Source organism: Pseudoalteromonas sp. SCSIO 43101 (assembly GCF_023650775.1).
Classification (GTDB): Bacteria; Pseudomonadota; Gammaproteobacteria; order Enterobacterales; family Alteromonadaceae; genus Pseudoalteromonas; species Pseudoalteromonas apostichopi.
Genome location: NZ_CP072673.1, coordinates 2155908 through 2213578 on the forward strand (window position 1 = coordinate 2155908; position 57671 = coordinate 2213578).

Sequence of the window (57671 nt, forward strand, 5' to 3'; positions counted from 1 at the left end):
TGATGTTGAGATCACGGTAGATAAACAAAAACTCGACCAAATCCTCAACAATATTTTTACTAATGCGTGTCTATATACAGACACCCCAGGCCATGTTCGCCTAAAGGTGAGAGCGAATAAACAAGAGCTGTTTATACAAGTCGATGATACTTCTCCGGGTGTAGGTAAAGCTCATATAGGCAAGCTCTTTGACCGTTTATATCGTGTTGAAGAGTCTCGTAGCCGAGCATCAGGAGGCTCAGGTTTAGGGTTATCAATTTGTCAGAGTTTTGTCGAATTGATGTCAGGTACTATTAACGCATTACCGGGTAAGTCAGGTGGCTTATGTATTAGAATCTTACTGCCTTTAGGTAATAAATAAGCCTCTCCATTTTTCCACCACATTTTATTGCTTAAATAGCACTATAAACTACTGTGGAATGGAACCATGTCAGAATCATTAAAGCACGCTCAATGGGCAAAATCTATTGAGCGTAAACATCGCCAAAGCAATGTTAAAAAAACCAAAAAGTCCCCACTGCCAATTTATGCGGCCCTTGCCAGCATGCTGTTAAGTGCAGCACTCTATTATGCAAGCTACGAAAAGCCAATAGAGTACCCTCCACTATCTGAAGCTGCAAAACAACGTATTTCTCAGTTCTTTGCAAAGCAATTCTTACTAGGCCAGTGGCGCTTAAATCAAATTAAGTACTCAACTGATGCGATTCAGGTCTATGTACGAACGCCCTATTCGATAGCCCTTGAAGGTGAAGCGCTTAGCCAATATTTACATTACGCGCTGTGCCCTGTTCCTAGCAAACAAATTTGGCAAGATATTCAAGCAAGGGAATTATCAGTGTATGTGTTTACCCATTCGATTCGAAAAGGTGAACGTACAGTGTGTAATTAATAGTAAAGACGATGAACGCCAAATCAATTGATTTGACGTTCATCATAGCGATAGCCTGCACCATAAACGGAAGCGACTATCTTAGGAGAGAAATGTAAATTCTTCAGTTTTTTACGAATATTTTTGATGTGACTGTCGATTACGCGGTCGGTAATATCAAAGTTATTGGGCTGAATGTGATCAAGTATCTGCTGCCTTGAAAAAACACGCTTAGGGGCTTTGTACAAAAGCTTGAATACGTCAAATTCTACTTTAGTTAAACCCAAAGACACGCCCTTTATTTCAACTTCAAGCGCATCTTCGTTTAAGCAAATAGTAGCAGGCGTTTCAACAGTTTCCTTGCTAATAGATACTGGCGTGCAGCGTCTTAAAATAGCTTTAACACGCATCACCAGCTCTGCACCGCTAAATGGTTTACATACATAGTCATCTGCGCCATGTTCTAACCCTTTTAACCTATCAGCTTCTTCGACTTTAGCGGTTACCATAATAATAGGCACCATTGAAAAAGCGCGGATCTGCTTCATGCATTCCACGCCATCTAAATTAGGTAACATTACATCTAGAATTATTGCATCTGGATTATTTTCTTTAACCCACGACACCACAGCACTGCCATCAGTGATGTGGTGAGTAGTAAAACCAGATGCATTAAAGAACAACAGTACTTGTTCTGCAATATCTAAGCGCGAATTCAAGTCCGAAGTGCACCACTCGCTAAATTAGGCTGCTTTGCGTAATTCATCGAATATTACCGCTGGTTGCCTAAACCCTAGACATTTTCTCGGCCTCGCATTGAGCGCCTTTTCTATGTGCGCAATTTGCTTATCTGTCACCGTTCGTAAATCAGTGCCTTTGCGAATATATTGACGCAACAAGCCATTAAAGTTCTCATTTAACCCTCTTTCCCATGATGAGTAGGGGTTAGCAAAGTAGATGTCGGTTTTTAGCTTGTCTGAAACATGCTCATGTTCACAAAACTCACTCCCGTTGTCTGCGGTTATCGTATGAACATGGCGTCGATAGAGCCACAGCATACCTATCATTGCTCTGCTCACTTGCGCTGCACTTTTTGCTGGCACTTTGCGTATCAGGTAAAACTTACTTGTACGCTCGACTAAACTAACGATTGCTCCCGTACCATGCTTGCCAAGTACTGTATCCGCTTCCCAATCACCAAACCGTGTCTTAGTGTCAACAATCGCAGGTCTATGTTCAATGCCAACACGATTTGGGATGATGACACGTTTGCTTCGGCTGCCTTTACGATAACGTCTGTGCCCTTGTCGCAGATGTTTGTATAGCTTGCCACCACTCAATTTATCTTTTTGAATATAGCCATAAATCCATTCATGACTCACAGGATGCCCGATAATTTTGCTTACACCCGCAATCTGCTCAGGGCTCCATTTTTGCTCCAATCCAAACTCAACGAACGCAATTGTAAGTGCTGGCATGGAATACTTGGCAGCTAGACGTTTTCGTTTACATGCCTTTGAATGTGCAACCTCAGGCAAGTAATGACTTCGAGTACTATTGCGCCTAACTTCACGACTTATAGTGCTGTGGCTCACTTTTAGCCTTTTCCCTATCTCTCGATAGCTAAAACCCTCGCGTAAGTAGGCCTCAATCTGGTATCTTTGCCCTTCGATCAACTGCTTGTAACTCATGGTATCTACTCTTGTTTTTTGGCGATTACAGAGTACCACCAACAGGCAGTTGATCTCTTCTCACCGTTTAACCATGAGTGGTGCACTTATTATCTGAATTCGGGAGTCGTCTTCAACGACTAATATCTGCGGCATTTTTATTTCCGTTTTATATTTTTTTTATTGTTTTCAGTTGTTGCTTCACCATCGCTTTAAGGGCCTCTGATAAGGTTTCATCTAGTAAAACCATAGTCAGAATATCGTGCAGGTCTTCACTATTCATGACCTCATTGAGTAAATCATTTTCAGATTTTGAATTCGGCTGAAAAAAGCTTAACTGCTCGTTATTAGTGTGTTCGCAAAACATTTTCTTTTTATCCATGTTGTTAGCATCAAATATTCAGATGGGCTTCTGCCTCTGATAGACATTTAAACGCAACAATGTGGAGTAAATATGGAGTTAATACGAAATAATGAACTTTTATATTCTACTGTAGAATTCATTCGAAGATTGTAGGTAATAAGCGCTATTTTTTCATTATCTTTCTGGATCTTGCTTAAATTCTCATAACAAGAAATAAGTATATTTTATGGCAGGTAATAAAAAAGCAAGCTAGGTAGCTTGCTTTTATAAATATTAAATGAACCCCTTAGGATTAAACTTCCAAATAATCCATAATCCCTTCTGCGGCGTTTCGGCCTTCGAAAATAGCGGTTACCACTAAGTCTGAGCCGCGAACAATATCGCCACCAGCAAAGATTTTAGGGTTCGTTGTTTGATGGGTAAATTCACCTTTTTCTGGTGCGTTGATGCCACCCCAATGATTGATTTCAACACCGTACGGCTCTAACCAATCCATTTTATGAGGTTTAAAACCAAAAGCCATTAGCACTTTGGTAGCTTCAATAACATGTTCAGAGCCGGCAACTTCTTCAGCACGACGACGACCATTTTCGTCCGGCTCACCAAGCTGGGTTTTCACCATCTTAACGCCAGCAACTTTACCTTGCTCGTCAACAACAATGCCTTTCGGCTGTACGTTGAAGGTAAATTCTACCCCCTCTTCACGGGCATTTTTAACTTCACGCTTTGAGCCTGGCATATTTTCTTCGTCACGACGATAAGCACAAGTTACTTTTGCAGCACCTTGACGAATAGAGGTTCTCACACAGTCCATTGCTGTATCACCACCGCCTAACACGACAACTTTTTCGTTCGCCATATCGAGATAAGCTTGTTTGTCTTCTGCATAGCCCATAACACGGTTTGTGTTACCAATTAAGAACGGCAGTGCATCAAACACACCATCAGCATCTTCATTCTCAAGCCCTGCACGCATACTTTGATACGTACCGACACCTAAGAAAACGGCATCATATTCAGCCAAGATTTCATCAAGAGTAATATCAATGCCAACTTCAGTGTTTAGCTGAAACTCGACACCCATTTCAGTGAAAATTTCACGACGCTTTTGCATTACTTCTTTTTCAAGTTTGAATGAAGGAATACCAAATGTAAGAAGGCCGCCAATTTCAGGGTGACGGTCAAATACCACAGGTTTTACACCGTTACGTACTAAAATATCCGCACAACCTAAGCCTGCCGGACCAGCACCAATGATAGCCACTTTTTTGTCAGACCAAACCACATACGACATATCTGGTTTCCAGCCCATCTTAAAAGCAGTATCTGTGATGTACTTTTCGATATTACCGATAGTGACAGCACCAAACTCTTCGTCAAGTGTACAAGAGCCTTCACACAAGCGGTCTTGTGGGCACACTCGACCACACACCTCTGGTAAGCTGTTTGTACGATGAGACAACTCTGCCGCTTCTAAAATACGGCCAGTACGAATTAATTTTAACCACTGTGGAATATAGTTATGTACTGGGCATTTCCATTCACAGTACGGGTTACCACAATCTAAACAGCGATCCGCCTGTGAGTTAACTTGCGTCTCAGAAAACGGCTCGTAAATTTCTACGAAAGATTGTTTACGCGCTGAGATTGGCTTTTTACGCGGATCAACACGTTGTACATCGATAAATTGGTATACATTTTCGCTCATACTACCCCCTTACTGAGCCTGAACACGAAGCTCTGCGCTGCTGCGCGCTCGGTGCCCAAGTAAACTTTTTACATCACTAGATTTTGGCTTAACTAATTTAAACATCGGAATGTATAAATCGAAGTTAGCTAAAATCTGCTCAGCGCGGTTTGAGCCTGTAAGTTCTAAATGCTCAGCAATTAGACCGCGTAAATGTTCTTGGTGTGATGCCAACCCTTCAAGCGTGACAATCTCAACAAGTTCAGGGTTAATGCGTTTTTCAAAGTCATTACCTTCGTCAAGAATATAAGCAAAACCGCCTGTCATACCTGCACCAAAGTTGATACCCACTTTACCAAGTACGCAAACAACACCACCTGTCATGTATTCACAACCATTGTCACCCACGCCCTCTACAACCGCTTGGACGCCTGAGTTACGAACTGCAAAACGCTCACCGGCACAGCCTGCGGCAAATAATTTACCGCCCGTTGCACCATATAAACAGGTATTACCGGCAATGGTCGCTTTGTGGCTTTCGAAAGAAGAACCCAGCGGTGGGCGAATTACTAGCTTACCGCCAGCCATTCCTTTACCAACATAGTCATTCGCATCACCAACAAGCGTCATTTCAAGACCACCTGCATTCCACACACCAAATGATTGACCTGCTGTACCATGGAGCTCAATAGAAACAGGATCAGCAGCCATACCTTGGTTACCATGTTTTGACGCAATATAACCCGATAGCATAGCCCCTACTGAGCGATCTGTATTGCAAATACGGTTAACCAGCGAGATACCTGATTTTTCATCAATTGCTTGCTTCGCTTTTTCAAGTAAGGTTTCGTTTAGCTGACCTAAGTAGTGTGAGCTATTAGGCACACTACAATACAAGGTTTCACCCGTTGGGTTGTTTGGTACGGCAATAACTGAAGACAAATCAACTTTCTTTTGTTTCTCTGTCTTGCCTTCAATTGCTTCAAGTAAGTCCAAACGACCTATTAAATCTGTTAAGCGAGTTACACCAAGGCTTGCCATAATTTGGCGCGCTTCTTCTGCAATAAACTTAAAGTAGTTCATCGCCATTTCTGGCAGACCATGATAATGCTTTTGACGCAGCGTATCGTCTTGCGTTGCAACACCGGTCGCACAGTTATTTAGGTGACAAATACGTAGGTATTTACAACCAAGAGCTACCATAGGCCCAGTACCAAAACCAAAGCTTTCAGCACCTAAAATAGCCGCCTTAATGATATCTAGACCCGTTTTAAGGCCACCATCTGTTTGTAGACGAATACGGTGACGTAAACCATTTTCTACTAACGCCTGTTGAGTTTCAGCAAGACCAAGCTCCCAAGGACTACCTGCATACTTAACAGAAGTGAGCGGGCTTGCACCTGTGCCACCGTCATAACCAGCAATAGTAATCAAATCGGCATAGGCTTTAGCTACACCTGTTGCGATAGTACCTACACCTGGTTCAGAAACTAGTTTCACCGAAATAAGTGCATCTGGATTTACTTGTTTTAAATCGAAAATAAGCTGAGCTAAATCTTCAATCGAGTAAATATCGTGATGTGGCGGAGGCGAAATCAAAGTCACACCCGGCACTGAATAACGTAATTTTGCAATATACGGCGTTACTTTTTCACCCGGTAATTGACCACCCTCACCTGGTTTTGCACCTTGCGCAACTTTAATCTGAATTACATCAGCGCTACGTAAGTAATGTGGTGTTACACCAAAACGACCTGAGGCAACCTGCTTAATACGCGAGTTTTTCTCTGTGCCGTAGCGAAGCTTGTCTTCACCACCTTCACCCGAGTTTGAGCAACCACCTAAACGGTTCATTGCAATTGCGAGTGCTTCATGCGCTTCTGGCGATAACGCACCAATACTCATTGCTGCAGAGTCAAAACGTTTGAACAGCTCAGTTGCAGGTTCAACATCATCAACACTCACACCTGTATCAGGGATCTTGACTGCCAACATGTCACGTAAATTGGTGATCGGGCGGTTATTTACTAAATCAGCATACGCTAAGTAATCTTTGTAATCCCCAGAGCGTACTGCTTTTTGCAGTGTTTGAATAACATCTGGGTTATAAGCATGGTACTCACCACCGTGAACATATTTTAATAATCCGCCATGGCTCAATAATTTACGCTTACTAAAGGCCAGCTTATGAAGCTTACGTTGGTCATCATCAAAATCTGTAAAACAAGCCCCTTTAATACGACTAGCTACACCGTTAAAACAGGTTTCTACAACCGCATCTGATAAACCAACTGCCTCAAATAACATTGAACAGCGGTACGAAGCGACAGTACTGATGCCCATTTTCGACATGATTTTATACAGACCTTTGTTAATCGCATTACGATACGCAAGCGTTACTTCGCAATAGCTCTTATTCAGGGTCTTGTTATCGCTCATTGCAACTAATGATTCATAAGCAAGGTACGGATAAATTGCCGTTGCACCAAAACCAAGTAATACCGCAAATTGATGCGCATCACGGACACTGCCCGATTCGATGATGATATTAGATTCACAACGTAAGTTATTATCTACTAAACGCTTTTGAATTGAACCAACCGCCATCGCCGCAGGAATCGGTAAATGCGTTTCGCTAAAGTTACGATCACTTAAAATAAGCATGACACAGCCTGACGCTGCTTTTTCTTGTGCTTCATCACAGATACGTGTGATTGCTTTTTCTAAGCCTTCTTCTGCGGTGTAAGTGATATCAATTTTACAGTAGCTGTAGTGCTCATCGTCAGCATTGATCAGCTGTTGCATATCAGCATACATCAAAATTGGCGTATCAAACTGTAAACGCTTAGCATGGCCGGTGGTTTCGTTAAATACGTTTTGCTCACTACCAATACAGGTTGCTAGTGACATAACGTGATTTTCACGAAGTGGGTCAATCGGTGGATTCGTTACTTGCGCAAACTTTTGTCGGAAGTAATCAAACAGTGAGCGATGGCCTTCTGACAGTACCGCAAATGGCGTGTCATCACCCATAGAACCCGTTGCTTCTTGACCATTTTCACCCATAACACGAATCACGCTATCAAGTTCTTCATTGGTATAGCCAAACATCTTTTGATACTTAAGCAGTGTTTCGTCATCAAAAGAACGGTTACCCGCATCTTTTTCAGATAACTGTTCAAATGGCGTTAAACGCTTAACGTTTGCCTCTAACCATGCTTTATATGGGTGGCGAGATTTAAGGTCTTGGTCAATCTCATCTGAATGCCATATTTTCCCTTGATGAGTATCAATAACTAACAGCTCACCTGGTCCGACACGGCCTTTTTCAACGACTTCGTCTGGTGCGTAATCCCAAATGCCCACTTCAGAGGCAAGCGTGATAAATCCATCTTGGGTAATTACATAACGCGCCGGACGCAAGCCATTACGGTCAAGGTTACAAGCCGCGAAACGGCCGTCAGACATTACAATACCAGCTGGGCCATCCCATGGTTCCATATGCATTGAGTTGAAGTCATAGAACGCACGTAGGTCATCATCCATGGCACGGTTTTTCTGCCATGCTGGTGGCACAAGCATACGCATTGCACGGAATAAATCCATGCCTCCCGCTAAGAACAACTCAAGCATATTATCTAAGCTTGAAGAATCTGAGCCGCTTTCGTTAACGAATGGTGCGGCTGATTGCAGATCTGGAATAAGTGGTGAGGCAAACTTATAAGCACGGGCACGTGCCCATTGGCGGTTACCTTGAATCGTATTAATTTCACCATTATGCGCTAAATAGCGGAAAGGTTGAGCTAAAGGCCAACGAGGCTGTGTATTAGTAGAAAAACGTTGGTGGAATACACAAATCGCACTGGTCATGCGAATGTCAGCTAAGTCTAAATAAAAGTTAGGTAAGTCTACAGGCATCATCAAGCCTTTATAGACAGTGACCAAACCAGATAAACTGGCAATATAAAAGTGTTCATCGTTTTCGAGGCGCTTTTCAGCACGACGACGCGCTACATATAAGCGACGCTCTAAATCTTTTGGACGCCAGCCTTCTGGTGCGCTAACAAAAATTTGTTCAAAGCCTGGTAGTTGTTTTTTTGCAATTGGCCCTAAACATGACGCATCGGTAGGTACTACGCGCCAGCCTTGAATACTCAAGGTTTCTTTTTCGAGTTCTTCACTCAACACATCTTTAGCTGTTTGCGCAAGTACAGGATCGGCATTTAAAAATACCATGCCAACGGCGTAGTTCTTACCTAAGTGCCAATCATGTTCGCTGGCAATAGCACGAAAGAAACTATCAGGTTTTTGCATTAATAAACCACAGCCATCACCAGTTTTACCATCTGCAGAAATACCACCACGGTGTTCCATGCGATCTAAGCCAGTGATTGCTGTTCGAATCAAGCGGTGACTCGCCTGACCATTGACCTGGGCTATTAAGCCAAAGCCACAATTATCTTTTTCTAATTTTGAGTCGTATAACATAGACCCCTCCCCTTGCTACAACGACTAGCGGTTCAGTCTTTTGTGACAGTGCTAGCAGACGAACAAAACTATCGCCAAATACCTCATGAGTCAATAGAGTTTTGAATACATATTCATATTCATGAATATTTCTCACTTAAAGGCACTTTCTAAATTCTATGCTATTTTTTTACATTTAGGCGTATTTCACCCGTTATTTTTTTATGACACTGGTGTCAAATTTAACAACTTGTAAAAAAACAATCTAAAACCCGCCTCTTTACGTTAACGTAAACTGCGATTAATTATGAATAATTATTCACGATCTGAATATCAATGCAGTTTTTATGAGGTATCACCTAACGCTGCTGCATCATTATTTACTCTTGGCTTTAGCATAGTAACAAACTAGGTCTCTGAGCAGCCGACCTTAGTCGCAATGACTGACTTTCTTTACCCTCGCGTCAATAATCAGCAATTTAAAAGTGTCCGCAGCGGACACTTTTTCTGTCCGCGGACAGACATCTACTCATCAAAAAAAATAAAAACACAATACTATCAGAAACTTAACAATTGGCACGCTACTGGTATAGATAAGTCATCAGCGAAATTAAGGATTTCAAAATGTTCACTATCAGTTTGTTTATGGCTTCTCCGCTTACCATGATTGCCGTTGGCTTCATGATTGTATGTTTTGAGAATCGTAAGGAGTTATGATGATAAAGGATACCAGTGCCCAAGATATTACTGTGGCTAAAAAAAACACCATTAAGAAACCACTTATATTAGCAGTAGGTGTAATACTTGTTGGTGCGCTTGGCTTTCAAGCATTGTTTGCCAGTAGCGATGGCAGCATTTCGGTTGATGCAGCAAGCCTACAAATTAGTGAAGTAAGCCAAAAGACGCTTACTAGAGATGTGGCAGCGAGCGGTAAAATCGTTGCAGCTAATGCGCCAAAAGTTTATAGCCCTGAACGAGGTTTTGTTGATTTAAAAGTAAAAGCCGGTGACAGCGTTGAAGTAAACGAAGTAATCGCCACCGTAACCAGCCCTGAGCTTACTAACGAATTAAAACAGCAACAATCAGTATTAGCACGATTAGAAGGTGAACTACAACGCAAGCAACTTGAAGCACGTCGACAAAAACTAAGCCTTACTAAAGCCCTTGATTTAGCACAGGTTGAACTAAATGCCGCAGACAGAGAAAACCGCCGAGCTAAACTCTCTATCGAAAAACATTTAATCAGCCAAATAGATTTAGAAAAAGCCGTTGATGACTTGGCCCGCGCCAAACTTTCCTTTAAACATGCAGAGCAAGAAGTCAGCTTAGCTAAAGATACCCTCGCATTTGAACTAAAAGCTGCAGAGCGCGATCTGACGCGTCAGCAACTCATCGTTGATGACTTATTTAGGCAGGTGAATGAACTCACAATTACTGCCAGTGTAAGCGGTATTGTTGGTAACTTATTAGTGCAGCAAAAAGAAGCCGTTACACAAAGCCAACCATTAATGACTTTGGTGGATTTAAGTAACTTTGAAGCTGAACTACAAGTACCAGAAAGCTATGCCAATGAGCTAGGTCTTGGTATGCAAGTTGAACTGACTTTAGGTGCCCGTCATGTAACAGGAACCTTATCGGCTATTTCACCGGAGGTGAATAATCGCGAGGTAACTACCCGCGTACGCTTTGACAGTGAGGTTTCTGGTATTCGCCAAAACCAACGCTTAACCGCACGTATTTTACTAGAGAATCGCGATGATGTATTGCAAGTAAAACGCGGTGCATTCTTACAGCAAGGTGGCACCCAGGCTTATAAAGTTGAAGGTGACATGGCTTATTTAATCGATATAAAAACCGGTGCTAGCAGTATCAATGCTGTCGAGATAATAGAAGGCGTAGAGCCTGGCGATAAGCTAATCATCTCGAATTACGACCGCTTTAAAAAAGCATCCACACTGGTTTTACGTTAACAAATAAAAGGAAAAATCAACATGCTTACAATGAACGACATCAGCAAAGTGTATCAAACTGACATGGTACAAACTCATGCCCTTCGCGACTTCAACCTACAAGTAGATGAAGGTGAATTTATTGCAGTAACTGGCCCAAGTGGCTCGGGTAAAACCACTTTTTTAAACATCGCAGGTATGTTGGAGCCATTTAGCGAAGGCCAGTACATGTTAGATGGTATTGATGTGGGGAAACTAAATGACAACCAACGCGCTGATCTACGAAATCAAAAAATTGGTTTTATATTCCAGGGTTTTAACCTCATCCCTGACTTGAACTTATATGAAAATATTGAAGTGCCATTGCGTTATCGTGGCATTAAAGCCGCTGAGCGTAAACGCCGTATTGAGCAATGCCTTGAGCAAGTTGGTTTAGCTTCACGAGCAAAACACTTACCGCAACAACTTTCTGGTGGTCAACAACAACGTGTGGCCATTGCCAGAGCACTAGCCGGTGAGCCTCGCTTTTTACTTGCCGATGAGCCGACGGGTAATTTAGATAGCTTAATGGCACGCCAAGTAATGGAACTACTTGAGCAAATCAACCGTGACGGCGCAACCATCATCATGGTAACCCATGATCCAGAACTTGCGCGCAGAGCCCCACGCAATATCCAAGTTGTTGACGGCCAGCTAGCTGACTTCACCTTATATCAAGGTACCCAAAATCTCAAAGCGGCTGGAGTATAACCATGTTCCTTCATTATTTAGATTTAAGCTGGCGCAGCTTTAAGCGCACGCCACTTGTAAGCTTTTTAATGGTATTGGCCATTGCTATTGGTATTGGCGTAACCATGACAAGTTTATCTGTGTATCACATGATGTCGGCAGATCCTATTCCTGAAAAAAGTAGCAGCCTTTATTCTGTGCAGTTACAAACCATGGATGAAGGCCGTACTTGGTGGACAGTCGATAACATGCCACTGCAATTAACTTATCAAGATGCAGTCAACCTTAATAAAGCAAAAGCCGGTGGTAAACGCGTCACTATGGTAAGAACGGGTTTTTCGGTTTATTTAGACTCAGACAAAGTAAAACCATTTATTGGTCAAGCGCGCCTAACCACTCCTGACTTTTTTGATATGTTTAACTTATCGTTTATTTATGGTGGAGTGTGGACTGAGCAACAAGAAGCAGATGCAGCCCCTGTAGTGGTGATTAATAAAGATCTAAACGACAAGCTTTTCGCAGGTCAAAACCCCGTAGGTAAAATGGTTTATCTAGATGATGCCAGTTATGAAGTTATTGGCGTGATTGATGATTGGGATATCACCACAAAATACTATGACCTTAATAACGGCGCATTTAATAAAACCGAACAACTGTTTTTACCATTTAGCCTAATGAAAGCCCGCGAGCTTGAAAATTGGGGTAATACCAATGGTTGGAAACATGAAAAAACCAACACCTTTAACGACAAACTAAATTCAGAAATGGTGTGGTTGCAGTTTTGGGTTGAACTAAAAACACCTGCAGAAAAACAAGCTTACCAAGACTTTTTGATGGCCTATATGCAAGAGCAACAAAAGCTCGGTCGTTTTAATCGTGAAAAACTAACGGCCACCTTACGCGATGTAAATGAGTGGATGCAATACAACAATGTTGTCAGTGAAGACAACGAAATTTTAGTCGGCCTAAGTTTTATGTTTTTAGCCGTGTGCCTTGCTAATATTTTAGGCTTATTACTGGCGAAGTTTTTACGTCGAGCTCCTGAAGTGGGTGTACGCCGCGCATTAGGCGCCAGTAAACGCCAAATCTTCTTTCAACATATCGTTGAGGTGGCAATGTTAGGCTTCTTGGGTGGCATCTTCGGTATTATTTTGGCGCAAATAGGTTTATTAGGCGTACGCCATAGCTATAGCTACTACAAAAGCTTAGCCACGATGGATTTAAGCATGCTATTAAGCGCGCCAGTGATTGCAATTACCACCTGTATTATTGCTGGCCTTTACCCTGCATGGCTAGTGTGTAAAACCAACCCTGCTATTTATCTTAAGAGCCAATAAGGAAGACACCTATGTTAGAAATTAAACCTATCTTTCACGCCTTATGCCGCTCAAAAGTTGGCGCTATTTTATTACTGATACAAATTGCCATCACCACTGCGATTGTCAGTAATGCCGCGTTTATTATTCAAGACAGGGTCAGCTACTTAAGCCAAGAAACAGGCTACCCTGAAGAAGATATTTTCGTTTTTAATGTCATGATGTTTGGCAAAGACGTCTCTCCATCTCAGCAGTACGAGCTAGATGAAACTATGCTCCGTCAAATCCCAGGTGTAGTTGATGCGGCTTACTCTAGTAATACACCGCTTTCAGGCAGTGGATCTTCGTCAGATTTTAGTTTAAAGCCTGCACCTGAAGAGAGTAAATCCGTCCGTACGTCTTACATGTTTATCGATGAGCATGGCATTAATACCTACGGTGTTAAGCTCATTGCTGGGCGTAACTACACCGAAGATGAAGTCATCGTGACCGATAACTATGATGAACTTTCAAAAGTAACTGTTGTAACTAAAGCCCTAGTTGATGAGCTATTCCCTGACGGAAATGGTTTAGGTCAAACAGTTTATTTTGGTGACATTCCAATGAAAATTATTGGTGTTATTGATCTTATGAAAGGTCCATGGCTAAAAGACAGTCGCCCAGATAACGTAGCACTGCTACCTTTTATCAAGCCAGGTACAAATGCACGTTTTGTGGTCAGAACTGAGCCAGGTCAACGTCAATCAGTTATGAATCGTGTTGAAGAGGCCATGCTTAAAAACTACAACAAACGTGTTATTTCTCGTATCCGTGGTTTAGATGATGATAAAGAACAGTACATGGCTGAAGACACATTAATGATGAGAATGCTGGTTGTACTCATTGCAATCTTAGTGTTAGTAACTGCACTGGGTATCTTCGGACTTACCTTATTTAATATCAGTAAACGTACAAAACAGATTGGTACTCGCCGCGCTTTAGGTGCAAGAAAATCAGCCATTATTAACTACTTCTTAGTTGAAAACGCCATGATATGTGTAGTTGGTTTAGTGATTGGCGTTATTGCTGCCATATATTTAGGCCAGGTGCTGATGCAGCATTTCTCAATTGCTCAACTTGATATTAGCTACGTGCTAGTAACAGCATTAGCAGTATTTATTATGAGTCTGTTGGCAGTACTTGCTCCAGCAAAACGGGCGGCGAACATCTCTCCGAGCATTGCAACTCGAACAATTTAGTTCTCCCAACCTATGCTACACTGGATTTACAGTGTAGCATTTATCTTGCACCCTTATTAGGAAAATAACTAAAACAATTATATGGAAAAAATACTTATCGTCGATGATAACCCAGCCATCTTGGATGCGTTGTCATTATTACTTGAAATTCACGATTTTGAGGTCGTTACAGCAAGCAATCCTCTTGAGGCAATTCAAGCTGTGCAATATCAACGTATTGCGCTTGTTATTCAAGACATGAACTTTACCGCCGACACAACCTCAGGCGAAGAAGGCAAAGAGCTCTTTTATGCCTTACGAGACATTAACCCTCATTTACCAATTATCTTGATTACCGCATGGACTGAGCTGTCAACAGCCGTTGAACTCGTAAAAGCGGGTGCAGCTGATTATCTACCGAAACCATGGGACGATTCCAAGTTACTTACCTGTGTAAATAACCTGATAGAGCTGGGTAAAGTAAAACAACAAAACGAAACCTTTACCCGCCACCAGCAAGAACGTGATGCATCTGTGCATAACGCTAATTTAGTGGGTCTTATATATAAAAGTACCGCTATGGAGCACATTGTTAATCTTGCAATTCAAGTTGCTAAATCGGATATTTCGGTGCTTATCACAGGTCCTAACGGCAGTGGCAAAGAGCGAATTGCACAAATAATTCAGGCTAATTCATTATTAGCAGACAAACCCTTTATCACTGTTAATGCTGGCGCCCTGCCAAGCGAACTGATCGAAGCTGAGCTATTTGGTGCAGAAGCCGGTGCGTATACAGGAATTACTAAACAGCGTATTGGTCGTTTTGAAGCCGCCGATGGTGGCACCCTATTTTTAGACGAAATTGGTAACTTGCCACTCTCTGGGCAAATGAAACTATTACGCATTTTACAAACCGGCGAATTTGAACGCTTAGGTTCAACACAAACACGCAAAGTGAATGTTAGGGTAATTTCAGCAACCAATGAAGATTTAAGTCATGCAATTAAAACTGGTCAGTTTCGTGAAGATCTTTACTACCGTTTGAATGTCATTGAGTTAAATTTGCCAAGCCTTGCTGATCGCCCAGATGACATTTTAGCTTTGGTCGCACACTTTTTACCTGAGCGAGCATTCTCACTCAGCACAGAAAAAGCCCTACTTGCCCACAGCTGGCCTGGTAATGTTCGCGAACTTGAAAATGCCTGTAAACGTGCTGGGGTTTTAAAGCCCACAGGGATGATTGAGCTTGCCGATTTTGGCTTACAAGTTGAAGTAAATAGCCCCGCACAAACAAGAACAGAGCCAAACAAGCAAGAGATTGAACTTGCCATGCGTGAGTACCAAGGTGTTATTGCGAAAGTGGCTCGTCATTTTGGATTAAGTCGCCAAGCCCTTTATCGTAGACTTGATAAATTTAAGATTGATTATTAATGACAACACAGCGTTTTTCGTTTCGATATAAAATCATAACCTTATGTATTACAGCGTCTGTATTGCCGCTGATATTGGTTTGTTACTTTTCGGGCATAAGCTTGTTTTACAGCATTTTAGCTCTACTTGCATGCGTGTTGATAAGTGCTCTTTTTGCCGCCCAGTTATCTGCCCCGCTCATTGATGGAATGAACTCTCTCGAAACCGGGCTACTTAATTTTAAAGATGGCGAGCTGGCTACATTATTAGCATATGAGGGCAGTGATGAGCTTGGCGATTTATGTCGGCTTTATAACCAAACTGCAAAACAGCTTCGCCAAGAAAAACAATGGATATATCAGCGAGAGCTGATGCTCGATAAAGTTTTACAAAGCTCGCCACAAGCAGTGCTTTTGACTAACGACCAAGGTTTTATCGTTTATAGCAACCACAGTGCACGCAGCTTACTCGATGCTAAATCAGCTCTTGAAGGCGCTAAACTTGAACACTTTTTAGAATCTAGCTGTGAGCAATTAACGCGCGCGATTCACAAAGGGGTCGATGGTTTATTTACCCTTGATAAAGAAGACCAAGAATCGCAAACTTGGCATATGGCGACAGGCCGATTATTACTTAATAATCAGTTTCACCAACTGTTTGTATTTAAACAGCTCACTCGCGAGCTAAGCCGCCAAGAAGTTGAAGTGTGGAAAAAAGTCATTCGCATCATTAGTCATGAGCTGAATAACTCACTCGGCCCAATGTCATCCATGCTTCATAGCGCTCAGTTATTAACTAAAGAAGTCGACGAGCCACGCTTGAAGCGGGTCTTTACTACCATTGAGGACCGCATCAAGCATCTTAATGAGTTTGTGCAAGGTTATGGCAAATTTGCCAAGTTACCAACACCGCAACTATCGACGGTTAACTGGCATACTCTTATTGAACAGCTAAAAAGCCAGTGGCAGGTTGATGTATCACTAGATGAGGGTGTAACAACTGAAGCTGATCACACACAACTAGAACAATTACTGATCAACCTATTAAAAAATGCCTATGAATCAGGTTCTAACCCTGAAGATATCAATTTAACTGTGCAACAAGAAGCAAACGGCACTCACATCACAGTGAGCGACAAAGGCAAAGGCATGAGTGAAGCTGTGATGGCTAATGCGCTTATCCCCTTCTATTCAACCAAGACAACTGGTAGTGGCCTAGGTTTAGCACTTTGCAGAGAAATAGTTGAAGCACACCACGGGCAAATTAGCTTACACAACCGCGAGCAAGGTGGCTTAAGCGTGCATGTTTTATTACCCTCATAATACCTATAAGCAATAATATTGGTATAAAAAAAGCCGCAATCAGCGGCTTTTTTCTACACTAAATTCGATTATTCAGCGTCTTTTTCTTTGTACTTTGCAGCTGTTTCAGTAATTAGTGGTTGTAATTCACCACGCTGAAACATTTCGATGATAATGTCACAACCACCGATAAGCTCGCCTTCTACCCATAATTGTGGGAATGTTGGCCAGTTTGCGTATGCAGGTAACTCTGCACGGATGTCTGGGTTAAGTAGAATGTCAACGTAAGCAAACTGCTCACCACATGCCATAAGTGCTTGTGATGCTTGTGAAGAAAAACCACAGTTAGGTAACTTTGGTGATCCCTTCATGTAAAGAAGGATTGGATTTTCAGAAATTTGCTGTTTAATTTTATCGATGGTTTCCATTTACAACCTCAAAAAAGACATTGGCTTACTACATTGGCCTTGAAAAAGTTTCACTGTGGCCTCAGATATATAACTTAAAATCGGCATTCGTAGCCACAATTTTAAATAGTCTTTAGCAATAGCATTGCTGTTTGCTAAAACTTGAGTAAAATACTCAACAATTATAGTAACACTATAATACCACTTGGTATAGGTAAGTACGCTGTTTACCTTGCTATTACCTATAACTGAGTGGACTATCAACCAAGAAGATGGAGATAAAAAATGGCATTTGAACTACCGTCACTACCATACGCAATCGATGCATTAGAGCCACATATTTCAAAAGAGACTCTAGAGTTTCACCACGGTAAACACCACAACACTTACGTTGTGAAATTAAACGGTCTGATCCCAGGCACAGAATTCGAAAACAAATCTCTAGAAGAAATCGTATGTTCTTCAGAAGGTGGCGTATTTAACAATGCTGCACAAATCTGGAACCACACTTTCTACTGGAACAGCCTATCTCCAAACGGTGGTGGCGAGCCTACTGGCGCAATCGCTGACGCGATCAATGCTAAATGGGGTTCTTTCGACGCATTCAAAGAAGCGTTAAACGATAAAGCAGTAAACAACTTTGGTTCAAGCTGGACTTGGTTAGTTAAACTAGCTGACGGCACACTTGATATCGTAAACACGTCAAATGCTGCAACTCCATTAACTGATGAAGGTGTTACACCAATCCTAACTGTGGATCTTTGGGAACACGCTTACTACATCGATTACCGTAACGTTCGTCCAGATTACCTAAAAGGTTTCTGGGCATTAGTTAACTGGGACTTCGCGAACGCTAACTTCGCTTAATCTTCTGTTACTAACAGTAATCCAAAAAAGACGCTTCGGCGTCTTTTTTATTGCCATTGCACGCCCCCTCTAAGTCGCAGCCAAGTCCTCAGCCAAAAAGCGTAATCAAGATGAGCTTTTTTCAATTAAATTCTTAATTTTCTTGCGCAAAAATTCAAAATCGTGACTAAGCTTTAATTAGCCTTTGCTTTTCTCTTAATCTAATTACACGTCATTTTAGCGGGTTTTCGGAGGTCTCTATGAGTATTTTTGAGCATTACCAATCACGATACGAAGCAGCGCAAGAAGAAGAATACAGTATTGAGGAATTTCTCGAAATCTGTAAGAAGGATAAATCAGCTTATGCCAGCGCACCTGAACGTCTATTGATGGCGATCGGTGAGCCGGAAATTATCGACACATCGACCGATGCGCGCTTAAGCAGGCTGTTTTCAAATCGCGTAGTTGCACGCTACCCTGCATTTCACGATTTTTATGGTATGGAAGATGCCATTGAACAAATCGTCTCTTACTTAAAGCATGCTGCGCAGGGCTTAGAAGAATGTAAGCAAGTGCTGTATTTACTTGGCCCAGTAGGTGGTGGTAAATCATCAATTGCTGAAAAGCTTAAATATTTAATGCAACAAGTACCAATTTACTCAATAAAAGGCTCGCCCGTCAACGACCACCCTCTAGCGTTATTTGACCCAAATGAAGACGCTGAGCTTTTAGAAAAAGAATACGGCATTAAGCCACGTTATTTAAAAACAGTGATGTCACCATGGGCTGCAAAACGCTTAAGTGAGTTTAATGGTGATATTAGCCAATTCAGAGTAGTTAAGCGCTACCCATCAATTTTAAATCAAATCGCAATTGCCAAAACAGAACCAGGCGATGAAAACAATCAAGATATTTCAGCTTTGGTAGGTAAAGTAGATATTCGCCAGCTTGAGCACTTTGCGCAAAACGACCCTGATGCATATGCATACTCTGGTGCCCTTTGCTTAGCAAACCAAGGCTTAATGGAGTTTGTGGAAATGTTTAAAGCGCCAATCAAGGTGCTACACCCACTGCTTACAGCCACTCAAGAAGGCAATTACAACGGCACAGAAGGTATTAGTGCCCTACCGTTTAATGGCATGATATTAGCTCACTCAAATGAATCTGAGTGGCAAACATTTAAGAACAACAAAAATAATGAAGCATTTTTAGACCGTGTTTACATCGTCAAAGTACCTTATTGTTTACGTGTGTCTGAAGAAGTTAAAATTTACAATAAACTACTTGAAAACAGTGAGTTACATGATGCACCATGTGCACCCGGCACATTAAAGACACTGGCGCAATTTACCACACTTTCGCGGATTAAAGAGCCAGAAAACTCAAGCATTTATTCAAAAATGCGAGTCTATGATGGCGAAAGCTTAAAAGACACCGACCCGAAAGCTAAGTCGTATCAAGAATACCGCGACTACGCCGGTGTTGATGAAGGCATGACAGGGCTATCTACCCGCTTTGCGTTTAAGATTCTATCGCGGGTATTTAACTTCGATACCACAGAAGTAGCTGCTAACCCCGTGCACTTATTCTATGTGCTGGAGCAGCAAATTGAGCGTGAGCAGTTTACTGCCGATGTTGAGGAGCGTTACTTAAGCCACTTAAAAGGTTACCTCATTCCTCAGTACGTTGAGTTTATCGGTAAAGAGTTACAAACGGCGTATTTAGAATCTTATTCTGAATACGGACAAAACATCTTCGACCGTTACGTCACTTATGCTGATTTCTGGATCCAAGATCAAGAATATCGTGACCCAGATACAGGCCAGCTATTTGACCGTGCAGCACTCAATGCAGAGCTTGAGAAGATTGAAAAACCTGCGGGTATTTCAAATCCTAAAGATTTCCGTAATGAAATTGTCAACTTTGTATTGCGTGCGCGTGCACACAACCAAGGCAAGAACCCGCTTTGGACCAGTTACGAAAAACTTCGCACTGTTATTGAGAAAAAAATGTTCTCAAACACTGAAGACCTACTGCCTGTTATTTCTTTCAATGCGAAAACCTCGGCTGAAGATCAGAAAAAACACGAAGACTTTGTCAATCGTATGGTTGAGAAAGGCTATACCCAAAAACAAGTACGTTTACTTTCTGAATGGTATTTACGCGTTAGAAAATCGCAGTAAAAAACGTTTGTTTTAAGGGGGTTGTTATGGCGCATTTTATTGACCGACGCCTGAATGGAAAAAACAAAAGTACCTTGAATCGTCAACGGTTCATCAGGCGTTATAAGAAACAGATTAAAGAAGCGGTATCTGATGCCATTAATAAGCGTAGCGTAACCGATACTACCAGCGGCGAGAGTATTTCTATTCCGCAACGTGATATCAGTGAACCTATTTTTCATCAAGGACGTGGCGGTGACCGCGAACAAATCCACCCAGGTAATGATCAATTCTCTACGGGCGATAAAATCAAGCGGCCGCAAGGGGGTGGTCAAGGTGGAGGCAGTGGCGAAGGTGAAGCCAGTGACTCGGGTGAAGGACAAGATGACTTTGTATTCTCCATTTCAAAGGATGAATACTTAGACTTACTGTTCGAAGATCTTGAACTGCCTAACCTACAACAAAATCAGCTAGATAAACTCGTACAAATGAAAACCCATCGTGCAGGTTTTTGTAATGATGGCATGCCAAGCAATATTGATATAGTGCGCTCATTACAAGGCTCACTTGCTCGCAGAGTAGCAATGACCGCAGGCAAAAAGCGCCACCTTGCTGAGCTTGAAGGTCAGTTAGCGTTGCTAAAAGCAGAGGAAGAACCAGACAAAGCTGCCATTGCGTTACTCGAACGTCAAATTGAGGAACTACAAAGTCGCATTAACGCAGTGCCATTTATTGATAATTATGACCTACGTTTTCGTAATTATGAAAAACAGCCACATCCTACAAGCAAAGCAGTGATGTTTTGCTTAATGGATGTCTCAGGTTCGATGGACCAAGCTACTAAAGATATGGCAAAACGCTTTTATATTTTGCTTTATCAATTTCTAACCCGCAGCTACAAAAATATAGAAGTCGTCTATATTCGCCATCATACCCAAGCGAAAGAAGTAGATGAGCAAGAGTTTTTCTATTCTCAGGAAACGGGTGGCACAATTGTATCGAGCGCATTAAAGCTAATGAACGAAATTATCGCTGATCGCTACAACCCAGAAGAGTGGAACATTTATGCAGCACAAGCCTCTGATGGCGACAACTGGGCAGACGACTCACCGAACTGTGGCGAAATTTTACGTAATAAACTACTAAAGGCGGTGCGCTATTACGCCTACATCGAAATTACAGCCCGTGCCCATCAAAGCTTGTGGCGAGAGTATCAGTCGATAGCGCAAACCCACGACAATTTTGCAATGCAACATATCCGGGGCGTTGAGGACATTTACCCTATTTTCCGTGAATTATTTAAAAAGAATCGTCAGCAGCAAGGCGCCGCATAGCCTTGCGAGTGAGGTAAAGTATGGCCGATAAACGTATTAGTGACGGTCCTGATTGGACCTTTGATTTATTAGCAGAGTATCAAACTGAGATTGAGCGGGTTGCGAAAATTTATAAACTCGATACCTACCCAAATCAAATTGAGGTGATCACCGCAGAACAAATGATGGATGCCTATTCCAGTGTAGGGATGCCGATTGGCTACAGCCACTGGTCGTATGGTAAAAAATTCATTCAAACAGAACAAAACTATAAACGAGGACAAATGGGCCTCGCTTATGAAATTGTTATTAACTCAGACCCTTGTATTGCTTATTTAATGGAAGAAAATACCCTACCAATGCAAGCTTTGGTAATGGCTCATGCTTGCTATGGCCACAACTCGTTTTTTAAAGGTAATTACTTATTTAAAACCTGGACCGATGCCAGCTCAATTATCGATTACTTGTTATTTGCAAAAAATTACATAGCTAAATGCGAAGAAAAATACGGCATTACCGAGGTCGAAAACCTGATTGATTCATGTCATGCCCTTATGAATTATGGTGTAGACCGTTACAAGCGTCCGCAACGAATTTCACTGTATGAAGAACAAAAGCGCCAACAAGAACGTGAAGATTACCTACAATCACAAGTGAATGAACTTTGGCGTACTATTCCAACTTCACAGCAAGAGTCTAAAAAGCGTGAGCGCCGCTTTCCTGATGAGCCACAAGAAAACATTTTGTACTTCATCGAGAAAAATGCCCCGCTGCTTGAGTCATGGCAACGGGAAGTCATCCGTATTGTTCGTAAGATTTCTCAATATTTTTATCCACAAAAACAAACTCAAGTTATGAATGAGGGCTGGGCAACATTTTGGCATTACACCATTTTGAACCACCTTTACGATGAAGGAAAACTCACAGATGCCTTTATGCTCGAGTTTTTACAAAGCCATACAAATGTAGTGTATCAACCACCATACAACAGTAACTATTATTCAGGTATAAACCCTTATGCCCTTGGCTTTAACATGATGGTTGATATCCGCAGAATGTGTGAAAACCCAACTGATGAAGATAAAAAGTGGTTCCCTGAATATGCAGGCAGCGATTGGTTAGAGACGCTGCATTTCGCAATGCAAAACTTTAAAGACGAGAGCTTTATAAGCCAGTTTTTATCGCCGAAAATAATTCGTGATTTTAAATTATTTACCATTATTGACCATGAAAAAGAACCGACTCTTAATGTGGGGGCAATTCATGATGAGCTAGGTTATCAACAAGTTCGTGAAACGCTTTCGGCTCAATATAACTTAAGTAATCTCGAGCCAAATATTCAAGTCTATAACGTTGATATCAGAGGAGATCGTTCATTAACTCTGCGCTATGTCCCCCATAACAATATTCCCTTAGCTAAATCAAAAGATGAAGTGCTAAAACACCTTTACAGGCTATGGGGCTTTAAGGTAAAACTGGAACAAGAAACCTCAACAGGTGAAGTTTCATTACTGGGTGAATGCCCAAGCAGTGATACCCGACACACAACAGAGTAGCCAAAATGAATAAAAAAATACTGGTGATCATCGACTCAATAGCCGATGCTAAAACGTCTATTTTACATGCAAAGCAAAAAGCCAAAGGCGTTAAGCATATTGATCTTGTTGCTTTTAGTTATGAAGATACCAATAACATTTTATTCTCTATTCCACCAGATGAAGCGCTTGCGATACAAGACAAAGAACTCGCTAAAGTCCGTGCAGCGCTTAGCCCTCTGATCAGTGAGCATCTAGATGACGGCAGTTATACATTGCAAAACCTGTGGCATGAAAGCCCAGTACAGTGGCTTGCAAATGAGCTTGATACGTCAAACTATGATATGGTGATTAAAACCCGTCACATTGACGAAGAAACGCAATTTAGCGAACTAGATTGGCAGCTTATCCGTTTTAGCCCACTCCCCCTTTACCTAGCCGCCGATAACAAATGGCGTAACAATACCAATGTACTCGCGGCTCTTGATTTAGGCAGCGAAAAAGCCACTAAATACTGTTTAAACGAGGCAATTATTAAAGCAGGTTTGGCCTATGCTAAAGACTACGAAAGCGAATTTTATGCGTGTTATACCGTGCACGTGTCACCATTTTTACGTGATTTAGGCATTGTATTTTCAGATGAACAAGTGACAAATGCTTTTGAAAAACTCCCCGTCGCGCAGCGTACCTTAATTGAAGCGCACGACTTAAAAGAAAAACTAAAAATCAAAGCTGGTGTGGTTGAACAAGTGATTCCAAGTGTTGCAGCAAAATTAAATGCTGATTTAGTGATTATGGGCTCGGTTGGTAATACAGGTATTAAAGGTCATTTAATTGGTAATACTGCTGAAAAGGTCATGAAGCTACTTAAAACAGATATTCTCGTTTTACCGCCACTTGGCATTTAATCGGCAAAATCTTAAGAAAATTAGTATAAAAAAGGGGCTTTTGCCCCTTTTTATAAATCTGTATAAGCAGTAACCATGTTACGGCCATTTTCTTTAGAGTGATACAAGGCTTTATCTGCCGCTTCAACCCACTTTTCGTAGCGATCAAACTTTTCGTCAAAGCAGGCAAAACCAATACTGACCGTCAGTTGAATTTGTTTGCCATCAAAGTATATTGATGAGTTCTCAATCAGTGTTCTTAATCGCTCAGCAAAAATATGCGCACCTTCATGATCAGTATCTAGCAAGGTTACCGCAAACTCTTCACCACCATAGCGGCCAGCTAAATCGGTTTCACGCAAAGTCTTACGCAGAAGGTCAGCAATATGACGCAACGCCTCATCACCTCCGCGATGGCCATGCTCATCATTAACCTTTTTAAAATGATCAATATCAAACATCAACAAACTGCTACACCCGCCACTGCGAACAATACGCATATACTCTTTACGTAATTTTTCTTCCCAATAACCACGGTTGGTCAGTTTAGTCAGCGCATCTGTTCGACTCATTTGTTCAAGCTTACTGTTGGCTTCTTCTAGCTCTTTTTTGTTTACAGCTTCATCCGTTACATCATAAATAATGATACAGATATGCGACACTTCACCTGTGGTCGTTGTCAGCGGAATAAAGGTAGCATTTTGATACATATGATCCGCTTTACCGGTAATTGGGCGGTAGTTTTTGAAACGGAAAATATATGGCTGCTGCTCCCAAATAGTAAATGAACGATTATTTAGTATGAACACAGACTCTGATTTACTGCGAAACCACTTTTCATCAATTGATGGAAATAAATCAAACAGATCTTTATCTTTCACCGCGCTTGGTAGCAAGCCTGAATGGTTTTCCATAAAACCATTCCAGATGCATACTTTGTAGTCTCTATCGAGCACTACTAGGCCTACATCAACGGTATTAAACATATCCATTAACCAATGGAGTTCATTCATATTAAAATCGGCTGCAGGCATAGTTTAGTCTTCTAATAAATAAGCTACTTTGTACTTAAGGGTTTTAAGTGAGTCCTCAGTGAACAGCAACATCAAATCACAGTTAATATTGTGATTTTCGATGCCATAGCTGATCTCAATCGCCAGTGTTCGTTGCCAGCGAGATTTATTGGCTTTTACTAAATCGGTGACATCACAATGCTGCCCTAGCACCACAGGATGACCTTGGCTAAAACGCATATCGAGCTGTTTAGAAAGCCCTGATAAAATCGCACCGATCAGAATGTTGCTCACATCCATTAACAGCTCAAGCTCGACATTATCGTTTAGCTCACCTTCGTAATTCATCAATGACGCGATTTCTTTAAAACTTGAATCGTTTAAAAGTAGTAATGCTTCGCCAGATACTCCACCGCCGATAAAACCTTGGCATACACCCGATGTAGTTGCATTAGCATCAATAGAGCGCAGAGCCATATCAAGCTCATTTACTTCTAATACATTTACATTAGGGATAGGCAGCTTTACGAATACATTAAGAAGACGCGCTAATAAGTCCCCTGCTTGCCCCATAGCGACGTTAGTGAGCTCTTGATAGATATCACGCACATCTGGGTCAACTTGCTCACCTAGCTTATTAGCAAGGCGCTCACGCATGGCTTTATCTTTAATACCATGGTGTTCGATGATATTAGCGAGCTTTTCCGCAGAGCAAGGTTTTTGAATAAAGTCGATGGCACCTAACTCTAGCACTCGTTGATGCGCATTAGGTTGAATATCACCAGACACAACCACGGTGAGAACATGAAGGTCCTGTTCTTGAATGGCTTGAAGCACTTCATAGCCATCCATTTCAGGCATGTTTAAATCGAGAAATAGAATTTCTGGCTGAATTTTTTTAATCTGCTCAATACAGTGCACACCATTTTCAGCGAACTCAACTTTAATATCCCAATCATCGGGTAAAGAGCGCGCTAATTGTCGACGTGCTAACTTTGAATCATCACAAACTAATACCGATGTTGACATACCTTCTCTCTAAATACGCACTTTTAACTAGATACTAACTAGTGCCAGTAACTTTATTATTATTTTTCTATATAAAAAATCGGTTCACGAACACATGTTAATCAAACTATTGGTTATTTACAATTTTAAATTGTACTAATCCTTTGAGCCACTCTATGAGTATAATACACTGATGTTAAATGCGTTAATTTGAAGGAATCTTATTATGTTACGTCCGCTAATATTTGCACTAGGTGCTGTATGCACGTTTAGTTATGCTGGTGATTTATCAGAAAATAGTTTAGATGCAGGTAAGGTTTCTGCCCAATCTAAGCCGGTCACTTTACTAGGTCAAGGTGTTGAAGTTGGTCAAAAAGCACCTAATTTTAAAGTAGTAGATGGCAGCTTTACACCTGTCACACTAGATAACTACCATGGTCAAGCAGTGCTTTTAAGCGTAGTGCCAAGTTTAGATACGGGTGTGTGTAGTATTCAAACCAAACACTTTAATGAAAAAGTAGCTACTGAGTACCCAAGTGTTGCTATGCTTACCTTAAGCGCAGATTTACCGTTTGCACAAAAGCGTTTTTGTAAAGCCGAAAATATCGACAAAGTGGTGACTTTGTCTGACTCAGTGTGGCGTGACTTTGGTAAGAACTACGGTTTGATTATCAAAGATATGGGCTTATTAACCCGTGCAGTGTTTGTGTTAGATAAAGAACATAACATCGTTTATAAGCAGCTAGTTGATAATTTATCAAAAGAGCCTGATTACGACGGTGCCATTGCGGCATTAAAGAAACTGTAAAGCGCAATTTTACTTGCAGTGAGACAGACACAAAAAAACCGCCCAGAGGCGGTTTTTTATTTGTGATTCTAAAAGGTAAATTAACCTAGTAGCTCACCAAGTTGTTGGCTAACAGCTTCAACAGCTTGAGTACCGTCTAATTTGTGGTACTGAGTGTTGCCTGCTTTTGCTTCAGCTTGGTAGTAATCAACTAATGGTTTAGTTTGGTCGTGGTAAATACCTAAACGCTTACGTACTGTTTCTTCAGTGTCGTCATCACGAATGATTAGATCTTCACCTGTGATGTCATCTTTGCCATCGACTTTAGGTGGGTTATAAACAACGTGATAAACACGACCAGAACCAGGGTGTACGCGACGGCCGCCCATACGCTCAACGATGATTTCGTCAGCAACGTCAAATTCGATAACGTGATCAACTACCACGCCATTCTCTTTCATTGCATCTGCTTGAGGAATAGTACGAGGGAAACCATCTAGTAAGAAACCTTTTTCGCAATCTGGCTTAGCGATGCGCTCTTTAACTAGACCGATAATAATTTCGTCAGATACTAATTGACCTGCATCCATTACTTTTTTAGCTTCAAGACCAAGTGGTGTACCTTCTTTGATTGCTGCACGCAGCATATCGCCCGTAGAAATTTGTGGAATACCGTATTTGTCCATCAAAAACTGAGCTTGAGTACCTTTACCTGCACCCGGCGCGCCCAAAAGAATAATGCGCATATCATTGTCCTCTGTGTGATACTAATCTTAAAAATGGTCGATCAGTGGAGTTTTGTTTTTAGAGCCTGAATTCTTCCACAACTAAGGCTATACCTCAAGTAACTTATACCAATTGCCTATATTAGCGGCAATAAAAAAGGGAGCCTTGCTCCCTTTTCCAACTCATTATGCTAAAACGCTTATTTGCTTAAATCTAGCATAAGTTTATTCAAACGAGTTACAAAGCCTGCAGGGTCTTTTAAAGTTCCGCGCTCAGCGAGTAGTGCTTGATCTAGAAGTACTTGTGACCACTGGGAAAACTTGTCTTCATCTTGTTCAACATTTAAGTGTTTAACAAGCTGATGCTCTGGGTTAAGCTCAAAAATTGGCTTTTGCTCAGGCACAGTTTGACCAACTGATTCCATTAACTTTTGCATTTGTGAGCTCATATCATGCTCATCAGCAACAACACATGCAGGAGAGTCCGTTAGACGATGCGTAAAGCGTACGTCTTTAACGTTATCACCTAGTGCTGTTTTAATACGCTCAACTAGGCCAGCAACTTCTTTTTCTGACTCTTCTTGCGCCTTTTTCGTTTCTTCGTCATCCATGTTGCCTAAATCTAAGTCACCACGGGTAATTGACTGGAATGACTTTTCGTTGAACTCTGTTAAGTAGCTCATCATCCACTCATCAACACGGTCACTTAGTAGCAATACTTCGATGCCCTTCTTACGGAAGATCTCTAAGTGTGGTGAGTTTTTCGCTGCAGCGAATGAATCAGCAACGACATAGTAAATCTTATCTTGCTCTGGCTTCATACGCTCAATGTATTGTTCAAGCGATACATTTTGTGTGCTTTCGTCAGTATGTGTAGAAGCGAAACGCAGTAGCTTAGCAATGGCTTCTTTATTTGCCATATCTTCCGCTGGGCCTTCTTTTAACACCTGACCAAATTCGTTCCAGAAAGATTGATAATCTTCTTCGCGGTTTTTCGCCATGCGCTCGAGCATTTTAAGTACGCGCGATGTACAACCTTTACGGATTGCCTGTGTTACTTTGTTGTCTTGCAAGATTTCACGCGACACGTTAAGTGGTAAGTCGTTTGAATCAAGTAAACCTTTCACAAAACGTAGGTAGCTTGGCATGAACTGCTCTGCGTCATCCATAATGAAAACGCGTTGCACATACAGTTTTAAACCTGATTGACGCTCACGGTTCCATAAATCGAAAGGTGCTTTTTTCGGGATGTATAACAGGCTAGTGTATTCTGTTTTACCTTCAACCTTGTTATGTGCCCAGCTTAGTGGCTCTTCCCAATCATGACCGATATGCTTATAAAACTCTTTGTACTCTTCGTCTGTTACTTCTGACTTATCACGAGTCCATAGTGCTGTCGCGCGGTTAATACCTTCCCACTCGCCTGGCTGTGCTGGAATCTTCTCGCCATCAGGACCTTCAGATTCAGGTACTTCTGCTTTATACATTTCAACAGGAATCGAAATATGATCAGAGTATTTAGTTACGATACTACGTAAACGGAACTCATCAGCAAACTCTGTTTCGTCTTCACGAAGGTGAAGAATAATTTCGGTACCGCGTGATGGTTTATCAATCTCTTGTAATGTGTACTCACCTTCACCTGCAGATTGCCATTCAATACCTTGGCTTTCACCTGCTTTACGAGTACGCACTGTTACTTTGTCAGCAACGATAAATGCTGAGTAAAAACCAACACCAAATTGACCAATCAATTGTGAATCTTTGCTTTGGTCGCCTGTTAGGTTTTGGAAAAACTCTGCAGTGCCAGATTTTGCAATGGTACCTAGTGAATTAATCACATCTTCACGGCTCATACCAATACCGTTATCAGTAATGGTGACCGTGTTTGCTTCTTTATCGGCACTGATACGTACTTTTAGTTCCGCATCATTTTCATATAAATCGCCATTAGAAAGCGCAAGGAAACGTAATTTATCTGCCGCATCTGAGGCGTTTGATACAAGCTCACGTAAAAATATCTCTTTATTAGAATAAAGAGAATGAATCATCAGGTTTAATAGTTGTTTGACTTCTGTTTGAAAGCCTAATGTTTCTTTTTGTGCTGCAGTCATTGTGTAAATCTCCAATTAACAAAGTGTCTAATCTGCACTATGACTCTTTATATGGGGCAGGCTTTTGGAACTTCAAGGCAAAAAATTAAATTAGCGGGTAAATTAGGGGTTAAACACAAAAAAGCCTGCTTCAAGCAGGCTTTTGATACCATTTGCGGTGTTAGTTTTGGTTTACGGCGCGTCGTCCGCTAAATGCGTGCATAAGCGTCATACCATCGAGTAAATCGAGCTCACCACCAACAGGGACACCATGAGCTATCCGAGATGCACTCACCTGATACTTATGACAAAGCTCTGCAATATAGTGGGCTGTGGTTTCACCTTCAACACTTGGATTGGTTGCTAGGATCACCTCATTAATGCCACCTTGTTGCAACTTGCTTTCAAGAATATCAAGGCCAATTTCTTTTGGTCCTATGCCATCAATTGGCGACAAATGACCCATTAAAACAAAGTAAAGGCCTTGGTACTGACCAGTTTGCTCAATAGCAAGTACATCGGTTGGTGATTCAACCACACACAATAAACCACTATCTTGGCGTTTAACACTAGAACAAATATCACACACAGCTTGCTCTGTAAAAGTACGACAAGATTGACAATGCCCTACTTCATCCATTGCTTTAGTTAATGCATGGCCAAGTTGTTTACCACCTTGACGGTCACGCTCAAGCAAATGAAAAGCAATGCGCTGTGCCGACTTAGGGCCTATGCCTGGCTGGCATCGTAGCGCTTCAATTAGCTGTGTTAAACTAGGAGATAGTTGCATACAAAATCACTTAGAATGGCATTTTCATACCTGGTGGTAATTGCATACCGCCAGTTACTTTACTCATGCGCTCTTGCGTTTCTTCAGCAACACGACGTACAGCATCGTTACACGCTGCCGCTAGTAAATCTTCGATCATGTCTTTGTCGTCTTCCATTAGGCTTTCATCTAATTCAACACGACGTACATTGTGGTTACCAAGCATAGTTACTTTAACTAGGCCTGCACCTGCTTCACCTACTACTTCAAGGTTTGCGATTTCTTCTTGGGCTTTTTGCATGCGCTCTTGCATTTGCTGCGCTTGCTTCATCATGTTACCCATTCCACCTTTAAACATAACTGTCTCTCTTTCTAAACTACTTTAATTGGCATGAAGATAAGGGCTATTGTAACGAATTACAATGCCTGAATACTGTTTTCATCGATTATAGCGCTAAATAACTGTTGAAATTGCACTATGTTTTCGTCGCTATTTATTACATCAATAGCCTGTTGATGACGTCCTGCATCAATTTTTTGTTGAATCAAATACGGTGAATCAATTACGCCATCAGCAAACTCGATACTAAGCTCTAATTTATGGCCGTAAATTTCACTTAATGCAGCATTGAGCTTTTGTCTTAGCACTGCGCTGTCTAAATGGCGCTGTGACGAGTCAACCTCAATGTGCAGTTGGTTATTCTGCTTGGTAAAAATTGAATGCAGTGCAAATTGGCGCATCCGTCCGCCGAGCCCCATGCGCTTTATTAAATACGCCCATTCATCTTGTTCGTGTGCAAATTTAATACTGCTGATCGGACTTTCAAAATCATCAGGGACCGGAATACTGGCTTCTTCTACTACTGGCTCTGGCACTTTTTGCGGGTTGATCTGCTCAAGCAGCTCAGGCGCTAAGTTTTCAGTAATTGTTTGATGCTTTTCTCTAAAGTCGACTTTTTTTACTTTATTACTGCTCTCCCCCGTTTGCTGGGGGATGGGCTTTTTTACTTCAGCAGCCATTGCTTGCTGCTGAGACTGAATATTGGTCGTGGCTGTGCTTTGTTGCGCTGGCGGCTCTGCTTTGGGCTTCGCTTCAGGTTGTTGTTCTGCTTTAGCATTCGTTTGCGTTGCAGCACCACTTAAACGCCCAGCACCTGAGATATTGCGGTCTTGTAAAATACGAGCAATGGCCGACTGCGCCTGACTTTGCTGCTGTTGTAATTGCACTGGTGCAGTTTGCTGTTGCTGAAGTCCTTCATTTGCAGTAAAGCCCTGATCATAGGCGCTATTCATCACATCATCGTATTGCGCAGCAAGTGATGAGTCCATTTGTGCATCATGATCGTCTATATAATCTTGCGAAGAATACTCCTGTGGAGAGTATTCAGCTGCAGGTACTTGCTCTGAGTAGCTTTGCTCTTGATGCTGTGGCGCTGGTTCAACTTCAGCGGTCATTGCAGTTTCAACAGATTGCTGAGGCTGTTGTTCAACACCAGGCTGTACTACCGCTGTTGCTTCAACTTGCTGGTCAGGCTCTTGGCTATGCGCTGTTTCTGCTTTAGCTGCTTGAACAGATTCAGCTTGAATTTGCTGAGGCTCTGAAGGAACAGCAGTTGTCTGTGCAGAGCTTTGTGCTAAAAGTGCTTGCTCTGATACTGCTTGTTCACGTTGCGCCGTTGATTTTTTCAAAATATCACGCAGTGCACCGGCACCACTTGGCTTAACCTGCTGCTGGGTATTCGTTGGTGTTTGGCTTTGTGCAAATTGCGTAGGTTGGAATGCCAACAAACGCAACATAATCATTTCAAAACCTAGTTTAGCATCGGGTGCCCACTGCAAATCTTTTTTACCATTTAATAGCAATTGGTAGTAAACCTGCATCTGCTGTGCATCAGTGGTTTGCGCTACTTGCTCAATAAAATCACGGTTAGTATCATCAAGTGCCGCTGCACTAGGCACGAGTTGCACAAGCTGAATAAGGTGCGTCAGGGCGATTAAATCGTCGAGCAAGGCTACAAAGTTAGGGTTTCGACTTACGACCGCTTTTACTTCTTGAAGTAGTGCATCGCCATCTTGGCACAGTAGCGCCGCTAACATGGTTTGGCTATATTGAGTATCCATCAAGCCAAGCATGGTTTGTACTGCCTGATGATTTATACTGCCGTTGGTTTGCGCAATTGCTTGGTCTGTAAGGCTCAGTGCATCACGCATACTACCATCAGCGGCCTTAGCTAAAATAGACAATGATTTATCATCAAAACTTAGCTGTTCTTGATTAAGAACATGGGCAAGCTGATCATGAATTTCTGATTGCGACAAAGCATTAAGATTAAACTGTAGGCAACGCGATAAAATCGTCACGGGCAGTTTTTGCGGATCAGTTGTCGCTAATAAAAATTTCACATGCTCTGGAGGCTCTTCCAATGTTTTTAGTAATGCATTGAAACTATGCTTTGACAGCATGTGAACTTCATCGATTAGGTATACCTTGTAACGACCACGTGTTGGTGCGTACTGAACGTTATCAAGGATTTCGCGGGTATCTTCTACTTTGGTACGCGATGCCGCATCGATTTCTAATAAATCAATATAACGACCTGCTTCAATGTCAGTACAACTTGAACATTGGCCACATGGCTCTGCAGAGATACCCTTATCGCAGTTGAGGCTTTTTGCGAATATACGTGCGATGGTTGTTTTACCCACCCCACGGGTTCCAGTAAAGAGATAAGCATGATGGAGTCTATTTTGTGTTAATGCATTCACTAATGCTTGTTTAACATGAGACTGCCCCACTAACTCGTGAAAGGTTTGTGGTCGCCATTTCCTTGCTAGAACCTGATAACTCATTAATTATTCGCCTTCGAATTCAACCAACTTTAAGATTTTGATGCCCATCTCAGCAACACGTTGCTCACCACCAAGCTCTGGTAAAGAAACAACAAATGCCGCATCAGTTGCGTTACCGCCTAGTTTAGCAACTAATTTTGCAGTTGCTTCGATTGTGCCACCTGTAGCAAGTAAGTCATCTACTAGTAACACTTTATCACCAGGTACAATTGCGTCTGTATGAAGCTCAAGAATATCTTCACCATACTCTAATTGGTAGCTTTGTGAAATCACTTCGCGAGGAAGTTTACCTGGTTTACGAACTGGAATGAATGGAATACCTAGTGCGTATGAAAGTGGTGCACCAAAGATAAAACCACGAGATTCAGTACCGATGATTTTTGTAAAACCTTGGTCTTTGTATGCTGCGATAAAGCTGTCGATAGTTGCTTTAAATGCGTCAGCATTAGCCATTAATGTTGTTACGTCGCGGAACATAATGCCCGGCTTAGGGTAATCAGCGATCGTTGCAATGCTCTGTTTGATGAGCGTTGAAGTTGCTTGAGTCATAATTATACTGCTCAAAAAGTTTATCTAACAAAGCTCGAGAGTATAACATCACCTTAGTGGAAAGTCGGTAGCAAGTTTCGAAATTAATCACTTAACTACAACAAAAAAGGCTGCATGGTGCAGCCTAGTGTCTTAAATTTGCTTGCGCAGATTAAGATAAAGAAGTGATCCAACCAAGAATAGCGTTAAGGCAGCCAATGCCACCGAATACAGCTAAAAACGCAATGAAATAAGTTGCATTGAACGGATCTTTAAAGTCTTTATCATTCGACATAGTTACTACCTTTATTTAAGCACGACAAAATAAGGTGCACATAATAGTCGAACAGCCCTCATCAATAAAGAGCTTTAGCCGATTTTTAAACCTATGTATTAGTAACCACAACACCGCGCTCTGCCATAGCGCTTAAGGTATTGAGGGCCCCTTGATACAGCTGCTCTTGGCTAAATTGAGGAGCATGCTCTGCAACTGCTTGGCATACATCATTTAAATCTGCACCAGGCTTAGATTCAATAATATTAAGCAGTAATGCGGTCATCGCATTTGTTGATAAAAACTGTACTTCATCATCACTATCACGATAAACCACGAAGTAACTTGCTTGTGCTGTCGGCTCACTTGGTTGATTATCCACACTGATAGTATGAACTGGGAAGCTATAACTTAAATTGCGAGCAAACGAACTTAAATATAATGGGGAGCTTGTCACTTTATGAGCTGATAATTTCACTTCTTGTGCCACCTCTTGAGCAACCGACACATCAAGCTCAACCCATTCATAATGCGCCAGTTCGAACATAAAAGCAGGATCATCACTTTGCATTTCATAGTCATTTGCAAGAAAAGTCAAAAACTCCCCTGCTATATCTAAAAAGTAAGGTGATTTACAGTCATGCATACTAAAGAAATGCCTAATGAGTCTCTGCCAAGCTTGCTCAGTATATAAACTTTTTAGCACTGGGTACGCAGAGCTGACAAAACCATCCACATTATTAAAAAATAAATCGCGGTAAATCGCCATGCGACGCTCTTCAACATCGGCTGGCTTCTTATTATTTTCTGGGTCGCGAATATGCGCCATAAACTCTTGCTGTACTTGCGTAAAATGATTAGGCACTGTGTTTCACCGTTGCTTGATTTCGATGAGCAGCAGCCTCTTGCAACGCTCCAATGGTTCTCAGCTCTGTTAATAATTCACTCATATGAGGAATATTAAAATCACGCTCTAATAAGGTGGGAAATACCCCATGAATTTCATAGGCTTTTTCGAGCAATTGCCAAACGGGATCGATCACTGGCGCACCATGAGTATCAACGAGTAAATCCTCAGCCTCAGTGTAATGACCAGCAACATGCCCATAGGCAATGCGATTAGTTGGTAATGCTGCTAAGAATTTCCCTGCATCATAACCATGATTAATCGAATTGACGTAAATATTATTAACATCGAGCAGTAATTTACAATCCGCCTCTTCTAAAACCGCATTAGTAAATTCAAGTTCCGTCATTTGTTGACCGGGCGCGCCATAATAAGAGACATTTTCAATTGCAATAGGCTGCTCAAGAATATCTTGAACTTGCCTAATTCGAGAGGCAACATGCTTAATAGCATCTTCAGTAAACGGAATTGGCATTAAGTCGTACATGTGCCCTTCTCCCGAGCAGTAACTTAAGTGCTCACTAAACAGACGAACATTATGCTCTTTGAAGAAAGTTTTAAGCGATTGCACAAACTCAATATCAAGTGCTGAAGGTGACCCAATCGATAACGACAAACCGTGACATACAAAGGCATGTTGCTCGGTTAGCTGCTTAAATTGCTTACCAAATCGACCCCCAAGCTTTAGCCAGTTTTCTGGTGCAACTTCTAAAAACTCAATGGGTTTAGGAACATCGATAAGCATTTCATCAAGCATTTCTCGGCGCAAACCTAGCCCAATCTGCCCAAAATCAGCTACTGATTCTTTTAACATACTACCTCCTACTAAAAAGGGCCTTTACGGCCCTTTCAAAAGCTAAGTGAGCGCTTAGTGGTTAGAACCACATTTACCTTCACCACACTTACCTTCTTTAGCTTTCTTTTTGTCTGCGCCACATTTGCCTTCGCCGCACTTACCTTCTTTAGCTGCTTTTTTAGCTGCACCGCATTTACCTTCGCCACACTTACCTTCTTTAGCTGCTTTTTTGTCTGCGCCACATTTACCTTCGCCGCACTTGCCTTCTTTTGCTGCTTTTTTGTCTGCGCCACATTTACCTTCGCCGCACTTACCTTCTTTAGCTGCTTTTTTAGCTGCACCGCATTTACCTTCGCCGCACTTACCTTCTTTAGCCGCTTTTTTGTCTGCGCCACATTTACCTTCGCCGCACTTACCTTCTTTAGCCGCTTTTTTATCGCCGCCACACTTGCCTTCTCCACACTTACCTTCAGCCGCGTCTAACTGATACCCTGCTTGCATTTGCTGAAATTCAAATGGATTCGCGTTCGCATCAGTTACTGCAAAACTTGACGCACCTACTACAACCGCACCTAATGTTAATGCAATTGAATTTTTCTTAACTGTGTTCATTCGATGACTCTCTTTTTTATAAAGGGTTATTAAACAAGACCTGTGAACTACAAATATCTTTCAATTTTTTCTAATTATTTTCTGAAAGTGCTCAGAAAGCAAATTACGATTTATAAAACAATCTAGAACAGCTAGAATACGCGTCCTAATTTTTGATAAGTAAACAGGTATCATGCGACTAGTTTTAGCACCGATGGAAGGTGTTGTAGATTTTAAAATGCGACAACTCCTAACTGATTTAGGTGGATTTGATTTATGCGTTACAGAGTTTGTTCGTGTCGTCGAAGACACGCTACCCGAGCGCGTGTTTCATCGCTATTGTCCTGAGCTAAAAACCGGTGGCTATACCCGTGCAGGTACACCTGTACGTATTCAATTACTGGGTCAAGTTGCCAATGCTTTAGCTGAAAATGCAGTTAAAGCAATACGCCTAGGCTCACATGGAATCGACTTAAACTTTGGTTGCCCTGCTAAAACGGTAAATAAAAGTAAAGGTGGTGCGGTACTTTTAAAAGACCCTGAGCATATGTACGAGATAATCAAAGCCGTACGTGATGCTGTCGACCCACGCCATGAGGTGAGTGCTAAAATCAGACTTGGCTTTGATGATGATAGTAATAGCCAAGAAATTGTTGATGCTGTTGTAAGCGCAGGCGCTTCAAGCCTTGCTATTCATGCCAGAACTAAACGAGATGGTTATAACCCTCCTGCTTACTGGGAAAAAATCCCCCCATTAATCAAAAACAAGAATATTTCAGTAGTTGCTAACGGTGAAATTTGGCAAGTTAAAGATGCTATACTTTGCCAAAAAAGAAGCCATTGCCAAGACTTAATGCTTGGTCGTGGCGCACTAGCAATGCCTGATTTAGCAAAACAAATAAAGTCACATGCACAAAACGAACATTATACTCCTATGTTATGGGAGCATGTGATATACCACATTATTCATTCATCAATGCACCAAGACGAAAGTAAATGTGAAAAGTACTTTGCTTCTCGAACTAAGCAATGGCTCGGTTATTTAAAACGCCAATACCCACAAGCAAGCGTACTTTTTGATGAGATACGTCGCTTAAAAGCCAAAGATGAAGTAGCTGATGTGCTAAGAAAGTATGCCAAAGCGCCGAGTATTGATACAAATCATAATTAGCAAACGGATTTTGTTTGATAATACTAGTATTGCCCACTTGGAAGAAACGCGATGAACAATACTGAAATTCAAACAAAGTTATCTGCGGAACTTGCGCAGGTCAGACAACGTTTACTTGATATGCTGGCTAATTCTGAACAAAGCTATCATCAGCAACTACTATCGCAACTCAAAGATAACCCTCCTTCGGATTGGTTAGAGCTGACAGCAAATAACCTTGGCTCTGAATATCAAATATTGATTGCTCGGATAGAAAAGTTGGAAGCAGCACTTTGCCAAATTGATATCGGGCAGTATGGCTATTGCTGTGATTGCGAAGAAAAAATCGATGACGAACGTTTACTTGCAGATCCTGCAAGCCAACGTTGTCGGCGTTGCGCTCCATAGAGCGCAATGCTGTACTAATTTATAAAAATAAAACTCATTGCAGGATAAAGTATAATATCCTCAATTAACCAATCCGCTTGCAGCTGATCTACGCCTAAACGCTTCATTAAATTGACACGTGCTTGCTGTTCACTCCAAGTGTGATAATGAATACCTAAGTCGGTTTCCATCATAACTTGCCAGAAGTATTGCTCGCCTTGCGTTAACTTACGTTTACTTTTTAGCGGGTCTATATAATCAAGCTGCCAATCAAGACCACTGTGCTGATGATTTTCCACAAAATAAGTCATCACTAATGGGTTAACATGAGAATCTGATACAGGTAATACAAAATCTGCTCTTTGTAACTGCTTAAGTGAACTTTGGACCTCACTAAGCCAGTTTAAAGGAGACTTAGTCTCACCACTGAAGTAATTAAGTTTACTTTGGTACCAGTCTTTACCGTTCGCTAAACCAACTAAACCAAGCTTTGTACGAGGTTTATATTGAGTTAAGTATTGATTGAGTTTATAAAGCGCTGCTTGGACACTGTCATCGCTGTTATCCAGATGCGATTTAACCATGTTATGCAATAACGTTAACTCAATTTTATTTAATTTAAGGTTGCTTTGTTCAGCAGCAATTAACTGCATTTCAACTAACTCTAACCAATTAGCTAGTGCATTTGCTGAATAGTTATCCTGTGAACGAGCTTGACTAATAACATCACGTTGTACAGGCCAGACAAAATAACGTTCAGGATAACGCTCGGCAATAATTAAATAATTTAATTGCGCCTGTTGTGACTCATCTAAAGACGTCGCTTTTAGCTTTTGATAAGCTTGGTGACGTGCTTGCAAATAACTTTCAGAGAAAGGCCAGCTAGTAGCTTCAGTTTGCAGTTCTTGATTAGATAATAAATTATTAATTCTTTGCAGCGCTTGCTGCCCTTCCCTAAAAGTCTTGAAACCTGAAGATTGCTCAGAGCAAGCTATCAGCATCACACTTGCGACAAGTAATAATACGATCTGTCTTAGCATTTTAAAATTCCATAAAAAAAGCCCCAGAGGGGCTTTTTAATTTAAAACAACATCAATTAGATTTTTACACCGTTACGAGCGGCTTTATCTTTGATGAAGGCTGACCAGCTCTTCGCGAAACGACGCGTGCGCGGATCATCCATTGCCTTAGTGATAGCGTTGTAAGCTTGCTTGTACTTCTCTTGGTAGTAGTAAGCTTCAGCTAAATCAGAGTAGATAGTTCCTTTTTTATCAGAACCTAACTCTAATGCCTTGTTCAAACGAACAACGGCTGCACTATAATTTTGCGATTGTAAAAGTAATGAACCTGCTTTGCGGTAAAGCTCTGCATCGTCATCAAATTTAGCCGCTTCTTCATAGTATTTAGCTGCTTTTTCAATATCTTTAGAACGGTGGTAATTAGATGCCACTGCGCTGATATTTTGCTTGTTACGCTTAACTTTTTCTTCGTTGATTGCCTTTTCAAGCACGACTGCTGCTTTGTAAGGAATATCATTTAACGAATAGAAGTTAGAAAGTACTTTGTATTCAACTTCGTTTTCAAAATAGCCATTTTTGTAGGCAACTTCCATGGTCGCTAGACCTTTTTTGAAGTCTTCGGTTTGTAGGTAGTATTTACCTAAACCAACCCAGGCTTTTTTGTCTTCAGGCCAAACACGAACAATCTCTTCAGCTACTTCTACCATGTTTTTGTACTGTTTAAGTTCAAAATAGGCAGCTAGCTTTAATTGGTAAGAAGCTTTTGCAGGTTCTTTTGCCAATTCAATTGCTTTGTCTGCAGCAGGAAGAACGTCTTTGTAAAGTTTTAACTCGTAGTTTGCTTGCGCAATACGTGTATAAACTTTGTCGTCTTCCTCACCTGTGAAGTCCATCCAAGCTGCATAAGCTTCTTTCGCTTTTGCATATTGCTCAGTACCCGCGTACATATCACCTAGAAGTTTTAGGCCTTGCTCTTGGTCAGCAAAGTTTAAAACGTCAGGCTTAACTGCCGCTGAGATGTGCTTAATAGCCAATTGGTACTGCTCTTTTTGAGCGTACATCTGACCTAAGTAACGATCAACTGTTGCCTTATCGAAGTCATCCGAAGGATCGATTTCTTTAAGTAGTGCAATCGCTTCATCAAGCTTATCTTCATTGTACAAGTCAAACGCTTTAATAACTTTCTTACCAACGCGCTCGCCCATAACTTTAGTTTTTGCTTTTTTACGCGCTTCAATCTTCGCGTAATCTGGCGCTGCTAAAGCAGGTGCAGTGAAAGCTACACCTGATAGAGACATAAGAAGCGCAAGTGCAGTTACTTTAGATAAATTTCTCATTACTCGCCTCCTTAGTTGCCTTGGTTAAGTTTAAAGTCTAATTGTACTTGAAGACCAAATTGCTTCTGTGGTTTACCATCGATGATTTTCGGACGGTACTTCCACTTACGTAGCGCACGTTTAGCTTCGCGGTCGAAGATACGTTTTGGATCGGCGTCGATCACTTCAACATCTTCTACACCACCAACTTCATTGATAGTGAATGAAAGTTGTACCCAACCTTCTTTACCATCACGCGCTGCTTGCGTAGGGTATTTTGGTTCAATACGAACGATAGGTGTCGCATCACCATCACGTCCAAATGCACCTGGACCACTTAGGCCACCAGCTGTGCTACCCACATCGATGCTTGGCATATTAAATGACAAACCACCAGTGTTCGGGTTGCTGTTTTCCGGCTGAGGCGGCTGCGGCTTAGGCGGCTGCTTTGGCGGTGGCGGAGGCGGAGGCGGAACACGCTTCCTCTCCTGCACCTTAGATTCAGGCGGATTCGTCATAATTTCGACTACGATCTGTTCTTTTTGTTCAGTCGCACGATCAGCTCCACCGGAGATGAGGTACGCCATGAAGTAGAACAAGCCGAAAGTAACTGCCCCACCTGCAATCAGTGAAAACAGAAAACGAATCATTACTGATCTCCAGCTATTGAAATTTTAAGGTTATCACCCGTCGCTTTGATCTGGTCCATAACTTTAACCACTACGCCGTGTTTTGCTTCTTTATCAGCTTGCAAAATCACAACTTCAGTAGGTTGTTCTGCTAATAAACTTTCAAGTTTAGCTGATACACGCTCAACGTCTACTTGTTGTTTATCAATCCAGATCGCACCGTCAGCACGGATAGCAACAAAAATGTTTGCATTTTTTTGCTTCGTAGCTGCAGCTGCTTTAGGTTTATTGACTTCGATACCAGCCTCTTTAACGAACGATGTAGTTACGATAAAGAAAATAAGCATGATAAATACGATGTCAAGCATTGGCGTCATGTCAACCGCTGCTTCTTCTTCTTCACGAAAACGTTGTTTACGTGCCATATTTAATTCTCTCTCTAGTGATGAGGCATGCTATCTACAAGTTTAGCTTTCGCCATTCTCGCTCTCGCTTCTAGACGTGAGCTAAAGAATACTCCAGATAGTGCCGCAACCATTCCAGCCATTGTTGGGATTGTTGCCATTGAAATACCTGATGCCATTAAACGTGCGTTACCTGTACCTTGAGTAGCCATGGTTTCGAAAACCGCGATCATACCCGTTACAGTACCTAGTAAGCCTATTAAAGGACAAATAGCTACCAATGTCTTAATCAACAACATACGCTGATCTAATTTTTCAGACGCTTCAGAAATCCATGCTTCACGGATTCTGTGTGCGTACCAAGACGTAGTGTCTTGGCGGGCATCCCACTGAGCTACAATGTTCTTCGTCATACGAGGAAACTCAGCTAGTAGGAACCAATAGCGCTCAATCATTAAAACCCACATAAGAAAGAGTGCTATCGCGACCACGTATAAAACCTGGCCGCCTGTGCCAACAAAATCCCTGATAGATTCCCAGATCTCCATCAGGACTAGCATTAGGCTTTCTCCTTCTCCGCGTGAGCAGCGATGATACCTGCGCTTTGCTCATCAAGGACATGTAGAACCGACTTACTACGACCCGCAACAATTGAGTGAAGTAGAATAAGTGGTAGAGCTGCAATTAGACCTAACGCTGTAGTAACAAGTGCTAGAGAGATATTACCAGCCATGATCTTCGGATCACCTGTACCGAACAATGTGATTGTTTGGAACGTAAGGATCATACCGATTACCGTACCTAGTAGACCTAGTAATGGAGCGATTGCTGCCAAGATCTTGATGATGTTGATACCAGCTTCAATGCGAGGCGTTTCACGTAAGATTGCTTCGTCAAGTTTAAGCTCAAGGTTTTCAACGTCTTGATTCTTGTTGTCAGCATAAACCTTAAGAATACGACCCAGTGGGTTGTTTGTATTCGGAGTAGAAAGGTTTTTAAGCTGGCTCTTAATCTTAGTGCTAGTAAGCGCAAGATCAATGAAACGAACGATGAAGATAAGTAGACCAACAACAAGTAATACTGTGATGATGTAACCTACTTCAGCACCTTGCTCGTAGTATTCCATTAACGATTTCTTCTGCGTGTTGATACGTAAGATCGCGCCACGAGTCGGGTCGATGTATACGCCAGCATAGTTGTCAGAAGAAGTATTTTCTAAATCGCTGATACCAGCTAGGATGTAGCTATCAGGTTGCTTACCTAGTGGTTGGATTGCTTTAGTTTCTGGTGAGTAGATTAAATAACCATCGTCAGTTACTAAGTTGAAGTTACCGATACGCGTTACTTTCTTCACAGAAGATGAACCGTCAAGACCCGCAACTTCAGTTTCGAAAGTTGAAACTTTAGCTGACTCAGTCATTTCAGTTTGAAGAGAAATCCAAAGCTCTTCAAGTTCACGTACAGTTGGAAGTTCTTTCGCAGCAGCTAGTGAGCGAAGTACTTCAGCACGTCCTGGTTTTTCAGCAGAAACAAGTGATGCTTCGATTGAACCGATTGCATCAGCAGCTGCACGACGTACAACACCGAACATCTCACCTAACGTACCTTGAGCGTTTAAAAGAGCTTGCTCTTTCTCAGCTAAAGTATTTTCGTTTTGTGCATATTCTTTAGCTAAACGGTCACCACGAGCTTTTTCAGCAGCTAGGTCACTTTTAGCTTTGTTAAGTAACGCTTGCTTATCAGCACGAGCTGAAAGGAACTCTTGTTCACGTTGCTTATTTAATTTGCCTTCAGAGATACGTTCTTGCTTAACTTGCTCAAGAATTTTGTCTAAAGCATCAGTGTTTGCGTGTGCATTAAGCGCGGTACCTGCAGAAACAGATAGTACTGCTGCAACAGCAAAACCTTTAAATAGTTTCTTCATTATTGATTACTCCGCGCCAAAGATTGGTAGTTTAACAAGTTCTAATGTCGCTTGTTTACGCGCCATACGAATAACTTCTTTAACAGGTTTTAGGTATTCTTCACCTAATTCTTTCCACTGTTTAGTGTTGTTATCCCACACCCACGCGTGCTTAAGGTCAAAAGACTGAGCAACGTAAGTGATACGACCTAAACGACCGAAGTCAACGTTGATGCTCTTACCGTCGATCTCAAGAGTACCTTGTGAAGCAGTTACAGCTGAGCTGTATGCAGTTTCAACAGTGTAAGCTTCAAGAACTTGGCGGAATTTTTCAGATGTAGTAACTGATGCTGACGCCATGATGTCACGAAGTCTTTCAACACGTGCTAGACGGTTTTCAAGATTGAACGGAACGTCCGCTTTGATGAATTGCTCAAGCGTATCGATCATGCGATACATCAAAGGCACAACGTTTTGTTTCGTGTTATCGATAGTTGCGATTTGACGGTCAAACGACTCGATTGAAGCATTTTGGTCAGCGACCAAACGTGCTACGTGATCGTTATAAACCTTCATTAGCTCAGTTTCGTCAACAACGCTACGGTACTCAGCGATTAGCTCTTGAGTTTGACCATATACATTGTCAATTTTAGTTTGAGACTTAACAGCAGCCTTTTGAATTTGTTGACCTGCATCTTGCACATCTTTCAAAGGATCTGCAATCACATTGCTGCTTGCAAATGCAAAAGCGCCAACCAACGCTGATGCTACAAGACTCTTTCTGATTTTAACAGACATAGTTCCCAACCAATTAAGTAATGTTACTTTTATAATTTAATTACCCCCCGAAGAGGACAACCCTGATATCTTTTAATAGATATCAACCCTCCAATAATGCTAAATGCATCAGAGTCTGTCAACTTGATGTTCGGCTTTCGTCGGAAAAATTTGGTGACTCGTCGTTGAAAGGAAAAGAACCAAAACAACGAATTAACAAAAATATAACAGAGGTGTTCATATGATACTTCTATAGCCCTTTGCTGGCGAACATTGCATTCATATTAGGTTCAACCTTAAACATAAATGTAACATTTTATGAAATCTGAAAATGCTGAAGAAAAATGAAAAAAAAATTCCGTTTATTCATCTAAAAAATCTATTTTGAAGAATTTTTATGCACTCGCCACGTGTAACCGCTCAATAAGCAGCCAAATCAGGCACTAAACACAAGAATGAGAGAGTTGAAATCTCTCACCGCTATGGGTGAGAGTGTTAAAATATTGCGCGGTCTTTTACAAGCTTGGCAAGTGAAATAATTGAATCAACTTCAAGCTTTTCAAATATTTTCGCTTTGTATGTACTTACTGTTTTGTTACTAATAAAGAGCTTTTCACCGATATCTTTGTTCGATAAGCCTTGTAGTAAATAATTCATCACCGCAAGCTCACGTTCAGTTAATAACTCGTCAATGTCTTTTTCCGAAGCGATTAAGTGCTCTTGCGGGAAGAATGTATAACCACGCAAAATCATTTCAACGGCTGAAGAGATATCTTCAAGGCTTTCTGCTTTGTTTACAAACCCCTGCGCACCAAGTTTTGCAGCTGTACGGATAATATGCTTGTCTTGCTTAGCTGATAGAAACAACACTTTACCAGTAAAACCACTACTGACGGCGCGCTTATATAAACTAAAGCCATCGGAGTCTTCTAACTCGATGTCTAAAATCGCTAGCGCTACATTATTACTTTTTAAAAACTGCAACGCTTCTTTTTGACTTGCAACAGCTTGTACTTCGTTTACTAGTGTAGACTTGGCAAGTGCCATTTTAATTGCTGTTGCCACCATTGGGTGGTCGTCTACCAAAAGTATATTGTTTCCTATGCTCATCGATTAGCAAACCTTCATTATATTTCATCAAACAAGTATAAGTTACTCAGCATTATTTCCACATGTGGATAAGTTAAGTTTAGCGGGTTATTTCTAGTTTGGTGAAAAATAACTGTAAACATTTTTGCTGCTAACTTTCGAGTTCAATCAAAACTACTAACTAACATAACAGACGCTGTTATGTTTAATAAATTACATCGTTACAGCATATAATACTTTAGTTATGGAGAGTAGCTTTTAGAGCATAGATCGTGAAGTTATAGCTTATCTCCTGATTAAATTAGTCGTTTTCAATGCCTTTGGAGGAATATAATTTCGGTACAGCTAATTAATGTTTGGTGAGATATGAGTGTTGCGATTTTTTGTGAGGTAATGATGAATTTTGGTGAAACAGAAACTGTTCCACCAAAATGAGAGGTTCACATAATAAATTATGCTACTTCTACGTTCTCAGCTTCAGGGCCTTTTTGACCTTGTTTGATGCCGAAAGATACTTGTTGACCTTCGCTAAGAGTGCGGAAGCCTGTACCTGTGATAGCACTGAAGTGTACGAATACATCAGGGCCATTTTCTTGTTCAATAAAACCGAAGCCTTTAGCTTCGTTGAAGAACTTAACTTTACCAGTAACCGTGTTTGACATACCAAATTTTCCTGTAAGTCAATTATTAAAATTCAGCCATAATGGCTCTATCCTCCCTGAGTGAATGCCCAATAAACTTGGGGTAAAGTACAGGAAGAACCAATAACCTAACCGGTAACCGTACAGCCGCACATTATCCGTAAATTCAATACGCAAAAACTCAAAGCAATTTAAGACTAACACATTAAATAGTTTTTAGCTCTATTAATCGAAAATAATTTTAAGGTCAACTGCCGAAACAAAAATATATGACAGTATTATTTATAAACAATTAATAATAAATGAAAAAAAGCCCATCAAAATGATGGGCTTCTAATTTTCAAGAAAAGAGTGCTATTGCTTTAGATTATTTTACTTGCCAGTCCATTTTCGCTTCAGCTTTGATTGGCACCACTTCTGAATCACCTAGTTTATAGCTTGCTGGTACTGTCCAGCTTTCTTTAAATAGTGTAATAGTATCTTGGTTACGAGGCATACCATAGAAGTCTGGACCAAAGTGGCTTGCAAAACCTTCTAGTTTATCTAAAGCCCCCGCTTCTTCAAATGCTTCAGCATATAACTCAATCGCAGCATGTGCTGTGTAAGCACCTGCACATCCGCAAGCTGCTTCTTTTTTATCTTTGTAGTGCGGAGCAGAATCAGTACCTAAGAAGAACTTTTTACTACCACTTGTTGCAGCACCAATCAACGCTTGTTGATGGATATTACGCTTCAAAATAGGTAAGCAGTAATAATGAGGGCGAATTCCACCCGCTAACATGTGATTACGATTATAAAGTAAGTGATGAGCAGTAATTGTTGCTGCTACATTTTCAGGTGCATTATTAACAAACTCTACCGCATCTTTTGTTGTGATATGCTCAAGCACAATTTTTAAGTTAGGGAAATCGTTCACTACGTCCGCTAAAATTGTTTCTAGGAACACCTTCTCACGATCAAAAATATCAATAGATGAATCTGTCACTTCACCATGAACAAGCAACAACATACCCACTTCTTGCATTGCTTCAAGTACTGGGTAGATGTTTTTGATTGAAGTAACACCTGAATCTGAGTTTGTAGTCGCACCAGCTGGGTACAACTTAGCTGCAACAATTTTACCCGTTGCTTTCGCTTTTTTGATTTCTTCTGGCGTAGTTTTATCTGTCAGATAAAGCACCATTAACGGTTCAAAGTTACCTTGTGGGCCGGCAGCTTTAATTCGCTCATAGTAAGATAACGCAGTTTCTGTACAAGTTGCCGGTGGAACAAGATTAGGCATGATAATTGCGCGACCCATGTAACGGCTTGCATCACGAACGGTATCAACGAGTTGCTCACCATCACGTAAATGAATGTGCCAATCATCAGGGCGTGTAATTGTTAGAGTTTGCATCGAATTTAAATCTGACATTGCTTGTTTCCACGGCTAAAGTTAGGGGGATAGCGTAAACTTTGAGCAAATAACCTTGCTAAATTACCCAAGTTCATATTCAGGTGCCTAGTTTACACCAGTTCCAGTTTTTTTTGAAAATAACTTTGTGGATAGTTTGATAGTAGGTTAACGTAATAAATTAATACAACATTTCGGTTACCTTTTATTCTATGCCTAAGAGTTTAGACACTGCTTTTGCACTTGAGGTCAAAACAGACCAACTACATATAATTAATCAATTTTCATCATCTGTTATGCAATTAGATACAGTTGAAGAATTATTAGAATATGTTACGTCTGAAGTGGTTAGCCGCCTAGGCTTTATTGAATGTGTAATTTACCTCGCAGATGATAAAACTCGCACCCTAAAAGAAATGGCTTCTATAGGCACAGCTGGCAGCCATGATACTTACCATATTGACCGTACAGAAATCAGCTTTGATCAAGGCATTACGGGTTATGTCGCAAGTACTGGTAAACCTTTGATGATTGCTGATGTTAGCCAAGATCCACGTTACATCGCAGATTCTCGCCCAGCTCTTTCTGAGCTTTGCGTACCATTAGTTTACAAAGAAAAAATACTGGGTGTGATTGACTGTGAGCATCCGCAAAAAGATTACTACAATGACGCGCATTTAGAGATTTTATCAACTGTCGCGCATTTATTAAGTGCCAAGATCAATCAGGTTCGCACCATAGAAAACTTACAGCAAACCGTCATGCAGTTAAACGATGCGCAAAAGCTAGAACGATCGATGCTGCAAATCGCCAATTTGACGTATCAATCAAGTGAACTAGATAGTTTTTTTGAGTCATTACACGGCATTATTACTTCTTTACTCAGGGCAGATAATTTCTTCATTGGCCTTTATGACAAGCAGCTAGATGTGCTTGATTTAGTTTATATTATTGAAGAAGGCGTGCGCTCAAATGCTCATAAAAAAATATCGAAAGAACAACTAAAAGACACTGCGTCTTATTACTTACTAAATATAGATCAGTCACTTCTTTTTACTAAAGAAGAATTTCAGCAGCACATTGATGCTGGGCATTTTAAAATGGTCGGTCGTCAGGCTGAGTCTTGGCTAGGTGTACCGTTTAAAGTGAATGAGCGTATTAGCGGTGTCATTGCCGTACAAAGCTACAGTAAAAGTTACCATTATGACGAGCATGATCGTGCCTTACTCACTTATGTTAGCCGTCAAATTAGCATGGCAATAGACCGTCAATTATCAAGGCAAGAGCTTGAGCATCGAGCTCTTCACGATGAATTAACAGGACTTGCTAATCGTTCTTTACTGATTGAGCGAATTAAACATGCAATACTTCGCCTTGCAAGAGCAAATAAGCAACATAAGCATGCCCTACTCTATTTAGACTTTGACCGCTTTAAAAGTATCAATGATTCGTTAGGCCATGAAGTTGGTGACCATTTTTTAGTTAAAATTTGTGAATTGATCTTAAGCACTATTCGTAACACCGACACCTTCGCCCGCTTAGGAGGCGATGAGTTTGCCATTTTTATGGAAAACATTACCGATAAACAACAAATAAATGATGCCCTTGAACGGATCCAGCATGTGCTCGCACAGCCCCTTGATATTGATGGACACCTTCTACAAGCATCGACTAGTATAGGTGTTGCTTTTTGTGAAAGTAGTCGCGATCAAGCGTATAAGCTATTGCAGCATGCTGATGCAGCAATGTACGAGGCGAAATCATCTGGCCGTGGTAAAGTTAAGTTTTTCAACAATACAATGCGTAAAAAACTTAAAAATCATGCCGATATAGAAAATGATTTACAGCATGGCATTGAGCATGACGACTTTGAACTTTACTACCAGCCAATTTTTACTATTCAAGACACAAGAGTTGTTGGTTTTGAGGCCCTTGTGCGCTGGCATCACCCAAGCAAAGGCTTTGTCTCGCCAAATGATTTTATTCCGGTAGCAGAAGACACAGGTCAAATTATCAACCTAGATTTACATTTACTTCAGCTTGCTGCAAAGCAAATTGCAAAGTGGACGAGTGAAGGAAAAGCATTTGGCCGAATTACCGTAAATGTGTCATCGCGTCACTTTGCTAGCCTCGATTTTGTGGAACAAATACATGCCTTATATAAGCAATATAAGTTACCTCTTGGCTCACTATGCTTAGAAATAACCGAGTCTGGACTTATCGGTAATCTAGAGCTGGCGACAAAAATCATCAAGGGTCTTGAGCCTCTTGAAGTGAAACTGTGTTTAGATGACTTTGGTACAGGCTATTCCGCGCTTGGGTATTTACACCAATTACCGATTCATATAATGAAAATTGATAAAAGTTTCATTGACCATTTAAACAAAGCGCACAACCCCTTAGTCGATGCTATTTTATCGTTAGCGCAATCATTAAAGCTCGATGTAGTCGCAGAAGGAATTGAAACGGAAAAACAATTGGCTATTTTAAAGCAAACTCAATGTAAATTTGGCCAAGGCTTTTTAAAAGCAAAGCCTATGCCCGCTAGTGAAGCAGAAAAAGTGATTGCAAACGGCCTGTAACTAAGTATAAAAAAGCCTTGCGAATGCAAGGCTTGGCTCTATTAAATATTAGGAACGTTTACAGCTCCCCAGGAGCGAAGTTATCCACAGCTATCGCTTTTTTGCGCAGCTCATTGGCTTTGTTCATTCGCTCAGCAACGGTTTCGTTAATCAAGTTTTTCTCTGCCGCTACGACTATTGCATCCTCAAGTTCAAGGTTTTTAGCAATAGTGCCTTCTTTTTGCCATTTACGAAGCTGCTTAAAGTCATCGTGGGTATCAATCATGGCTAGAAAGGCATTTTCCATCACCCCTGTGCCGGCATTTTCATCAACATAACAAAGGTGAGTTAATCTGTCTCTGAAGACACCTGGCTTGCTCATGTGCTCACACATAGTTTGTGCTAACTCGTCACTTGGGCGGTGATAATGATTACCTACCGGGAACACAATGCGTTTCAGTAAGAAATTAATAACAGGATTAGAGAAATTTTTAAAGAAACCATCGAATGCCTGACCTATGCAAAATAACGAATGCTCAACGGCATATTGTACAAATGATAAATCAGCTTGTTGGCGGCCTTCATCTTCGTAGCGTTTCAGTACACATGAAGCTAAATATAAGTGACTAAGCACATCACCTAGGCGCGCCGAAATCATCTCTTTACGTTTTAACTCACCGCCTAAAACCAGCATAGCAACATCAGTACAAAACGCTAAGCCACGACTCATGCGGCTTAATTGTTTGTAATACACAGCTGTTGCACCAGATACCGGCGCTTTTGCGAAGTAACTACGTGTTAACCCGTGTACAAACGCCATACCTGCGTTGCTACCAGCAAACAAAATATGTTGCAGTAGTAATGAGTCAAACTCTTTTAAAGCAACATCATGATCTTCCATTGCAGCCGCTTCCATTTCTTTAAGAACAAAAGGATGGCAACGCGTAGCACCTTGACCAAAAATCATCAAATTACGAGTGAGAATGTTTGCACCTTCTACAGTAATCGACACCGGGATCCCCATATAGCCATGAGCTAAATAGTTATTTGGGCCCACTTGGATCCCTTTACCTGAGTGAATATCCATAGCGTCATTCATAACAGTACGACCCATTTCTGTCATATGATATTTTGCAATTGCAGTAACCACAGACGGACTCAACTTCATATCAATCGCGCCTGCAGTCATTAGTCTTGCAGACTCTAAGGTGTAAGTTAAACCACCTATGCGCGCAAGAGCCTCTTGCACTCCTTCGAATTGTCCAATTGAAACACCAAATTGTTGACGCACAGTTGCATAGGCTGATGTCATTCTTGAAGCCAAATGGCCTGTTGCTGTACTAAGCGCAGGTAACGAAATACCTCGGCCTGCACTTAAACACTCAACTAACATGCGCCAACCTCTACCTGCGCCTTTTTCGCCACCAATGATCCAATCAAGTGGAATAAACACATCTTTACCGTAAGTTGTGCCATTCATAAATGCCATATTCAACGGGTAATGACGCTCACCTGTCTGTACACCTTCGTGATCAGTAGGAATTAGCGCACATGTAATGCCAAGCTCTGTTTTATCACCTAATAAGCCGTCAGGATCGTACATTTTAAATGCAAGACCCAGCACTGTAGCAATTGGTGCAAGCGTGATATAGCGTTTTGACCAGTTAAGTTTTAAGCCAATCACTTCTTCACCGTTATGCATGCCCTTACAAACTACACCAGTATCTGGAATACTACCCGCATCAGAACCCGCCTCAGGGCCCGTTAAAGCAAAACAAGGCACATCATCACCTTTCGCTAGGCTTGGTAACCAACGCTCTTGTTGCTCGGTAGTACCATAATGAAGCAGTAATTCGCCTGGGCCTAAGCTATTTGGCACCATGACGGTGACCGCAGCGGTTAAGCTCTTAGTGGCAATTTTCGATACGATGGTTGAATTAGCTATGGCTGAAAACTCACGGCCACCAAATTTTTCAGGAATAATTAACGCAAAGAAACCTTCTTTTTTTAGGTAGTCCCACACTTCTTTTGGTAGGTCTTTATCTTTTTGCACGATTTGATAGTCATCAAGCATAGCTAACAAGGTTTCGACTTGCTCGCTCATAAATGCGCGTTCTTTTTCGCTAAGTTCGGGTTTAGGGAAACGATGCAGCTTTTGCCAATCAGGGTTACCGCTGAATAATTCACCATCCCACCAAACATCACCTGCTTCCATGGCTTCACGCTCTGTTTGCGATAATGGCGGCAAAACTTTTTTAAACATACTAAACGTAGGTCGTGTAACAAGATTGATGCGAATGTCTTTCACAGCAAAAATTACAATCACAGCAACTAGTAACAGAATAATTACGGTCGTCATTGTGCAATCCTTTTATTTTATTTAACTGCTTCAAGTATGACTGATCGTGCCATAAATACAACGTAAGCAGCTCTTACTAAGGTTGTTTTTAGCGATGCTGTTTGTTGTTTACTAAGACACTGCTATTATGCATGTGCAATAAATAACAATAAACTTCTAGGGAACGTTATGAAAAAGACTCCATTTAAGCTCAGTATGAGCGCACTTATGGTAGCGAGTGCTCTTGCACTTACTGGCTGTAATGATGACGCTGCGAGTACTAAAACGACAACGACTGAAGTCCAAACAAGTCAAGTAACCGCACAAGATGCCGCTAAATTTATCGCCGATACTGAAAAAGAATTAAGTGCGCTTTATTTAGAAGCAAGCCGCGCTGAGTGGATTTATGCCAACTTCATCACCTATGATACTGCTGAGCTATCTGCTGAAGTTAATCGCAAAATGACCGAAGCCGTTGTACGCCTTGCTAATGAAGCTGCAAAATTTGATAGTTTAGAACTTGATTACGATGCACGCCGTAAACTTGATAAGCTAAAACTAGCGCTCACTTTACCTGCACCACAAGATGCTGAAAAAACAGCAAAACTCTCGCAGTTAGTTGCTGAGTTAGGTGGTATATATGGTAAAGGTAAATACTGTAAAGAAGATGGTAGCTGTTTAAGCCTTGGCGAAATGACCGCTAAAATGGCAACGAGCCGTGATTACAATGAATTGCTTGATTTATGGCAAGGTTGGCGTCAGGTTTCAAAACCAATGCGCCCACTATATGAACAACAAGTTGCTTTAACCAATGAAGGCGCAAAAGAGCTAGGTTATGCGGATACAGGTGCTATGTGGCGTAGTAAATACGACATGCCAGCCGATGATTTTGCAAAAGAACTCGACCGCATTTGGGGCCAAGTTAAACCGCTTTATGACTCATTACATTGTCATGTTCGTGCCAAGCTAGGTGAAAAGTATGGAGAAGATAAAGTACCTCAAGACCAACCTATCCCAGCACACCTTTTAGGTAATATGTGGGCACAGACTTGGGGTAACATTTACGATGTTGTCGCACCTGAAAATGCCGATCCTGGTTATGACGTAACAGAGCTATTAGCTGAGCACGATTACGACGAACTTAAAATGGTACGTGGTGCTGAGAAGTTCTTTACATCGATGGGCTTTGCGCCACTGCCAGATACTTTCTATGAACGCTCACTGTTTACTAAACCACAAGACCGTGACGTGCAGTGTCATGCTTCAGCATGGGATATTGATAGCAAAGATGACCTGCGTATTAAGATGTGTATTCAACGTACAGGTGAAGAATTCTCTGTTATTCACCACGAGCTAGGCCATAACTTCTATCAACGTGCATACAAAAATCAGCCTGTTTACTATCAAGAGAGTGCGAACGATGGTTTCCACGAAGCGATTGGTGACACCATTGCGCTTTCGGTTACACCGGGTTATTTAAAAGAAATTGGTTTATTAGACGAAGTGCCTGATGAGTCAAAAGATATTGGCCTACTAATGAAAATGGCATTAGACAAAGTAGCATTTATCCCATTTGGTTTATTAGTAGACCAATGGCGCTGGAAAGTTTTCTCAGGTGAAGTAACGCCAGAGAACTACAACAAAGCGTGGTGGGAATTACGTGAAAAATACCAAGGTGTACAAGCGCCTATCGCACGTAGCGAAGCAGACTTCGATCCGGGTGCAAAATATCACGTACCAGGTAACACGCCTTACACGCGTTATTTCTTAGCACACATTTTACAATTCGACTTCCACAGAAGTTTATGTGAAATTGCTGGTAACAAAGAAGCGATACACCGCTGCTCAGTTTACAACTCTGCTGAGGCGGGTGAAAAACTAAATGCGATGTTAGAAATGGGTTCAAGCCGCCCATGGCAAGAAGCTCTTGCGACGATCACTGGTAAAGAAGAAATGGATGCAACAGCAATCTTAGATTACTTTGCACCGTTACAAAAATACCTTGATGAGCAAAATGAAGGCCGCCAGTGCGGTTGGTAATGATAAAAACGAAAAAGCCCGCATAATGCGGGCTTTTTTATGTCATCAAATTAATGATTAAAACTGTAAGCTTACGTTTGCAAAGTATGCATCGTAATCTGAGTCATCCCAGTTGTTTGCATAACCTGCTTTTAAGCCAACGTTTTTGTTAAAGAAGTGCTGTGCACCAAAGCTGTAGTCATCTTCTTTATTAAAGGTTACAAAAGCTGATGTTGCTTTAGAGAAGTAGTAGTTTGAACCTAGTTCCCAAGAGCTACCGCTATCGTCTGTGTCTAAGATTGTACCTTCAATTGTTAGGTAGTTACCTTGTTTAAGATCCATGAAGTATTTCGCATTTACTGCACGGTAATCAAACTCGTCGTCAGCTGTGAAAGTAAAACCTAAGTAATCAGTGCTGTTAAGCTGATGATTGTACTTAAGGTCAAACATTACTGTGTTATCACCGTCTTCTACGTCAATAAATGTCGCTTTAAGAAGAAGGTTAGGATTAAAGAAGTAACCTGCAGACACGTTGAATAAATCAGTATCTGAACCGTAATCGTAGTTGCTGTAACCTGCACCGATTACGAAATCTTGTACGAAGTATTCACCACCGATGTTAGTCACATCACCAAAGTCATCATCAGCGTACGAACCAAACACGTTGGTTGTTCTGTTGATGTATTCAAACTGGTCGTATGGACCCATTGTTTTCTTTGGTGCGAAGTAATATGTTGAATCAACACTTACTGTGTCGTTGCCATCGGTGTCCATGTACCCTAAATGGCTGATTGATTGGTAACTATCCGCAGCAGTCGCGGCAGTTGACAGAAGCATACTCGAAATAATAACTGCTAACTTTTTCATAAACAGATTTCCCTATTAACATTGTTTCATTGCTGTTGAAAACTAGCCTGATGGCTAAGTTGGGCACATGCTAACGTGAGAAAACTGAATGAGAACTTAACTAAGCATTTGTTTTTACTTGATTAATTGTAATAAAGTGTCGGCAAATGTAAAGAAAAAGTTGGCCGAAACTTTCGCCTCTGAGCCAACTTTCAAAGAAAAAATAAAGTGTGTCAGTACCTTATAAAGCAAACTGGCTTATAATTCTATAAACCTCATTAATGTTATCTCCTGCTTTAAAGTCTTTACTAATTGGTGTTGGATCTGAACCAACCCAAATTTTCAGTTCAGCATCTAGGTCAAAATGCCCGGCACTTTCTTTACTAAACTTAGTAATTTTTGAGTAAGCAATGCTCAACATTTCAACTTTTGAACCAGTAACACCTTGTTTATCAATGATAATCAATCTTTTATTTGTAAAGATGAACATATCACGAATGACTTTATAGGCTCTTTGTACTGTTTCACCATCAATCAGGGTATTGGCAAGCAGTTCTTCTAAATCGTCGTTATCAACTTCACTTGCGTTACCCATTAATCCACTTAATAGCCCCATAACTAGCTCTCCTTATGAAAGATTTGGTTTTCGAGTGTGTGACCATTCACCAGTTGACGATACTGCCAACCTTGTTGATAACAAAAGTGTAGAAGATTGATATCAAAAGGCTCGGCTGTTTTCTCAAACTCGATCACATATTCTTTTGCTTGGCTCATATAAACATGATGTACGTGGGCAAGGCCAGCAAGCTTTGCTTCTACATCATCATATTGTTGATTCAACTGTAGCGTAATAAAGTGTTTGTTATCTTGAGTGCTTGAACGGGCTTGATGTTCACTTAAAATACCTTTATCAAGGTGTAACACCTGAGAACATAAACGCTCAAGCTCAGTCAAGTCATGGGAGCTTAAAATAAATGTTGCTTCGTTACTTAAAGAACTTACCAGCTCTCTCACCTCACGAGCATGAATTGGGTCAAGGCCCGCAGTTGCTTCATCAAGCATCACTATTTCTGGTGAACCAATCAAGGCTTGTGCAATCGTCACTCGCTTACGCATACCATGAGAAAGGTCATCTGGTCGCTGCTTAGCCACTTCTGACAAACCAACGAGCTCTAAAACACGAGCCGTTTCTTTTTTACGAACCGCACCACTTAGCCCTTGTAATTGACCATAAAAGTTAAGTTGATGCGCAATACTAAAGCGAGGATCAAGCTGTGCATCTTGTGGTAATGCCGTTAGCTTACCAAATAACTCCGCACTCCCTGGGGTATGTCCCATTACCGATAATTTTCCTGAACTAGGTAAAATATAGCCGCATAACAAGCTAAATAAGGTCGTTTTACCCGCACCATTTGGACCAACCAGCGCCACTGGAGCCCCTTTATTTATTTCAAAGCTGACGTTATCTAGCGCTCGTTTAGCCCCATAGTTTTTTGACAAACCTTGTGCTTGAATTAAAACGGTCATAGTGAGCTCCTCGAAAAAATTCGTTCACCAGCAATCAATAACACTGCAGTTTGTAAGAGTGGTAAACCAAGAGCAAGTGTTACGCCGGCACGTTGACCAGCCATTAAATCAAGTTGATAGCCCGGAAATATGTAATTTAAAACCTCAAATGCAGGCCATTGCCATGTTAGTAAGCCAATCACAATATTACCGCCAGCAAAGAACAAAATAGCCAATACAAATGCAAGACGCGATGAACGAGCAAAGGTATTCAAAAAGCTCATTAGGGCAATAAAAGGCATAACCGCAACAAGCAAATAAAATAACAACATAAAGCTTCGCGATAAGCCAGAAAGCAGCAAACTTGGCTCACGATAACCGAGCATTGCAACCGTTGCCATCAAAGTAACAAACAACAGTGCCGCTAAAATTAATAGCTGTCCTAAAAAGCGGCCAATGATAATTTCTGAGCGAGTGGCTCTAAGTGATAAAAAGCGTAACGTACCTCGTTGTCTGTCGCCCACTGTCTGGTCACTACATAAAAACAAACAAAAGCTTGGGAAACTAAATAAAGCAATCAGCCAATAAACGGCCAGTTCAGATTCAGGCCAATCAAGTAATTTACTGATGCCAATGGCGCCAAATGCCTGCCTAGCAAAGTCGGCAAAATCAGGTGAGCTAATCAAGGTCACAGATTGGGCAATGGGATAGCGTAAAATAAGTAGCCAACAAATGGCAAAAGCGGCAACCGCCAACAAACCACGCTTGGTCAAAAATAGTCGTACCAGCTCAAATTGGGCAATTTGTGCAAGACGTTTAGGATGTAACTGCGTCACTCATAATCCTTAATGAATTTTATTATTAGAATTACACTAAGTTGAAACAGCTTGAATTACCAGAAAAAAAAGACCCGACTAGCAGGTCTTATGTAACAAAGTATAAACTTTAACCTAGAGGTGGCTTTCGTACACAGCCAGTGCTTGATCAAGGTCGGCTAGTAAATCTGCCACATCTTCAAGACCAATGTGTAGCCTTATCACTGGGCCCTGCGACCAACCAGTTTCAGAGCGAAGACCTTTCATGCTCAAGTTTGCCGTGACTAAGCTCTCATAACCGCCCCATGAAAAGCCCATTTTAAAATGGTGCAGGCTATCTAAAAAGGCATCAATCGCTTGTTGATTACCCTGCTTCATTACAAATGAAAATAAGCCGTTACTGCCATCA

General features: G+C 41.3%; 52 protein-coding genes (2 of these 52 cut by a window edge). 18 read left to right on the forward strand and 34 right to left on the reverse strand.

Annotated elements, in window-relative coordinates; translation table 11 throughout:
* Positions 1-361: the 3' portion of an ATP-binding protein gene (locus tag J8Z25_RS09975; RefSeq protein ID WP_250660993.1), read on the forward strand. It extends 1682 nt beyond the left edge of the window; the window shows 361 of its 2043 coding nt (coding positions 1683-2043); its start codon lies off the left edge, out of view; the stop codon is at positions 359-361.
* A gap of 66 nt (positions 362-427) precedes the next feature.
* Positions 428-889 carry a hypothetical protein gene (locus tag J8Z25_RS09980; RefSeq protein ID WP_250660994.1) on the forward strand — a complete coding sequence of 154 codons (462 nt, stop codon included), beginning with the start codon at positions 428-430 and terminating at the stop codon, positions 887-889.
* Positions 890-912: 23 nt separating this feature from the next.
* On the opposite strand, the gene J8Z25_RS09985 is transcribed toward J8Z25_RS09980, so the two are convergent.
* The 5 genes from J8Z25_RS09985 to gltB form a co-directional block, all read right to left on the reverse strand.
* Positions 913-1587 (reverse strand): response regulator, encoded by a 675-nt coding sequence (locus J8Z25_RS09985; RefSeq protein ID WP_250660995.1) that lies wholly within the window; start codon positions 1585-1587, stop codon positions 913-915.
* Positions 1588-1611: 24 nt separating this feature from the next.
* Complete coding sequence (locus J8Z25_RS09990) at positions 1612-2559, reverse strand: IS30 family transposase (RefSeq protein ID WP_250660996.1); 948 nt, start codon at positions 2557-2559, stop codon at positions 1612-1614.
* A gap of 148 nt (positions 2560-2707) precedes the next feature.
* Complete coding sequence (locus tag J8Z25_RS09995; protein WP_250660997.1) at positions 2708-2920, reverse strand: hypothetical protein; 213 nt, start codon at positions 2918-2920, stop codon at positions 2708-2710.
* Between the two features lie 274 nt (positions 2921-3194).
* On the reverse strand, positions 3195-4610 hold the full coding sequence (locus tag J8Z25_RS10000; protein WP_250660998.1) for a glutamate synthase small subunit GltD family protein: 1416 nt from the start codon (positions 4608-4610) through the stop codon (positions 3195-3197).
* A 9-nt stretch (positions 4611-4619) separates the two neighbouring features.
* Positions 4620-9077 carry a glutamate synthase large subunit gene (gene gltB / locus J8Z25_RS10005; RefSeq protein ID WP_167657793.1) on the reverse strand — a complete coding sequence of 1486 codons (4458 nt, stop codon included), beginning with the start codon at positions 9075-9077 and terminating at the stop codon, positions 4620-4622.
* 695 nt (positions 9078-9772) lie between these two features.
* Here gltB and J8Z25_RS10010 point away from each other — a divergent pair.
* From J8Z25_RS10010 to J8Z25_RS10035, 6 genes are all read left to right on the forward strand, one after another.
* Entirely contained in the window at positions 9773-11026 is a 1254-nt protein-coding gene (locus J8Z25_RS10010; protein ID WP_130052275.1) for an efflux RND transporter periplasmic adaptor subunit, read from the forward strand.
* Between the two features lie 21 nt (positions 11027-11047).
* Positions 11048-11755: an ABC transporter ATP-binding protein gene (locus J8Z25_RS10015; protein ID WP_130051273.1), complete on the forward strand. Its 708-nt coding sequence runs from the start codon at positions 11048-11050 to the stop codon at positions 11753-11755.
* A gap of 2 nt (positions 11756-11757) precedes the next feature.
* On the forward strand, positions 11758-13071 hold the full coding sequence (locus J8Z25_RS10020; protein ID WP_178927125.1) for an ABC transporter permease: 1314 nt from the start codon (positions 11758-11760) through the stop codon (positions 13069-13071).
* 11 nt (positions 13072-13082) lie between these two features.
* Positions 13083-14288: an ABC transporter permease gene (locus J8Z25_RS10025; protein ID WP_130051271.1), complete on the forward strand. Its 1206-nt coding sequence runs from the start codon at positions 13083-13085 to the stop codon at positions 14286-14288.
* 81 nt (positions 14289-14369) lie between these two features.
* A complete protein-coding gene (locus J8Z25_RS10030) occupies positions 14370-15698 on the forward strand; it encodes a sigma-54-dependent transcriptional regulator (protein ID WP_250660999.1) in 1329 nt (442 codons plus the stop codon).
* Complete coding sequence (locus J8Z25_RS10035) at positions 15698-16999, forward strand: sensor histidine kinase (protein ID WP_130051269.1); 1302 nt, start codon at positions 15698-15700, stop codon at positions 16997-16999. The genes J8Z25_RS10030 and J8Z25_RS10035 overlap by 1 nt, the downstream gene beginning before the upstream one ends.
* Positions 17000-17067: 68 nt before the next feature.
* Here J8Z25_RS10035 and J8Z25_RS10040 read toward each other — a convergent pair whose 3' ends face one another.
* Positions 17068-17406: a Grx4 family monothiol glutaredoxin gene (locus J8Z25_RS10040; RefSeq protein ID WP_054551536.1), complete on the reverse strand. Its 339-nt coding sequence runs from the start codon at positions 17404-17406 to the stop codon at positions 17068-17070.
* 264 nt (positions 17407-17670) lie between these two features.
* Here J8Z25_RS10040 and J8Z25_RS10045 point away from each other — a divergent pair, with 264 nt between their 5' ends.
* From J8Z25_RS10045 to J8Z25_RS10065, 5 genes are all read left to right on the forward strand, one after another.
* Positions 17671-18252 carry a superoxide dismutase gene (locus J8Z25_RS10045; RefSeq protein ID WP_054551537.1) on the forward strand — a complete coding sequence of 194 codons (582 nt, stop codon included), beginning with the start codon at positions 17671-17673 and terminating at the stop codon, positions 18250-18252.
* 239 nt (positions 18253-18491) lie between these two features.
* On the forward strand, positions 18492-20414 hold the full coding sequence (locus tag J8Z25_RS10050; RefSeq protein WP_130051268.1) for a PrkA family serine protein kinase: 1923 nt from the start codon (positions 18492-18494) through the stop codon (positions 20412-20414).
* 26 nt (positions 20415-20440) lie between these two features.
* Positions 20441-21727, forward strand: a complete 1287-nt coding sequence (locus J8Z25_RS10055; RefSeq protein WP_130051267.1) for a YeaH/YhbH family protein — start codon at positions 20441-20443, stop codon at positions 21725-21727.
* Between the two features lie 20 nt (positions 21728-21747).
* Positions 21748-23262: a SpoVR family protein gene (locus J8Z25_RS10060; RefSeq protein ID WP_130051266.1), complete on the forward strand. Its 1515-nt coding sequence runs from the start codon at positions 21748-21750 to the stop codon at positions 23260-23262.
* A gap of 5 nt (positions 23263-23267) precedes the next feature.
* Positions 23268-24149, forward strand: coding sequence for a universal stress protein (locus tag J8Z25_RS10065; RefSeq protein WP_130051265.1), 882 nt, complete (start codon positions 23268-23270; stop codon positions 24147-24149).
* A 50-nt stretch (positions 24150-24199) separates the two neighbouring features.
* Here the strand turns inward: J8Z25_RS10065 and J8Z25_RS10070 are convergent, their stop codons facing one another.
* Positions 24200-25162 (reverse strand): sensor domain-containing diguanylate cyclase, encoded by a 963-nt coding sequence (locus J8Z25_RS10070; protein WP_130051264.1) that lies wholly within the window; start codon positions 25160-25162, stop codon positions 24200-24202.
* Between the two features lie 3 nt (positions 25163-25165).
* Positions 25166-26170, reverse strand: coding sequence for a response regulator (locus J8Z25_RS10075; RefSeq protein WP_130051263.1), 1005 nt, complete (start codon positions 26168-26170; stop codon positions 25166-25168).
* A gap of 205 nt (positions 26171-26375) precedes the next feature.
* Here J8Z25_RS10075 and tpx point away from each other — a divergent pair, with 205 nt between their 5' ends.
* On the forward strand, positions 26376-26957 hold the full coding sequence (tpx, locus tag J8Z25_RS10080; protein ID WP_250661000.1) for a thiol peroxidase: 582 nt from the start codon (positions 26376-26378) through the stop codon (positions 26955-26957).
* An 80-nt stretch (positions 26958-27037) separates the two neighbouring features.
* Here tpx and adk read toward each other — a convergent pair whose 3' ends face one another.
* From adk to J8Z25_RS10125, 10 genes are all read right to left on the reverse strand, one after another.
* A complete protein-coding gene (adk, locus tag J8Z25_RS10085) occupies positions 27038-27682 on the reverse strand; it encodes an adenylate kinase (RefSeq protein WP_036967590.1) in 645 nt (214 codons plus the stop codon).
* Positions 27683-27861: 179 nt separating this feature from the next.
* Entirely contained in the window at positions 27862-29775 is a 1914-nt protein-coding gene (gene htpG, locus J8Z25_RS10090) for a molecular chaperone HtpG (RefSeq protein ID WP_250661001.1), read from the reverse strand.
* A gap of 160 nt (positions 29776-29935) precedes the next feature.
* Positions 29936-30544, reverse strand: a complete 609-nt coding sequence (gene recR, locus J8Z25_RS10095) for a recombination mediator RecR (protein WP_063705901.1) — start codon at positions 30542-30544, stop codon at positions 29936-29938.
* 10 nt (positions 30545-30554) lie between these two features.
* Positions 30555-30881, reverse strand: a complete 327-nt coding sequence (locus J8Z25_RS10100) for a YbaB/EbfC family nucleoid-associated protein (protein ID WP_036967566.1) — start codon at positions 30879-30881, stop codon at positions 30555-30557.
* Between the two features lie 59 nt (positions 30882-30940).
* Positions 30941-33373, reverse strand: a complete 2433-nt coding sequence (dnaX, locus tag J8Z25_RS10105; RefSeq protein WP_250661002.1) for a DNA polymerase III subunit gamma/tau — start codon at positions 33371-33373, stop codon at positions 30941-30943.
* A gap of 3 nt (positions 33374-33376) precedes the next feature.
* A complete protein-coding gene (gene apt, locus J8Z25_RS10110) occupies positions 33377-33922 on the reverse strand; it encodes an adenine phosphoribosyltransferase (protein WP_130051259.1) in 546 nt (181 codons plus the stop codon).
* A 151-nt stretch (positions 33923-34073) separates the two neighbouring features.
* Positions 34074-34196 (reverse strand): hypothetical protein, encoded by a 123-nt coding sequence (locus tag J8Z25_RS20800; protein ID WP_254907726.1) that lies wholly within the window; start codon positions 34194-34196, stop codon positions 34074-34076.
* 91 nt (positions 34197-34287) lie between these two features.
* Positions 34288-35040, reverse strand: a complete 753-nt coding sequence (locus J8Z25_RS10115; RefSeq protein ID WP_256854835.1) for an HvfC family RiPP maturation protein — start codon at positions 35038-35040, stop codon at positions 34288-34290.
* The gene (locus tag J8Z25_RS10120) at positions 35033-35896 is read right to left on the reverse strand and encodes an HvfB family MNIO-type RiPP peptide maturase (protein WP_250661003.1); all 864 of its coding nucleotides are present in this window, start codon (positions 35894-35896) and stop codon (positions 35033-35035) included. Before J8Z25_RS10120 ends, J8Z25_RS10115 begins: the two co-directional genes overlap by 8 nt.
* A gap of 54 nt (positions 35897-35950) precedes the next feature.
* On the reverse strand, positions 35951-36490 hold the full coding sequence (locus J8Z25_RS10125) for an HvfA family oxazolone/thioamide-modified RiPP metallophore (protein ID WP_250661004.1): 540 nt from the start codon (positions 36488-36490) through the stop codon (positions 35951-35953).
* Between the two features lie 172 nt (positions 36491-36662).
* Between J8Z25_RS10125 and J8Z25_RS10130 the strand changes: the two genes are divergently transcribed.
* On the forward strand, positions 36663-37640 hold the full coding sequence (locus J8Z25_RS10130; protein ID WP_130051256.1) for a tRNA-dihydrouridine synthase: 978 nt from the start codon (positions 36663-36665) through the stop codon (positions 37638-37640).
* A gap of 51 nt (positions 37641-37691) precedes the next feature.
* On the forward strand, positions 37692-38027 hold the full coding sequence (locus tag J8Z25_RS10135) for a TraR/DksA family transcriptional regulator (RefSeq protein ID WP_130051255.1): 336 nt from the start codon (positions 37692-37694) through the stop codon (positions 38025-38027).
* A 14-nt stretch (positions 38028-38041) separates the two neighbouring features.
* Here the strand turns inward: J8Z25_RS10135 and J8Z25_RS10140 are convergent, their stop codons facing one another.
* The 10 genes from J8Z25_RS10140 to pyrC all read right to left on the reverse strand — a co-directional run bounded on the left by J8Z25_RS10140 (position 38042) and on the right by pyrC (position 47198).
* Positions 38042-39046, reverse strand: coding sequence for a hypothetical protein (locus J8Z25_RS10140; RefSeq protein ID WP_250661005.1), 1005 nt, complete (start codon positions 39044-39046; stop codon positions 38042-38044).
* 56 nt (positions 39047-39102) lie between these two features.
* Positions 39103-40362 (reverse strand): tetratricopeptide repeat protein, encoded by a 1260-nt coding sequence (locus J8Z25_RS10145; RefSeq protein ID WP_130051253.1) that lies wholly within the window; start codon positions 40360-40362, stop codon positions 39103-39105.
* Positions 40363-40373: 11 nt separating this feature from the next.
* A complete protein-coding gene (locus J8Z25_RS10150) occupies positions 40374-40991 on the reverse strand; it encodes an energy transducer TonB (RefSeq protein ID WP_054551556.1) in 618 nt (205 codons plus the stop codon).
* The gene (locus tag J8Z25_RS10155; protein WP_054551557.1) at positions 40991-41395 is read right to left on the reverse strand and encodes an ExbD/TolR family protein; all 405 of its coding nucleotides are present in this window, start codon (positions 41393-41395) and stop codon (positions 40991-40993) included. The genes J8Z25_RS10150 and J8Z25_RS10155 overlap by 1 nt, the downstream gene beginning before the upstream one ends.
* A gap of 14 nt (positions 41396-41409) precedes the next feature.
* Entirely contained in the window at positions 41410-41934 is a 525-nt protein-coding gene (locus J8Z25_RS10160; RefSeq protein ID WP_062570716.1) for a MotA/TolQ/ExbB proton channel family protein, read from the reverse strand.
* Positions 41934-43298, reverse strand: a complete 1365-nt coding sequence (locus J8Z25_RS10165; protein ID WP_130051252.1) for a MotA/TolQ/ExbB proton channel family protein — start codon at positions 43296-43298, stop codon at positions 41934-41936. Before J8Z25_RS10165 ends, J8Z25_RS10160 begins: the two co-directional genes overlap by 1 nt.
* A 6-nt stretch (positions 43299-43304) precedes the next feature.
* A complete protein-coding gene (locus J8Z25_RS10170) occupies positions 43305-44075 on the reverse strand; it encodes a DUF3450 domain-containing protein (RefSeq protein WP_054551560.1) in 771 nt (256 codons plus the stop codon).
* A 474-nt stretch (positions 44076-44549) separates the two neighbouring features.
* A complete protein-coding gene (locus tag J8Z25_RS10175; protein WP_130051251.1) occupies positions 44550-45164 on the reverse strand; it encodes a response regulator transcription factor in 615 nt (204 codons plus the stop codon).
* A 431-nt stretch (positions 45165-45595) separates the two neighbouring features.
* Positions 45596-45805: a cold-shock protein gene (locus tag J8Z25_RS10180; RefSeq protein ID WP_036967526.1), complete on the reverse strand. Its 210-nt coding sequence runs from the start codon at positions 45803-45805 to the stop codon at positions 45596-45598.
* Positions 45806-46151: 346 nt separating this feature from the next.
* On the reverse strand, positions 46152-47198 hold the full coding sequence (pyrC, locus tag J8Z25_RS10185) for a dihydroorotase (RefSeq protein ID WP_250661006.1): 1047 nt from the start codon (positions 47196-47198) through the stop codon (positions 46152-46154).
* 191 nt (positions 47199-47389) lie between these two features.
* On the opposite strand from pyrC, the gene J8Z25_RS10190 reads away from it, so the two are divergent.
* Positions 47390-49759 (forward strand): EAL domain-containing protein, encoded by a 2370-nt coding sequence (locus J8Z25_RS10190; protein WP_130051249.1) that lies wholly within the window; start codon positions 47390-47392, stop codon positions 49757-49759.
* A gap of 58 nt (positions 49760-49817) precedes the next feature.
* Here J8Z25_RS10190 and J8Z25_RS10195 read toward each other — a convergent pair whose 3' ends face one another.
* Positions 49818-52097, reverse strand: a complete 2280-nt coding sequence (locus J8Z25_RS10195; protein WP_130051248.1) for an acyl-CoA dehydrogenase — start codon at positions 52095-52097, stop codon at positions 49818-49820.
* 168 nt (positions 52098-52265) lie between these two features.
* Here J8Z25_RS10195 and J8Z25_RS10200 point away from each other — a divergent pair, with 168 nt between their 5' ends.
* Entirely contained in the window at positions 52266-54116 is a 1851-nt protein-coding gene (locus J8Z25_RS10200; RefSeq protein ID WP_130051247.1) for a M2 family metallopeptidase, read from the forward strand.
* A gap of 57 nt (positions 54117-54173) precedes the next feature.
* Here the strand turns inward: J8Z25_RS10200 and J8Z25_RS10205 are convergent, their stop codons facing one another.
* The 5 genes from J8Z25_RS10205 to J8Z25_RS10225 form a co-directional block, all read right to left on the reverse strand.
* Positions 54174-54962 carry a putative porin gene (locus J8Z25_RS10205; protein ID WP_130051246.1) on the reverse strand — a complete coding sequence of 263 codons (789 nt, stop codon included), beginning with the start codon at positions 54960-54962 and terminating at the stop codon, positions 54174-54176.
* Positions 54963-55182: 220 nt separating this feature from the next.
* Entirely contained in the window at positions 55183-55557 is a 375-nt protein-coding gene (locus J8Z25_RS10210) for a PH domain-containing protein (RefSeq protein ID WP_130051245.1), read from the reverse strand.
* A 2-nt stretch (positions 55558-55559) separates the two neighbouring features.
* Positions 55560-56468 carry an ABC transporter ATP-binding protein gene (locus J8Z25_RS10215; RefSeq protein ID WP_130051244.1) on the reverse strand — a complete coding sequence of 303 codons (909 nt, stop codon included), beginning with the start codon at positions 56466-56468 and terminating at the stop codon, positions 55560-55562.
* The gene (locus tag J8Z25_RS10220) at positions 56465-57283 is read right to left on the reverse strand and encodes an ABC transporter permease (RefSeq protein ID WP_167657779.1); all 819 of its coding nucleotides are present in this window, start codon (positions 57281-57283) and stop codon (positions 56465-56467) included. Before J8Z25_RS10220 ends, J8Z25_RS10215 begins: the two co-directional genes overlap by 4 nt.
* Before the next feature lie 114 nt (positions 57284-57397).
* Positions 57398-57671: the end of a cystathionine beta-lyase gene (locus tag J8Z25_RS10225; protein ID WP_130051242.1), read on the reverse strand. Its footprint extends 905 nt past the window's final position; only the last 274 of its 1179 coding nucleotides appear in the window; its start codon lies beyond the right edge, outside the window; its stop codon occupies positions 57398-57400.

What these genes read in the sequence shown, in the direction of transcription:
- J8Z25_RS10000 (WP_250660998.1), bottom strand. Translation starts at nt 4,610, where the DNA reads ATGAGCGAAAATGTATACCAATTTATCGATGTACAACGTGTTGATCCG.
- htpG (WP_250661001.1), bottom strand. Translation starts at nt 29,775, where the DNA reads ATGACTGCAGCACAAAAAGAAACATTAGGCTTTCAAACAGAAGTCAAA.
- J8Z25_RS10100 (WP_036967566.1), bottom strand. Translation starts at nt 30,881, where the DNA reads ATGTTTAAAGGTGGAATGGGTAACATGATGAAGCAAGCGCAGCAAATG.
- J8Z25_RS10170 (WP_054551560.1), bottom strand. Translation starts at nt 44,075, where the DNA reads ATGTCTGTTAAAATCAGAAAGAGTCTTGTAGCATCAGCGTTGGTTGGC.
- J8Z25_RS20800 (WP_254907726.1), bottom strand. Translation starts at nt 34,196, where the DNA reads ATGTCGAATGATAAAGACTTTAAAGATCCGTTCAATGCAACTTATTTC.
- J8Z25_RS10060 (WP_130051266.1), top strand. Translation starts at nt 21,748, where the DNA reads ATGGCCGATAAACGTATTAGTGACGGTCCTGATTGGACCTTTGATTTA.
- J8Z25_RS10025 (WP_130051271.1), top strand. Translation starts at nt 13,083, where the DNA reads ATGTTAGAAATTAAACCTATCTTTCACGCCTTATGCCGCTCAAAAGTT.
- J8Z25_RS10200 (WP_130051247.1), top strand. Translation starts at nt 52,266, where the DNA reads ATGAAAAAGACTCCATTTAAGCTCAGTATGAGCGCACTTATGGTAGCG.
- J8Z25_RS10130 (WP_130051256.1), top strand. Translation starts at nt 36,663, where the DNA reads ATGCGACTAGTTTTAGCACCGATGGAAGGTGTTGTAGATTTTAAAATG.
- J8Z25_RS10150 (WP_054551556.1), bottom strand. Translation starts at nt 40,991, where the DNA reads ATGATTCGTTTTCTGTTTTCACTGATTGCAGGTGGGGCAGTTACTTTC.
- J8Z25_RS10030 (WP_250660999.1), top strand. Translation starts at nt 14,370, where the DNA reads ATGGAAAAAATACTTATCGTCGATGATAACCCAGCCATCTTGGATGCG.
- J8Z25_RS10155 (WP_054551557.1), bottom strand. Translation starts at nt 41,395, where the DNA reads ATGGCACGTAAACAACGTTTTCGTGAAGAAGAAGAAGCAGCGGTTGAC.
- J8Z25_RS10120 (WP_250661003.1), bottom strand. Translation starts at nt 35,896, where the DNA reads ATGTTAAAAGAATCAGTAGCTGATTTTGGGCAGATTGGGCTAGGTTTG.
- J8Z25_RS10175 (WP_130051251.1), bottom strand. Translation starts at nt 45,164, where the DNA reads ATGAGCATAGGAAACAATATACTTTTGGTAGACGACCACCCAATGGTG.
- J8Z25_RS10165 (WP_130051252.1), bottom strand. Translation starts at nt 43,298, where the DNA reads ATGAAGAAACTATTTAAAGGTTTTGCTGTTGCAGCAGTACTATCTGTT.
- J8Z25_RS10015 (WP_130051273.1), top strand. Translation starts at nt 11,048, where the DNA reads ATGCTTACAATGAACGACATCAGCAAAGTGTATCAAACTGACATGGTA.
- J8Z25_RS10210 (WP_130051245.1), bottom strand. Translation starts at nt 55,557, where the DNA reads ATGGGGCTATTAAGTGGATTAATGGGTAACGCAAGTGAAGTTGATAAC.
- J8Z25_RS10010 (WP_130052275.1), top strand. Translation starts at nt 9,773, where the DNA reads ATGATAAAGGATACCAGTGCCCAAGATATTACTGTGGCTAAAAAAAAC.
- J8Z25_RS10055 (WP_130051267.1), top strand. Translation starts at nt 20,441, where the DNA reads ATGGCGCATTTTATTGACCGACGCCTGAATGGAAAAAACAAAAGTACC.
- J8Z25_RS10020 (WP_178927125.1), top strand. Translation starts at nt 11,758, where the DNA reads ATGTTCCTTCATTATTTAGATTTAAGCTGGCGCAGCTTTAAGCGCACG.
- J8Z25_RS10140 (WP_250661005.1), bottom strand. Translation starts at nt 39,046, where the DNA reads ATGCTAAGACAGATCGTATTATTACTTGTCGCAAGTGTGATGCTGATA.
- adk (WP_036967590.1), bottom strand. Translation starts at nt 27,682, where the DNA reads ATGCGCATTATTCTTTTGGGCGCGCCGGGTGCAGGTAAAGGTACTCAA.
- J8Z25_RS10035 (WP_130051269.1), top strand. Translation starts at nt 15,698, where the DNA reads ATGACAACACAGCGTTTTTCGTTTCGATATAAAATCATAACCTTATGT.
- J8Z25_RS10160 (WP_062570716.1), bottom strand. Translation starts at nt 41,934, where the DNA reads ATGCTAGTCCTGATGGAGATCTGGGAATCTATCAGGGATTTTGTTGGC.
- J8Z25_RS10180 (WP_036967526.1), bottom strand. Translation starts at nt 45,805, where the DNA reads ATGTCAAACACGGTTACTGGTAAAGTTAAGTTCTTCAACGAAGCTAAA.
- gltB (WP_167657793.1), bottom strand. Translation starts at nt 9,077, where the DNA reads ATGTTATACGACTCAAAATTAGAAAAAGATAATTGTGGCTTTGGCTTA.
- J8Z25_RS10195 (WP_130051248.1), bottom strand. Translation starts at nt 52,097, where the DNA reads ATGACGACCGTAATTATTCTGTTACTAGTTGCTGTGATTGTAATTTTT.
- tpx (WP_250661000.1), top strand. Translation starts at nt 26,376, where the DNA reads ATGTTACGTCCGCTAATATTTGCACTAGGTGCTGTATGCACGTTTAGT.
- J8Z25_RS09990 (WP_250660996.1), bottom strand. Translation starts at nt 2,559, where the DNA reads ATGAGTTACAAGCAGTTGATCGAAGGGCAAAGATACCAGATTGAGGCC.
- J8Z25_RS09980 (WP_250660994.1), top strand. Translation starts at nt 428, where the DNA reads ATGTCAGAATCATTAAAGCACGCTCAATGGGCAAAATCTATTGAGCGT.
- J8Z25_RS10065 (WP_130051265.1), top strand. Translation starts at nt 23,268, where the DNA reads ATGAATAAAAAAATACTGGTGATCATCGACTCAATAGCCGATGCTAAA.
- dnaX (WP_250661002.1), bottom strand. Translation starts at nt 33,373, where the DNA reads ATGAGTTATCAGGTTCTAGCAAGGAAATGGCGACCACAAACCTTTCAC.
- recR (WP_063705901.1), bottom strand. Translation starts at nt 30,544, where the DNA reads ATGCAACTATCTCCTAGTTTAACACAGCTAATTGAAGCGCTACGATGC.
- apt (WP_130051259.1), bottom strand. Translation starts at nt 33,922, where the DNA reads ATGACTCAAGCAACTTCAACGCTCATCAAACAGAGCATTGCAACGATC.
- J8Z25_RS10135 (WP_130051255.1), top strand. Translation starts at nt 37,692, where the DNA reads ATGAACAATACTGAAATTCAAACAAAGTTATCTGCGGAACTTGCGCAG.
- J8Z25_RS10045 (WP_054551537.1), top strand. Translation starts at nt 17,671, where the DNA reads ATGGCATTTGAACTACCGTCACTACCATACGCAATCGATGCATTAGAG.
- J8Z25_RS10205 (WP_130051246.1), bottom strand. Translation starts at nt 54,962, where the DNA reads ATGAAAAAGTTAGCAGTTATTATTTCGAGTATGCTTCTGTCAACTGCC.
- J8Z25_RS10040 (WP_054551536.1), bottom strand. Translation starts at nt 17,406, where the DNA reads ATGGAAACCATCGATAAAATTAAACAGCAAATTTCTGAAAATCCAATC.
- J8Z25_RS10075 (WP_130051263.1), bottom strand. Translation starts at nt 26,170, where the DNA reads ATGTCAACATCGGTATTAGTTTGTGATGATTCAAAGTTAGCACGTCGA.
- J8Z25_RS10050 (WP_130051268.1), top strand. Translation starts at nt 18,492, where the DNA reads ATGAGTATTTTTGAGCATTACCAATCACGATACGAAGCAGCGCAAGAA.
- J8Z25_RS09995 (WP_250660997.1), bottom strand. Translation starts at nt 2,920, where the DNA reads ATGGATAAAAAGAAAATGTTTTGCGAACACACTAATAACGAGCAGTTA.
- pyrC (WP_250661006.1), bottom strand. Translation starts at nt 47,198, where the DNA reads ATGTCAGATTTAAATTCGATGCAAACTCTAACAATTACACGCCCTGAT.
- J8Z25_RS10125 (WP_250661004.1), bottom strand. Translation starts at nt 36,490, where the DNA reads ATGAACACAGTTAAGAAAAATTCAATTGCATTAACATTAGGTGCGGTT.
- J8Z25_RS10145 (WP_130051253.1), bottom strand. Translation starts at nt 40,362, where the DNA reads ATGAGAAATTTATCTAAAGTAACTGCACTTGCGCTTCTTATGTCTCTA.
- J8Z25_RS10070 (WP_130051264.1), bottom strand. Translation starts at nt 25,162, where the DNA reads ATGCCTGCAGCCGATTTTAATATGAATGAACTCCATTGGTTAATGGAT.
- J8Z25_RS10215 (WP_130051244.1), bottom strand. Translation starts at nt 56,468, where the DNA reads ATGACCGTTTTAATTCAAGCACAAGGTTTGTCAAAAAACTATGGGGCT.
- J8Z25_RS10190 (WP_130051249.1), top strand. Translation starts at nt 47,390, where the DNA reads ATGCCTAAGAGTTTAGACACTGCTTTTGCACTTGAGGTCAAAACAGAC.